The organism is Cellvibrio sp. KY-GH-1 (assembly GCF_008806975.1).
Lineage (GTDB): Bacteria > Pseudomonadota > Gammaproteobacteria > Pseudomonadales > Cellvibrionaceae > Cellvibrio.
Genome location: NZ_CP031728.1, coordinates 1,670,641 through 1,728,311, shown reverse-complemented (window position 1 = coordinate 1,728,311; position 57,671 = coordinate 1,670,641). Strand labels below are relative to the sequence as shown.

Below are 57,671 nucleotides of genomic sequence, written 5' to 3'. Positions count from 1 at the left end.
TGCGTTCAGCTGAAAACAAATTGGATGACGTAGGTTTTAACTTGGCCTATCAAGCAAGTGATGAATTGAGTTTTGCGCTCGATGTTCACAAGGCTGAATCCAGTGCAACTCCTTATGCGGCACCCGGCTCAAACGTGACCTTGGGTATCGGTGTAAATACCTTGTTGGCTCAAGGTTTGGATATGAGCGGTGATCTGCCTTTGATTGCCAGCGTTGTACAAAACGGTGAGATCAAGAAAAGTGATGTGGGCTCCACCATTAGCCAGTTGGTTAACGCTCGCGCCTGGCAAGATGTTGAAGAAGCCAAGGTTTCCGGTAAGTACGAGTTTTCTGAGTCGGGTTCCATCAACTTTGGTCTGAGCTCACTGCAAACCGAATCGATTCAAAAGCAATCCGACATTGGTAATGCCACCATGAGAGGCGGATGGAGCGTTATGGCTCCGGGTGATATTAACCCTGACTGGTTCGAGTTAATTAACTTCAATGATTATTTTGATGGCTATAACTCTAACTTGTCAGCTGGCGCCAAAGATCTGTTCACCAAAGCGGGCAACAACGGCAGCAAAGCAACATCCAATATTACCGGTGTGCGCGTGACCAACTTCAATGCGGTGGCTGAGGCAATGTTTGCTGATTCACCGGATAAAATTCCTTACGCCGCTAACAAAACTGACAGTACAGACCGTAAGATTGTTGAAGATGTTCAGGCCGCTTACGTTGAAACTAACCTCACCGGTAACCTGGGTGGAATGGAAGTGGATGTATCGGCAGGTCTTCGCTACGAAACTACCGATGTAGAGTCCTACTCACGTGTTTCTCCAAGAAAAATCACCTGGACATCCGATAGAGACTTCAACAATGAGGCGATCGGTGCCGCTGGCTCGCTGCCTTACACCGTTAGCAAATACGATTACACCAATGTGCTGCCTAATTTGGACTTAACTTTCCATATTAGTGATGATTTGATTGCACGTGCATCCAGCAGTAAAACGATTTCCCGTGCAAACTACAACGATCTGCAAATGGGTGCGGCCGGTAATGCGCCAAGAGGTGGTCCATTGTTAGCTGGTGGTTCGCTGGGTACCAGCAGTGACGGTAACGTTAAGCTGAAACCTATTGAATCCAACAACATCGACTTCTCGGTTGAGTATTACTTCAACGATACCGATTATGTGTCTATTGGTTTCTTCGACAAGCGCGTACCTAACTTCATTGGTACCGAAGAAAGTAACGTGACTTACGCTGGCACCCTGGATCCAAGTAATGGTCCGCGCGCGCGCGCAGCGGCAGCTGCATTGACTGCTGCTGGTATTGCAGTGAATGAGCGTAACCTGTTCGAGCAAGTTGCGAGAATGAATGGTACTGATAATGGCTGTATCAATACCAAGGCCGCGCAATTGTGTGGTGCAGGAGGTCTCGCTTCTGGCACTGAGGCTGGTTACCAGTTGTATAAAGATGGTGTAGATATTGTGGCTGTCGCGGGTGACCCAGGCGTTACCAATATCACCTCCATGCCTACCAACTCGAAAGACGCTGTGTTGAACGGTTGGGAATTTGCAGGCCAGCACTTCTTCGGTGATAGTGGTTTTGGTATTCAAGCGAACTACACCGTTGTTAACGGCAGCATCAGCTACGACCTTTATGCAGAACCAGGCTCTGCGACGCAATTTGCGTTAACTGGCTTAAGTGATTCGGCAAACTTGATCGGTATCTATGAAAACGACCAATGGCAAGCGCGTATTGCGTACAACTGGCGCGATAAGTTCTTGAGCAGTGCGAACGTTGGTGGTGGTGAGCCTGAGTTTACCGATGACTATGGTCAGGTTGACTTCAACGTGGGTTACAAAGTTACTGAAGACTTAACCGTCTCGTTTGAAGGTACCAACGTGTTGGCTGAGGATAAGAAAACCTATGGCCGCACACAAAACCAAGTAAGATACATCGACATATTGGAAGCTCGTTATGCGCTGTCAGCGCGTTACAATTTCTAATCGTTAGTAGTTGATGGTAGTCATAAAAAGTGCCGCTCTATGAGCGGCACTTTTTTAGGTGGTTCCTTTTTAGTTAATAGAAGAAAAACGGGCAATAGAATGAAAGATTTTCAACCGCTAAACGCTGCACAGCATAATGCTCTTGGGTATGTGGAAAAATTCGGTGCTGACTATGGTCACCAGGTAGGTGCGATGGTGATATTGCCCAATGAGTTTGCCAAGGCTCAGCGAGAATACCCGATTCTATTTCGCAAAGACGCTGAGACGGGTCGTTTTTTACCGGTAGTTTTACTGGGATTTGAGGAGCATGAAAATCTCTTCCTTAACGAGAGTTCGGCTTGGAGTGCTCGTTATATTCCACTCGCCGTGAGGCAGGGTCCGTTTCTGATTGGTCTCCAGCAACAAGAGGGGGAGCAGCGCCTGGCAATTTATGCGGATCTCAATGATTCAAGAATTCAGCAAAATGCAGGGGCCGCCCTGTTTAATGCAGATGGTAGCGCTTCCGACACGCTCAATAAAATAAGAGATGTATTGTCATCGAGTCATACAGGTTCAGAGTCGCTTGAAGCGATGGTTGACGCCTTTTTAAAATACGATCTGCTTGAGCGGGTTATGCTGGAAATTGATTTATCGAGTGGTACTACCGTTAAGTTCGATGCCGGATATACCGTGCATCTTGAAAAATTAATGGCATTGGAAAGTGCTGCTGTGGTGGAGCTACACAAATCGGGTTTCTTATCGCTTGCGTACAATGTTGCTGACTCTGTAAATAACATTCAGGGTTTGATTGATATCAAAAATGCAAAAATGAAGTAAGTTAGCATGCTTCACATTGATGAATATGAGCGAAGAAATGACCGAACATACAGCAGTGAACTCTATTCGTAAAATTGTAATTGCCGGTGGCGGCACTTCCGGCTGGTTGGCAGCGGCGGCCATCGCCAAGGTGCTCGGAAAAAATCTCGACATCACCCTGATTGAATCCCCCGAAATTGGACGAATTGGTGTGGGTGAGGCAACTATTCCCACCCTGCGAGTATTTCATAAGCTCCTGGGCATTAATGACATGGAGCTGATGGCAAATGTACAAGGCACCTTTAAATTAGGAATTGAATTCAGTAACTGGGCGAATAAAGGGGATAAATATTTTCACTCGTTTGGTCTTACTGGAAAAGAGTGCTGGGCATGTCAATTCCAACATTTTTGGATGGCTGGAAAAAAATACGGTATAAACATTCCGTTTGGCGATTACTGCCCTGAGTCTAAAGCGGCAAGGTTGGAGAAATGTAGTGGCGAAAATGATGGGGTAAACTATGCCTACCATTTCGACGCCAATTTATATGCGGACTATTTAAAAGCGTTTTCTGTAAAACTCGGCGTCAAACAAATTGAAGGATTTATTGAGAGAGTCAATGTTTCGCCAGAGAATGGTTATATTGACTCGTTGTTATTGAAGGATGGGCAAACAATAGCCGGCGATTTATTTTTGGACTGCACCGGTTTCAAAGCCATGCTGATCGATGGTGCGTTAAACACACCCTATGTGCCTTACGGTCATTATCTCCCCTGTGATTCTGCCATTGCACTGCAAACGGAAAACGTGCACTCGCCACGGCCCTATACTCAATCAATAGCGCACGATTTTGGCTGGCAGTGGCGTATACCGCTGCAACACAGAACCGGAAATGGTTTGGTCTTTTCCAGTCGGCATGTATCCGATGATGAAGCCATCAACACGCTAATGAGCAATTTGGAAGGTCGCCCGGTCACTGAGCCGCGCGTGATTAAATATAAAACAGGTCGCCGTATAAAGGCCTGGAATAAAAACTGTATTGCCGTCGGGCTTGCATCAGGTTTCTTGGAACCGCTTGAATCTACCTCCATTCATTTAGCCATGTCTACCATTTATCGCTTACTGCGATACTTCCCACAGCATGAAATTTCCATGTCGAATGTGGATGAGTTTAATCGGCAATCCAGTGAAGAAATGGATCGTGCGCGCAATTTTGTGATATTGCATTACCACGCAACCCAACGGGAGGATACGGAATTTTGGCGTTATTGTAAGAACATGGAAATCCCTGAAATACTGGCGCGTCGAATCAAGTTATTCAAAGATACCGGCACCATCATGCTCGAAGACAAAGAGTTGTTTTTAAACGACTCCTGGGTTCAGGTCATGATGGGGCAGGGCATTATGCCCGCGGCATACCATCCGGTCGTCGACATGATGGAAGAAAAGGAGTTGAAAGGTTTTCTGGCCTTCTTGAGAGACGATGTCCATAAAAAAGTCGCAGCAATGCCTTCGCATCAAGAATTGATCAACAAATATTGTAAGGCAATGCCAGTTTAAAGAGCATATTGTATGGACTCTATTGCCTACGAGCTTTGCGAAGACGCCAACATTGAATGCTATAAAGTTGGCAATGAGCAACAAGAAGTTGTATTGGTTGATAACTACCTTAAAGGCGCGTTAGCGTTAAAAGAGCGTGCAGTGCAGATCAATGAATTTGCGGTGGCAGATTCATTTTATCCTGGTGTGCGAATGCAGGTTCCGCAAGAATACACCATGGCGCTTGTAAAAAATCTTGGCTTCTTTATGGAACAATTTTTTCATCTAGAGGTAAGGAAAATCAGGAAAGCAGTTTCCAAGTTTTCGATAATAACAACGCGCCAAAGCGAACTGGAATTATTGCAGCGAATCCCGCATTTTGATTCACCGTCACGCAAGGGGCTGGCGTTTGTGCATTATCTGCAAACGGTCCCTGGTACGGGGACATCCTTGTATCGTCATAGGCCAACGAACTATGAATATATCGATGAACAACGCTATCCCCGGTACATCGAAAAAATACAAGAGCGATACCCCACAGAAGATACCTACCCGGAAGGTTATATCCAGGGTTCTACGGATCAATTTGACGAGATAGCCGCATACGATGCAGTGTTTAACCGATTGTTGATGTACAGGGGGACGAGCCTTCACTGTGGAAAGATTGGAGATGGGTATAATTTTGATCCCAACCCGGCGACGGGTCGGCTTACGGTGACATCGTTTTTTGAATTTAACTAATTTATTAAGTGTCCCTATTTAATGGGTTAGCGCTAAATACCTTTATGAAAAATTGGTGGGGGTATAAAAAGCTTGATAAATTTTATGTGCGGAAATAAGAAATCCCCGTCGATAAAAATGGCGGGGATTTTTTATTTCCGATTTAAGTTATTGCCGTAATGGTAATATCAATTGCTCGCACTCCTGCACAGTAATGTTTTTACCGCACACCGGAATTTGGTTCTGCGGTGATGCGTCGGCCTTATTGGTGATTAATGGATTGCCAAGAATATGGTTGACCGTATTCAGGTTGTAACCGTTGTCCTGTTCTGCCATCCAGAAAAATATTCCTGCAAGGCCTTTCGCTTTTGCGTATTTGGTTTTCAGTGCAACGGTGCGTGGTGTTTCGATGCTGATGAAAGAACCAATACCTTCGTGTACCAGGTAATCGGCATTGGCAATTTTATCGGTATAGAGTGTGTAACCATTGCGTGGCTTTAAATCTCGATCTATAAAGTTTTGATAGAGGTCGTAACCTTCCACAACGCCGGCCTCCCAGGAGCCTACGCCGGCAATTCCCAAAATTAATTGTGCGCCTGTCCAATTGCTGTTGCCCGCCGTGGTGGAACCAATAACGCCGTTGGTGTATTCGCGAATATCACCGGGCGCCGTTGCTTTTGCACGGTGATAATTTGCGGCGCCAATCATTAATTTATTCGCGGGAACTCCAACACCCAACAAATAACTTAAGGTCCAGTCGGCAGATGTACCCGCAGAAGAACCTGTTGCATTCGGGTTTGTGTACAGAGGTGTGTGATGGGATATTTCCCGTTCCCAAGCGCCGGTCAGGTCGTAAGTCATCACATACAGGCGGTCCATATAGGGATGTACAGTGGCCCAATTAATTTTCTCCAAACGACCCAGTCCCGCAGGAATTGCAGATGACAAGCGGTATTTTTTTCCGGTTTTTACCGTGAGCCAATCCAAGCCTGCGCGCAATTCTTGAATTAACGTGGCGTAATTAGCGGCATCAGCGGGGCTGGATGCGCCGGGAACTGAACCGTCGGTTGCGGGGTACTCCCAATCAATATCGACACCGTCAAAATCAAATCGCTCGAGGAAATGGACAATCGAATCGACAAATGCTTTGCGTCGTGTTGGGTTGCCTGCCATCCAATAAAATCCTTCGGATAAGGTCCAACCGCCAACGGATAAATCCAGTTTTAAATGTGGGTTTTGTTGGCGCAATAAATACAACGCACCAAATACGCCACCGACTTTGGTGCGATCCAGCGAGTACTGGCTTTCCGTTCCCACAACGCCTTTAGCGGCAACGCCGACATTGCGCACAAAGGCCGCTTCAAAATCAGCGAGTGCCATGGCGCCATCGGGTAATTTACTTTGCGTGCAATTGCGCAACACGGCGGCGGGTGCCGAAGTTGGGAAACCACCGTCTTGCACATTGCTGGCACCCGGGTAACAAATGCCGGCAAAGCCATAAACGATTCGATTGACATTGGATGCTGCGAGTTTAGTGAAATCAATTTTGCGACCATAAATGGCCCAGTCCCCAATGTAAGTCACAATTTCAGTTCCACTGGTCACCTGATAGGTGTTGTGTTGTAGCGCGAGCGTTCCTGGTACCAATTTCGAAACGCGCGCGCCGTTATCGCCATCCAGACCTGCGTGTTCGCCGCCGTTATCTGTAGCGACTGCTATTGCACCTTGTTGTCCCGCTAATGTCGATTGAGTGTTGGAAATACGTGCGGCGGCAATAGCCCCGGTTGGATTAATCACTCCTGTGTTTAGATTTCCTGCAACCGGCTGTGCAATGCCGTAGTTAATGGTGTTGGGAATGGGGACAGGGCATTTATTGGCATCGGGATAACCAATAGGAGCAGACCATTGGCCAGGGTAAGCAGTATTGCCGGGTTGAATCGAATGCGTATCAACCAATGCACGATAAACAATGCCCTGATAAGCGACGAGTGAGCCCGCGGTATAAATTTTTCCGCTGATAAATTCTTCTGCGCAAAAACCTGTGTTGGGCAAACTGCTTGCAGTGCTGCTGGAATTCCCCGAACCGCTGCATGCGCTGGCGGTTGTTGTAGTCCATGCGGATGTATAAGCCCAACCAACACCTGGCTCATAAGCCGCATTGCCGCTTGAGCACCAGCCGGGTACGGCGCATGAATAAAAGCCGCCTGCATTAATCACCACGCTGCCTGCTTGATAACTGGTTCCCGCGCTATAAACAGGGCAATTACCAGATAAACTGGATTGGCTTGAGCGACTGGAGCTGGTAATTAATGAACTCCTGGATTGCACGCTTGATAACGCACTACTGACGACACTGCTTGAACGCAATGAACTTGAGCGCGCTGCAGTACTGGATGAAAGGAGAGCGGTGCTACTTGTTGTAACTGCATCACAACTACCTAAATCAGTCCAGGCATTGGCCCAAGCCCAACCTACACCGGGTTCGTAGGGGCCACCAACAGAACACCAGCCGCCAACAGTACAGCGATAGGCTTTGTTGTGATTTTTTACTAATGCCCCAGTGGCGTAATTTCCTTGTGCGTATTGTGCAAGGCTAGTGCAATCATAGGCGTGCAGTGTGTGAGCAGAAAAAAATAAAATACACAGCAATAACAACTTTGTTTTGACCATTTTTGTATCCTCATTATTCATTATGTTTGGAAAATCGGATAACGGCTTTTATCACAGCAAGTCAAACTGACAGGCGCTTTGAGGTGGTTGATTAAATTAGAGCGCCAATGACAAAGATTAAAGCGTCAGGAATTGCTAACAAACGCCATCCTGGCCATCTCTCTGACTGCTTGGGAGGAGAGCTTCGCAAACTCAGCTGCGAAGACAACAGACAACGTTGTCCAATTAAGCTAGTTGCGAGGGTTATGCTTGTCAACAAAATGAACTGGGTGAGTGGAAATAAATGCACGAGCTCGTTATGTTCGAGTTCATTTCGGCATTTAAATACGCACAAGGTTTATTTAAATGCCGAACGAGGCTTATTGCGGGTAAGCTGACAGGCGCTTATCTATTGCTTTGCAAAGCCTGAGGAGGGAATACTGTAGCTAATTACTGTTGAACGCAGTTTTCCATTCCGAAATTACCGCCTTTAAACTCAGCCTCATAATAGTACTTGTTAAACTGCCATTTTCCCGCCGCGTTTTTACTAAAGCGTGCAATCCCGGTTCCGTAATCTTTTGGCTTTGGGTCTGTGAGCGCGAAATAAATTCCCATTACATCTTTTTGGGCAGCGGCTTGTCCTAGATAAATTCCATAGCCCGGAACTTCGAGTTTAAAATCATAAGCTCCATATTCACCGGTACTTTGCGCGGCAACTAATTTGATGGTTACAGTTCCGGTGTACTTCCCTTCATGATTATCATCTCCAGTACATGTATAGATGCCTGAATAATCCTGCCCAATAAAAGGTTCTTTTGCGGACACGTAGCTACACGTTACAGTGATTAATAATAGTAATAGGTGCTTCATCATTTTTCCTTTTTGTTTGGTGGGGGTTATAGGGTATATGCGACTTTCTATTCTTGAGCTAATTCAAAAAATTTACCACCCAGTAATTGGATAAATACTTCTGGCGTTAATTCGACTTCCAACCCGCGACGGCCCGCACTAACAAAGACGGTGGGGTGTAATTTTGCAGAAGAATCAATAAAGGTTTTCAGTAATTTCTTTTGTCCAAATGGACTAACGCCACCAAGAACGTAACCGCTCATTCTTTCAACTTGCTGCTTGTCTGCCATGACTGCTTTTTTTGCTCCTGCCGCTTTTGCAATTTGCTTCATACTGAGCATGGACGAGACGGGAATCACTCCAACGGCGTAGTCCTTTGCATCCAGCATTACCACCAGAGTTTTAAACACGCGGCTTGCATCTATACCAAGTTTTTCTGCTGCTTCTAATCCATAGGATTCAGCGGTTGGGTCATGGCTGTATTCGTGGACTTTAAATGGTGCTTTGGCTTTTTCGAGAGCTTTTATAGCGGGTGTCATAAAGTATGTCCGTTATCATTTATATAAAACACTGCCCATGAATTCGATAAGTTGTGAAATTCGTTCATTCGATAATTGGCGATAGTCCGGATAGGGCGCAACTATTACACGGTATTCTTTATTGATCGCAAAATAGGCATCCAACCAAACCAACGGCGGTAAATCCAAATTCGCCGCATAGGTTTTACCGGCGATAATATGGATTGCTGAATTGTCCGTATCAAAACGCGGAGCGCTAAATAGCAGCGCTACGTGCGAATGCGGCTGAAATAATTCTACATCCCGATACTCTTGCCAGCTTTCCGCCCCATTTTTTTGTTGCAACGAATACCAATCAAACAATAGCTTCGCATATACATTAAATACTTTGCGCCAATGGTTACTGGTGTGTTTAACAATATGTGCAATTTCACCCGCCGCCAGCCCGCGTAAATCATTCATCCCAGGATAGTCATCAATCGGTGGGCGATTAGCAATATAGAAGTTGATGTTACTGCGGGTTGAGCCGAGTCCGATGGGGTTCATTGGGTACCTGAAAAGTCGCAAAAAGTGCAGCATAGGGATCGACTAGCGTGTTCAGGAGCGACCTCCAAAGGTTGGGGCTCCCGCGCGGCACTGCGATGTTGGTCTACACTAAAGTTACTCGCCAGTTTACAACGCCAAGGTGGCTTATTCATGGTTTTTCGCGCTGTTTCCACCCTCCCGCAAGAGCTAAGGAATGATAAAAAGCTGCTTTTAGCGGTGCAGTTAATGGCCTTGGCGTACGAAAATCTCCCCGCAATGATTTTGGTGAACTTCGCCGCCGCCTGTGGCGCACTGCTTGTGCTTCACCGCGATGGAAAGAGCGTTTTAGCGTGGCTTGTTGCGGTGCTTGTTCTTAGCGGTTTTAGGTTGGCCAGTTTCTTTCTGTTCAGGCAGAGCAGTGTTGCTGGAAAATTGACGAATGTAGATAGGGTCGATGCGTGGGGAATTGTCTACGCGACGGGGCTTATTGGGGCTGCAATCTATTGGGTGGCGCTCTTACTGATTAGTTTCCAAAATGCGGAACTCGTTTCGCGATTTACCTTAATTGTCATTATCGCCGCCTTGTCGGGCGGTGCCACTGGCATTGTTGCTCCATTGAAATATATCGGCAGAATTTATATTTCCATCATGCTGCTTTGTTCGTCGATGATCATTTATATTTCTGCTCCCGAGTACTGGGTGCTGTCTGTTTTAGGCGCTACCTTTTGGCTGGTGATGATTTTTAGTCATAAAAATAATCATAAAGTCTTGATTCAAAGTTTGTTGCTCAAATGGGATAACGAAAAGTTAATTCATGACCTAAAGCGCTTGAATAGTGATCTCGAAGCCAGGGTGGTTCAACGAACTCAGGCGTTAAAAAAGCTGGCGCATCAAGATCCGTTAACGGGTCTGCCGAATCGCGCTGGCCTCATGGAGTGGATGGAGCTTAACCTTGATGAAAAAAATCATAATGAAGCCGCCGTGCTGTTTCTGGATTTGGACAGGTTTAAGCAGATTAATGACGCATTGGGGCATGATGTTGGCGACGTTGTTTTGCGTATGATTTCCATGCGGTTTTTCGATTTATGCCCGAGTAACAGCGTGCTGGCCCGATGGGGCGGCGACGAATTTTTGGTAGTTACAGCGCAGGAAGAAAATGCGCGCGAGCACGCCGAAGCTCTAGCGTATCAATTAATCAAAGCGGCCACCGCTCCTTTGCAAATTAACGGCCAGACCTTGGGTTTGGGGCTCAGTATCGGCATGGCATTTTTTCCGACTGATGCAGTGGAGTTTAGTAGTGTGATTCAGGCTGCGGATTTGACTGTGGCTGAAGTAAAACGGAACGGGCGTGGAGCCAGTTTGTTTTACACCCAAACATATGCGGATACGCAGCGGCGTCGATTTGATTTGGGGCGGGCGTTGGAAAAGGCAATCGCGCGAGATGAACTCACCTTGGCCTTTCAACCAATCGTAAATGTTAAGACGCAAAAGCTTGAAGCATTGGAAGTGCTTGCTCGTTGGAATCACAATGAATTGGGTGTTATTAATCCGGTTGAGTTTATTCCGTTGGCGGAAGAGACCGATAGGATTATTAGCCTTGGGCAGTGGGTTATGAGTAAAGCTCTGGAAAAAGCAGCGCAGTGGGACGGTGATCTTCGCGAAGCGAATATTTCCGTTAACGTTTCCATTAAGCAGTTGTTATCCGGCTCATTCGTTGGCTTCGTCAAATCGGTACTGAGTGCTACCGCGTTTTCGCCGAATAGATTAATACTGGAGGTGACAGAGAGTCTGTTTGCAGAAAGTTACTTGGACATTACTTTGCAGCGGGTAAAAGAACTGCGGGAGTTAGGGATACATGTCTATATTGATGATTTTGGTACAGGCTATTCCTCACTTTCCCGGCTCCATGAATTTCCGGTGACAGGTATAAAAATCGATAAGTCGTTCACGCATCAAATTGCTCATCAGGGTTTGGTAATTATTGAAAGTGCTTTGCTAATCGCGCGCCGAATGAACCTGCGCGTAATTGTGGAGGGCGTAGAAACGGCAGAACAGGCAGAGACTTTAGCGAACTTGGGTATCTTACATATGCAGGGATATTTTTTCGGTAAGCCCTGCGCAGACCCCGCGCCCCTCACGCAACACGCGGAAGCGAAGTAGCGCGGCTATTCCAAAGCGGGTAGAGCGCGCGCCACATTTCAGTTTACTGGTTGTTGATGGCTTTGGGATTGGCCGGTCAGTGCGTTTGTTTGCTAACGATATGGCGTATAGCATCAATCGCGAGTTGATGGTCGGTTTCTTGCGGTAAACCGGATACAGTGACAGCGCCGATAATTCCACAGTTTTTAATGCGAATTGGAAACGAACCTCCGTGGGCGCAATATTCCTTGGGGTCCAAATAAGGAATTGCTTCAAAATCGCGATTCTTAGCCGCGTTATATTGCCCTTGATAATAAGAGCTATGCCCAAAGCGCATTACCGAATTCCGCTTGCGGCGTATCCAATCTTGCTGATCTTTAGATGTGCCTGGCATGGCATAACTAAATACCACCTGTTCAAACGCATACACATCGATAGAAACAGAGACAGACAACTTTTCCGCGGCAACCTTAATTAAATTGCCCAGCTCCCACGCCGTCGCATTGTTGAAGTGAAGAAATTGCAGTTCTTCTTCCTGAGTTAACAGTTCGGTTAGAATTTCGTTGTTCATAATTATTTGATTCGTCTTTTTATCCATTAATAGGAGGAGTTTGGGGTGATATCCGGATTGATTTCACCATAGACTTCTTCCGGGTCTATCCCGGCTATCAATAAGGTCTCTTTCACTGTTTGAATATGATCGAGCACTGTTTGGTATCTATCGCCATATTCGTATTTGTTTACTTCTATAGCTTTGGGCATATAACAATACGCAATCTTCAACGCTTCAATCAGCTCGTCTTGTGTTACATCACTCATAGCGTTCTCCTTTAAACATTTGCCAAGCGAGACAAGGTATCGGGATATTTCTCTACCAGTTTAATTAATACTGCTGCTTGCGCATTGGGTTTTACACGGCCTTGTTCCCAATTTTCCAGGGTGCGTTTATTAATTCGCAGGTACTGCGCAAATACAGCTTGAGATACGTTCAGTTTTTCGCGCAGTTTTACCAGTTCACCGCTTTTTAATTCGGGCGCGGTAATTTTTTCAGCGGTATGTTTTTTTAAAGTGATCTTGCCTTCGCGTTCATCTCGGAGTGATTGAAAGCCTTCGCTTAATTCGTCGAACAGGTTGCGTTTCATTGGGCACCTCTGGCGCATCTTGAATATTTCAAAATATACGCGCGGTGCGTATAGATAGCAAGCGTAGGTTGGTGGTGAGGAACGAACCCCAACAGTGATTTGTCAGGGCGGCAATAAGTTTAATTATTTTTGAGGGTTTTTATTATTTCATTGAGCCCCCCTGGCATTGTTGGTGAGGAATCACCAGATAAAAGGCCAGAATCAGAGCGACTAAAAAGTGATTGAAGAATAATTTCTCTTGAGTTTTGATCGAGTTGATTATCTTTGTTTAATGACAAGTATAAATATGTGAGTAGTTTTCTTTCTTGAGCGTCTCTCATCAAATGAAAAGAGGAGACTGTAAATAAATCTGTGTAACTGTTTATCATTAACCTCATATAGGCAGGATAAACAGTATGAACAAAAAAGACCTTGAAGCCTTTGCGCGCGAAGCAGCAAAGCACATGAAGACTGAGAAAGACCTGAGCGACTTCAGTCAAATGCTCACCAAAATCACCGTTGAGGCAGCTCTCAACGGTGAACTTGATGCCCATCTTGGCTACGAGAAACACCAAAAATCAGGTGCTGCCAATAGCCGCAACGGCTACACCACCAAAACCCTGAAAACGGAAGACGGTGAGATGGAGCTCAAAACGCCGCGTGATCGCGAAGGCAGCTTTGAGCCGCAGTTGGTGAAGAAACACCAAACCCGCTTTACGTCGATGGATGACAAAATACTAAGCCTCTACGCCAAGGGCATGACCACCCGCGAAATCGTAGCCACTTTCAAGGACATGTATGGTGCAGACGTCTCTGCTACTCTTATTTCCAAAGTGACAGATGCTGTTATTGAGCAGGTCGTCGAATGGCAATCGCGCCCGCTGGATTCGGTTTATCCTATTGTTTATCTCGACTGCATCGTGGTAAAGATTCGCCAGGATAAGCAGGTTATCAACAAATCCATTTACCTTGCATTGGGCGTTACCATGGAGGGCCAGAAAGAATTATTAGGCATGTGGCTCTCGGAAAATGAAGGCTCAAAATTTTGGCTGGGCGTGCTGACGGAGCTACAGAATCGCGGTGTTCGAGACATTTTGATCGCATGCGTTGACGGGCTAAAAGGGTTTCCGGAGGCGATTAACGCGGCCTTTCCCGAAACGCAGATTCAACTGTGCATCGTACACATGGTACGCAACTCAGTGAAATACGTGCCGTGGAGGGACTACAAAGCCGTTACGGCAGACCTGAAGCGAATTTACCAATCCATCACTGAAGAAGAGGCACTGCTGGCGCTCGCGCAGCTCGGTGCGCGCTGGGATGAAAAGTACCCGCAAATTAGTCGCTGCTGGCATACCCATTGGGAAAATATACGCACCTTGTTTGCTTACCCTGAAGACATTCGTCGCGCAATTTACACCACCAACGCGATTGAATCGCTGAATAGCGTAATCCGTCAGGCAATCAAAAAGCGCAAATTATTTCCAACGGATGAATCAGCCAAGAAAGTGATTTTCTTGGCAATCCAGGATGCCTCCAAAAAATGGACTATGCCCATTCGCAATTGGAGAGCAGCGCTCAATCATTTTATGATTGTGTTTGATGAGCGATTGATGGATTATCGTTGAGCTGGCAGTTACACAGAATTTTTTACAGGCTCGAAAAGAGCTAAGGGCCAGTTTTGAAAGAATTCTACATGCAAATCCGAAAAACGTTACTATCACCCCGAGTATAACAACACCATGCAATGTGTTAAAACCTATTCTTAGGTCACTTCCGCTGAGCCATGCAATATAGAAATTGCTTGCTGCTATTAAGCCTAATGTAACTGACAATCCAAGTATTAGAGACCAAAGCCAACCTTGCATTTGATATGTTTTTGCTTGATCTTCCCAGAATTTTCCTGGCTCTTTTAGTGTTAAAAATTCATTATGCTTCCTTTCTTGTTCAATAAATCTTTGCTCGTATTGCTTCCTTGTTTTTTCTGAGTCATTCATTAATTGAGAGAATTCGGATTTTGCTTTGGTTATTCTGTCAGCAATTGATGTAAATGAATTTAGAGACTCATAACCTAACACCATACCCAAGATAAGTTGAGGATTTACTGATTCTGGATTTAAATTTGCAGTTGCGAAGTAATATCCCTTTAATGCGTCTGGTTCCAGTTTTCTAGCAAGAGCTACGTATGAAGATGTAAATTCGTGTTTACTGTATAACCAAGAATGCTCTAGATGTAGCTGGTCGATTTCGGCTATTCGGTTGTGTTCGGCGTAATTCTGTGCTTGTGACAAGGTGCGGGCTGATGAGAAAAATCTTGGGAGTTGAGCGGAAGAGTTATTTTCTAACCATTCTTTTTCTGCTGCACTCCAATATTCAATTTCAGTGCTTAGAAACTCTATCAGTTCCTGCTTATTGGTAAATGCGAACTCTTTGTGAGTGTTATCAGTTATTTTTGTACTAAAAAAATTTGCTAGATCCATTTTAATCCCTACATGACTAGTTAATTATCGTTTTGTTCGGTACGTAAAAACAGCAAGTGTCCCGCAAACAGTCTAGCGAAATGCGAGGGAGGGGTTTCATCTCTCGATAAATCCCCGCAATCCGTTGCACTCCTTGCGGGCTACAATTTACTCCGTAGCGCCGGGTTCGTAAGCGAGTACGGGGCTCAACCATCTTTCTACTTCCTGCACACTCACACCCTTGCGCTGCGCCAAACTTTCCACCTGATCTTTCTCAATCTTATCGGTATTGAAATACACCGAGTCAGGGTGGGAGAAATACCAGCCGGATACAGCGGCCGTCGGTAACATCGCGAAGTGTTCAGTTAACGTAATGCCAGTATTTTTCTCGGCATCGAGCAATTTAAACAGCGATGCTTTTTCGGTGTGATCCGGGCAGGCGGGGTAGCCGGGAGCGGGGCGGATGCCTTGGTATTTTTCTTTGATCAGCGCTTCGTTATCCAGGGTTTCATCGCTGGCGTAGCCCCAGAATTCTTTGCGCACGCGTTGATGCATGTGTTCGGCAAAGGCTTCGGCTAAACGGTCGGCGAGGGCTTTAACCATAATGCTGTTGTAGTCATCGCCAGCGTTTTGATACTGCTTGGCCAATTCTTCTGTGCCTATGCCAGTGGTTACCGCAAAGCCGCCGATGTAATCCTGTTTACCGGATTCTTTGGGGGCAACAAAGTCGGCCAACGAGTGGTGCGGTTTACTTTCGTTGCCTTGTTTCAGGTGTTGTTGGCGAATGTGGTGCAGAGTGGAAATTGTGTTGCCAGTAGAATCAAATACGGCAATATCATCCGCATTGACTGTGTTGGCTGGCCAGAAGCCAATAACGCCGTTGGCTTTTATTAATTTTTCATCGATTAATTTGCGCAACATTTTTTGCGCATCGTCCCAGAGGCTGCGCGCCGCTTCACCGACAATTTCATCCTCCAGAATTTTGGGAAATTTGCCAGCGAGGTCCCAACTGATAAAGAAGGGCGTCCAATCGATAAAATCGACCAAACTATTTAAATCGTAATCTTCAAATACTTTTACACCAGTGAAGGCAGGTTTTGGCGGAGTGTAATTGTCCCATTCCAGTTTTAATCCCTTCGCAATGGCTTCAGGGTAGGTGCGGACAGTGCCGCGCGGTTTGCGATTAGCGTTGCGTTCGCGCACTTCTACATATTCTTGTTGGATATCTTCAACAAATTTCGGGCGCAATTCATCAGAGAGTAATGTACTGGCAACACCCACCGCACGCGAGGCGTCAGCCACATACACGACCTGATTCAGTTTAAATACTGGATCTATTTTTACTGCAGTGTGCGCCTTGGAGGTAGTGGCGCCGCCAATCAGCAAGGGCTTATTAATGCCGCGACGTTCCATTTCACGACCAACAAATACCATTTCGTCCAGCGATGGGGTGATCAAACCTGATAGGCCGATAATGTCGCAGTTTTGTTCAATGGCGGTGTCGATAATTTTATCACAGGGCACCATCACACCCAGATCAACTACTTCAAAGTTATTACATTGCAGTACTACGCCGACAATATTTTTGCCGATATCGTGCACATCGCCTTTCACAGTAGCCATCAAAATTTTTCCGTTAGGTTTTGATGCTTCGGTTTTTTCGGCTTCTATATACGGCTGTAAGTAAGCTACGGATTGCTTCATTACGCGTGCTGATTTCACCACTTGCGGCAAAAACATTTTGCCGGCCCCAAATAAATCACCCACCACATTCATGCCGTCCATCAGCGGACCTTCGATAACATCGAGCGGGCGAGGGTAGTGTTGGCGGGCTTCTTCTGTATCTTCCACAATATGTGTGGAAATGCCTTTTACCAGCGCATGCTCGATACGTTTGGCGATAGGTAGTGAGCGCCATTCGGCATCTTCTTTTGTTTCTCCGGTTCCGCCTTCACCCCGATATTTTTCGGCGATATCCAGTAACGCTTCAGTGCCGCCTGCATGGCGATTAAGAATAACGTCTTCAACTTTGTCTTTTAATTCTTGTGGTAAATCGTCATACACCGCCAGCTGGCTGGCGTTAACGATACCCATATTCATACCGGCTTTGATCGCGTGATACAAAAATACCGAGTGGATTGCTTCACGTACCGGATTGTTGCCGCGAAAAGAAAACGACACGTTAGATACGCCGCCGCTCACACCTGCGTGCGGCAGATTGGTACGAATCCAGCGGGTGGCTTCAATAAAATCCACCGCGTAGTTGTTGTGCTCTTCTATGCCCGTAGCGACCGCAAAAATATTGGGGTCGAAAATAATATCTTCGGGTGGGAAATTTAATTTATCGACGAGCGTGCGGTAGGAACGCTCACAAATTTCCTGCTTGCGGGCCATGGTGTCGGCTTGGCCGGTTTCATCAAATGCCATCACCACTACAGCGGCGCCGTAACGCATACATAATTTTGCTTTAGCGAGGAATTCTTCTTCGCCCTCTTTGAGGGAGATGGAGTTAACGATAGGTTTACCTTGAATGCATTTCAAGCCAGCTTCGATGACTTCCCATTTGGATGAGTCCACCATAATGGGCACGCGGGCAATATCCGGTTCGCCTGCAATTAAATTGAGGAAGCGCACCATGGCTTTTTCGGCATCGAGCATACCTTCGTCCATGTTGATATCGATTACCTGCGCACCGTTTTCAACTTGCTCCAGGGCAACTTCCAGTGCGGTGGAATAATCTTCTTCCACAATCAATCGTTTAAATTTTGCTGATCCGGTAACGTTGCAACGCTCACCCACGTTTACAAACAGCGAATCCTTAGTGATGTTAAAGGGCTCAAGGCCGGATAAACGGCAGGCGGGTTCAATGTTTGGAATTGGGCGCGGAGAATACTTGCTCATTACCTCGGCGAGCGCTTTGATGTGTGCGGGAGTAGTACCACAACAACCACCGATAATATTCAAGAATCCACTGGCTGCAAATTCTTCAACAATTGCCACCATTTCTTGCGCGGTTTGATCGTACTCACCAAATTCATTGGGCAGACCGGCGTTGGGGTGTGCAGAAACAAAACAATTAGCCACGCGCGACATTTCCTGCACGTACTGACGTAATTCTTTTGCGCCCAGTGCGCAGTTTAATCCCATACTGAGTGGGCGTGCGTGAGCGAGTGAGTTATAGAAGGCTTCAGTGGTTTGCCCGGAAAGGGTACGGCCGGAGGCGTCGGTAATGGTACCGGAAATCATAATCGGCAATTCAAAACCGACATCATCAAAATATTTTTGTACCGCAAACACAGCGGCCTTGGCATTGAGCGTATCGAAAATAGTTTCGATCAAAATAATATCGGCACCGCCTTTTACCAAGGCATCGGTGGCTTCCACGTAGTTTTCGACCAGTTGATCAAAGGTTACGTTACGTGCGCCAGGATCGTTCACGTCAGGTGAAATAGAACAGGTGCGGCTGGTGGGGCCAAGCACCCCGGCCACAAAGCGTGGCTTGGCCGGATTTTGAGCGGTAAGTTCATCGCAAAGTTCGCGGGCAAGACGGGCGGCGGCAAAGTTAAGCTCGGGCACCAGGTCTTCCATGTCGTAATCGGCCATGGAGATGCGCGTGGAGTTGAAAGTGTTGGTTTCCAGTATGTCTGCACCTGCCTCAAGGTAAGCGCGCTGAATCTCACGGATTACGTCGGGCTTGGTAATACAAAGCAGGTCGTTATTGCCGGCGATATCCATATGGTAATCGGCAAAGCGCGCGCCACGGTAGTCGGCCTCTTTGAGCTTGTAGCTTTGGATCATGGTGCCCATGCCCCCATCGAGGATCAGGATGCGCTCTTTTATGGCGTTTTGGAGGGTATCAATACGGGCTTGCAGGGCAGCGGGTGCAGTCATGGAAAACCTATCAATGGAAATCGTGGGGAATAAGAATTGCTGAAGCAATATCAAAAAAAATTGATATAGAAGATGGCGTGAATTCTAGCAGAAAAGCAGGGCTAAGTGCTTATTAGAGAGACGGGGAGCGAGATCATGAACATATATTGTTCAGAATCAAATCGATGTGCCCCACTTGGGTTCGGGGCTTTAGCAGATAGACCTGAAAAGGCCGGTTTATCTGCGTTATTTGTCCAAATGGACGGTTTTTTCTACTTTAATCGCATGGCCTTGGGCTGGGCGCAGCTGAAGTAACACCAGTGCTGCAAAAAACGCAAAACCAATTGCTGCAATTGCAATTGATTCTTGATAAAGCATGCCGAAGATTAAATGCGCGACAACCAGACTCAAATAAACGGTGATGCGAAGGTTCTTGGAATTGAGTAAAAAGTCGCTTGTTTCATTGTACATAGTTGGATACTCCGGTTTGGCGCGAAATGCTACATGATTCACATTAGTATGTATGCATACTTCACACCATAAAATCATAGTTTCCTTAAGACATTATTACGTAATTAAATTTCTCTATGGCATTGGTTATCCGACGAGCGGCTAAAAGCGGCGTCTGGAGATAACCTTGGCTTCCTGCATGGCGCCAAAAAACACATTCTGGTTATATAAACGGCGTATAAGGTGTAGGGCTAACAAGAAATTTCTGATGCGAAATAGGTGATCCTTGAGTAGAATACCTGAGTAAATTAATCGGGTATTATTTGCTCGCCCGCGAGAGGTTCATCGAAAGGTTTATATGGTCAACGTAGATATCACTGAATCCGCCCAAACGTATCTCAAAGAACTGCTGGACAAGCAAAAAGACAATGACGGTATTGGCATTCGCATGTTTGTTGCCAACCCGGGGACTCCCAGCGCAGAAACCTGCATCGCTTACTGCCGCCCTGGCGAGGAAAAAGAAGGGGATGTAATTGTTCCGCTGAATGGCTTTAAGGCCTACTTTGAGGAGCGCAGCCTGCCGTTTCTGGAAGATGCCAAGGTAGATTACTCACCGGATCGCATGGGAGGGCAGCTCACTATCCGCGCCCCTAACTCCAAGATGCCCCGTGTAACTGACGATAGCCCATTGGAAGATCGCATCAATTACGTGCTTTATAATGATGTAAATCCAAGTCTTGCTTCCCATGGCGGCAATGTCAGTTTGGTCGAAGTCACTGAGGACATGATTGCTGTGTTGAAGTTTGGCGGCGGTTGCCAGGGTTGTGGTTCCGTGGCAATTACCTTGAAACAAGGTATTGAGGTGCAATTGATGGATAAGTTACCGGAATTAAAAGGTATTCGTGATGTGACTGATCACACGGATCGCACCAACGCTTATATGTAATCGAGCCTATTTTGATCGTCAAAAAAATACCGCCACATGGCGGTATTTTTTTATCTGGCGAGAAAATTAAATTTCTTCGCGCCAAGATTTTTTTGCTGAGTAACTGGCTAGCTGTTGTTCGAGATTATTCAATGGCAAAGCCAATTCTTTAGCATCGTCGAGTGCGGCGTTTTGCCATTTTACGGCTGCGTTAAAATCACCATTTTCTGCAGCGGTAGCGGCCTTGGTTTTGTAATAGGTTTGCTTGTCGGTGTAATTTTTTTCAATTGTTTTAATAAGCTCGTTAGCCAGGGTTCCATTGCGATACTTGGTATCAGGGTGCGTAGAAAGAATCCATGCATAACGTAAACGGGCAGCTAAACTGCTCTGTGCTGCACGTTTTAACCAATAGAAGCCTTTCTTTTCATTTTTCTCAAAACGCGCGCCGCTGAAGGATTCTATTGCAAGCATATACTGTGCGTCAGAAATCCCGGCTTTTGCTGCCTTTAACAGCCAGCCCATGCTCTGTGTATTATCCTGCGTACACATATTGCCGTAGAGAATATTGCGCCCAAGGAAATAACTCGCTGCACCACTGCCTTGGGTGGCGGCGCTGACGTACCACTCGTTAGGGTTGTCGGTGATTTCAAAATCACTCACCAGCGAGGGAATTACTTCTAGAAAGTAGGCAAAACCCAATTTATCACTGCTGTTACCATTTTTAGCCTGCTCGCGTTTTTCATCGATAATTTTGGTCAATTTCTTCTTGTTGTATTCTGCGCCTTCCATTTCAAACCTGAAGCGATTTTTAATGCCGTTAACATCGACAGGTTTATTGTTAATTTTCATGGGTTCATATTGGAATTTACGTAGTGCTAGCAATGCAGCCTCTTCAAAAGCTTCAGAGCTGGCGTAGGTGACTATATGGTCGCGAGTAGTTCCATTTTTGTCGATTGTATAGATGGTGTCCACAAAGCCTGATCTGCCTTGTCTGACCATAGAGGGGGGGTATGGAGGAGTTACCAATTTAATTGGGCGCTGTTTTTTTGCGTATATATTGGAGCCCGTAAATGTAGGCGTTAGCTTTTTTTCTATGCTTTCATCGCTGTAAAGATTGAAGATCTTTTTATATTCATCGTCCGCTAGCTTTTTGTCGGCCTCATTCAGGCGTGCATAAATTTTTGAGTGAATTGCTGTTGTATCGTTGGTCTTTTTCTGGGCGGCGAGCGCCATCCACGCGTAGGCTATAACTGTGTTTTTCTCAACATGCTCGCCGCGATAGTACATGGCGCCAACATTATTCTGGGCGTCGTGATCACCGTATTGAGCTGCTTCATAAAATTCTTTGTAGGCTTTATCAAATTCTTTGGTCTCGTAGTAGCTCATTCCCAATTCAAAATCAGCTTGTGCAAGACTGCAGAATGGAATAGCAAATAACAGTGATAAATTAACCAGTGTATGTATTGGGCGCATCCTGGGCTCCTTAAATGTTACTCAGAAAAATACTGTACATGTTTTATTTCAATAGGTGCGTAGTAAGAGACTATTTGGAGTCGTCGGCTTGAGGTGGTAATGGGGACGGACAGAGTTTCATTGTTGGTCGTGACCTGGATTGTTTTGTCGTTTTTTAAGTGGATGCTGATAGTGTTTTGGCTGCCCCAATTCAGTTCTGTGGTGAAATACTTGGTATAAAACTCGCCATTATTAATAGAGTATCCTACAGAAGTCTGATGGCCCGTTAAGCAATTTTCATTCGATAATTTGACGGCCGCGAGGGCAGCGCCCCTGCGAGTTATTTTTTGATTGAAAAAGTAAAATTCGGCGCGAGCGTATTGCGGCAGTTGGTAAGTAATTAATATTTTGCCTTCCGGGCTCGGTAGTGGTGTATTCCAGTCATATGTTATTACTGGAGTAAGCAGATCTTGAAATTGAGTGCTTTGAAGTTCCTCATTTGGATTGTTGACCTTAGTGCTGCAGGCCAATAGTGCAGAGCAGATTATAAAAGTGATCAGGCCAGAAAAGTGATAGCGAGACATTCGATGTCCTTATTTAGTGTCGGTAATGATGCGATCATACTCCCCCGACTGTTTCAGCATCAACAATCCTTTATCAAATTCCTGTGCAAGCCATATTGCGCGCGGGCTTTTGTGTGAAAACGCCAGGTAGAGATCACCACGGTGATTGAGAAAGCGTTTATCCATTATGGATTTATCCAGCCCCATTTTGTTCAATGCAAATTCAGCCTCGCGATCAAACATAACGGCGGCATCGATGCGCCCTTGTTTCAACATGCGAATAATCTGCGATTGCTGCGTAAGCTGGATTTCGGTAAAGCGGTGGCGGTGCTGCTCGTAGATATCGCCATATTCATAATCGCGAATAATCCCTACGCGGAATTTTGCTGGTATGTCTTCAATGCGTTTGATGTTGGTAAAGCTATTCGGTTTGAAAAACCAGTAAGACTCCGCGCTGAGTAAAGGCACGGCGCCAAACAAGAAGCGATTTTTGGTGGTGGACTGCAGCGTGACGTTGTAGCCGCCATCAATTTTACCTGAGTCAAGGTCGTGCAATACGCGCGCGTAAGGCAGGGTCTGAAAATGTGGAGTCACGCCGGCTTTGGCAAAAGCGGCTTTGATCAGCTCGGTGGATATGCCCTGGCCATGTTCATTCGAGTAGGGCGGCCATGAGTCTTCAGCACCCAAACGGATGGATAGGGTTGTATCCGTTGAGTCTGCGTCAGGTTGGGGTATGTCCTCCGCCGTAAGCGGGAGCGCCATAAGGTTTGTTAACAGCCACGCGCAAATCCATGCTTTGGGCGCAAGGGATTTACTCATAGGTTAACAACTCCTCAGATGGCCAGCTTGCGGTATTTGGCGCCAAGCCTAATCGCATTTAGTTATATGATCAATAAGTCAAATAACTAAATTGGTTGATTATGGCGTCACAATTTTCAAGGCAAGATAATAACAAACAACAAATGCGAATTATTATCATTGCAAATGGTAATGGTTATCGATAGAATTTGAAAAAATTGTTAATTGTGTATTCCTATTACTAGCAAAGGCTTGTCATGACCATACAAAAAACTTCTAAACACATAGTTTCCAAGAAGCGCGCCAATACATTGCAACTGACCGCTACCGCTTTGTCGTCCGCCATGCTGTTGGCATCTGCTGGCGCTTTGGCAGCTGATGAAGCGCAAGACACCAAAAAATTAAATACGGTAAAGGTAGAAACTGACGCAGTAGCTGCCGACTATAAAGCTGAAAAAGCCAGTTCACCTAAATTTACCCAGCCATTGGTTGATACTCCGCAAACTCTCGTTGTTGTTAAGAAGGAGCTGTTTCAGCAGCAAGCGGCGACTACCCTCAGCGACGCGCTGCGTAACACTCCTGGTATTACCATGTTGATGGGAGAGAACGGCAATACTGCGACGGGTGACTCTATTTTCATGCGTGGTTTTGATACACAGGGCAGTATCTATGTGGATGGTATTCGCGATCTGGGTAGTATCAGCCGTGACACCTTCAACACTGAACAGGTTGAAATTGCGAAAGGCCCCGCAGGTGTGGATAACGGTCGTGGTGCTGCATCAGGTTACGTAAACCTCAGTTCCAAACTGGCTAATCAAGAAGATGCCACCATTGGCACTTTGACCGCCGGTACTGCTGATTACAAACGCGCGACTATCGATGTAAACCGCGCTCTGGGTGAAAGTTCAGCTGTTCGCGTCAATGTGATGAAACAAGATGCCGGTGTAGATGGTCGCGATGAAGTTGAAAATAATTTGCAAGGTTTTGCTGGCTCGCTCGCATTTGGATTAGGCAGTGAGACTCGGACCTACATCAATTATTTGTCGATGGAGCAATCCGGTATTCCCGATGGTGGTGTTCCTACGGTAGGTCTGGATGGCTGGTACAGCAGTGTTTATGCCGCCGCTTTCCCGAATGGCCCAAAAGTTAAGCCAGTTGATTCAGAGAATTTTTACGGTAGCACGTCTGATCACAATGATGTGAATGCCAATATGACTACCGTGCGTATTGAGCACGACCTTGCTGAAGGTGTAACGCTGCGCAATACCTCTCGCTATGGCCATACCAAGCAAGAGCAAGTGCTCACTGGTGTAAATGCCGTTGTTATTCCCAAGGCGACAGCCGCTGATACTGCAAGCTGGCAAGTGGCACGTACTCGTCAGGGTAAGGATCAATCCAACCAAATCCTCACCAACCAAACTAACCTCACCGCGAGCTTTGATGCGGGCGGTGTTAAACATGATGTAACCTCGGGCGTAGAATTTATTTACGAAAGCCAATTGAACTACACCATGGCGGTGCCGTTCGTATCACCTACGTCGTCGACCGCGGTGACCCAAGTGGCCGCCAATCTGTATCAACCCAACGCGTCTGATGTGTTCCAGCCGGTCGTTCGCACCGGTGCAAAAACGGATGGTGAAACTACCACTTACGGATTCTATGCGCTTGACACTATTACGTTAAACCCGCAGTGGGAAGTCAGCGTTGGTTTGCGCGCGGATCGCTTTAATACCAAGACCGACACCATTACTCGCCAAGCTGCAGTTACAGCGCCTGCGGTACAAATCATTCCAGTGGGAACCTTGTTGGGCCGTGAGGCGCATGTAACCGACGAGTTGTTGAGCTGGAAAATAGGTGGTGTTTACAAGCCGGTAGAAAAGGGTTCGATTTATATTTCTTATGCAACCTCTGAATTGCCACCGGGCGGTTCCAATTTTGCGTTAAATACTGATCCTACAACGCAAGCGGCGGGAAGCAACATCAACAACCCCAATCTCGATCCACAGAAAGGTACCAATTACGAGTTGGGCACCAAATGGAATTTATTGAACGATAGTTTGTTTTTTACGGCGGCGGCATTCAAAAGCACTAACGAAAATGAAATTGCAACCAACCCCGACGGCACATCGACGGCGGTAGGAGAGAAGCAAGTCGAGGGTGTGGAGTTTGCGTTAATAGGAGCGGTGACCAAAGCTTGGCAAATCAACGCGGGTATCGCATTTATGGATACTGAAATTGTGCGCGGTAACCGCACTGCTGCGAACAATGGTGCAGCCAACAATGAAGGTGGAGTCATTCAGTGGTCCCCCGAAGTCACTTTCACTTTGTGGAATACTTACACCTTTGGAAATGGTTTGGTTATTGGTGGCGGTGCGCGCTACATCGACAATATGATGAGTTCCAGCCTGACCAGTGAACAGGCACAGGCAACTCGTTCCGTGTTGGAGTTTGGTGACTATTGGGTGTTCGATGTGATGGCATCTTACCCGGTGACTAAAAACGTAACGCTGCAATTAAACGTGCTTAATCTCGCAGACGAAGAATATATCGGCAGCCTGAATAACTCTGGTGCCCGATATTACCCGGCGCAACCTTTGTCAGCGCGTTTAGGTGTTAACTTTGCGTTTTAATTGATCAATAAAACCGCGAATCCAGGGGCGCAATTTATTGCGCCCTTATTTATTTAATTGAATTAAGAACTACGCAATTGAATAGGGCGCACTAAATTGCGCCCCGATGAGGGCATTATGCTGATTCATATTCCAGAAGTCTTAACCAAACAGCAAGTGGCGGAATTCCGAGCGCGCTTGAATCAGGCGGATTGGGTTGATGGAAAAGCAACGGTGGGCGTGCAGGGCGCGCAGGTGAAAAAAAATCGCCAGCTGCCAGTTGATGGAATTATTGCGCGTGAATTGGGTGAAATTATTCTAACAGCGCTGTATCGCAATCCGGTGTTTATGTCTGCCGCTTTGCCATTGCGCATAGTTCCGCCGTTATTTAATGCTTATGCCGGTGGCGAGCATTACGGCTTTCATGTCGATGGTGCGATTCGTTTAGTTCCCGGCAGTAATTTAAGTCTGCGCACCGATGTTTCGTCCACGTTATTTTTGTCCGAGCCGGAAGAGTACGACGGCGGTGAATTAATAGTGCAGGACACCTACGGCAGTCACGAAGTGAAATTGCCTGCGGGCGATTTAATTTTATATCCCTCCACCAGTTTGCATCAGGTGGAGCCAGTGACTCGTGGTGAGCGCGTGTGCAGTTTTTTCTGGACGCAAAGTATGGTGCGCGATGATTGGCAACGAAATATGTTGTACGAGTTGGACTGCAATATTCAGTCACTACGCCAGCAACTGGGTGATAGTGCGGAAATTGTCGGGTTGACCGGCCATTACCATAACCTTTTACGGCAGTGGGCGCAGGTTTAACAGAAGCCTTTATGTTCAATAAATGAAAGATTGTGGAACAAATGTAGATCTGGTGAGCGCGCGTCTTTTTGTCAGGGCGACTGGATTATACTTGCGCCAAAAATCAGACGAGAAACGTTTATGTCATCTGCCGGATTGCGGAATACCGCGAAAAAACCATTTTATAAAACTACAAAAGCGTTGGTTGTTGTCTCCGGGGCAGGCCTGCTAATTGCTGCGCTGTTGGGAAAAACATTGTTGTCCAACAGCGCGAGCGAAGTGGTGTACACCACTGAAGCTGTAACCCGTGGTGATATTGAAAACCTGGTCACTGCCACAGGCACGTTGCAGCCACAGGATTATGTGGATGTGGGGGCCCAGGTGTCGGGTCAGTTAAAAAAATTGCATGTTGAGGTTGGCAGTGAAGTGAAGGAGGGTGATCTGCTCGCTGAAATTGATGCAACTGTGTATGCGGCGAAAGTGGATGCGACCCGCGCACAATTGCAAAACCAAAAAGCACAATTATTGGACCGTGAAGCACAGCTGGCGTTGGCGCAAATTAATTTCAAGCGCGAGAAAAATTTGTTCGCAGAAGATGCCACCACCAGTGAATCGCTGGAAACGGCTGATGCTGGTTTGAAATCGGCGCAAGCGCAACTGAAAGCTGTGCAAGCGCAAATTCAGCAAACCGAATCTACCTTGCAAGTGGAAGCCGCCAATCTTAACTACGCCAAAATCTATGCCCCGATGGATGGGACAGTGGTGTCTATTACTTCGCGTCAGGGGCAAACGCTAAACACCAATCAAATGGCGCCCACCATTATGCGGGTGGCTGACCTTTCCACTATGACTGTGCAAACCCAGGTGTCGGAAGCAGACATCGGCAAATTACGCAAGGAAATGTCGGTGTATTTTACCACTTTGGGTAGTCAGGGGCGTCGCTGGTACAGTAAGTTGGATCGCATTCAACCAACGCCAGAAATTCTTAACAATGTGGTGTTGTATAACGCACTTTTTGATGTTCCCAACGAAAACCGTTTGCTGATGACACAGATGAGCACGCAGGTATTTTTTGTAGAGGCGCAAGCAAAAGATGTGTTGCTGGTGCCTATGTCGGCACTCAGTTTTGCTCCGCCACGCGGTCCGCGCCCCGAAGGTGCTCCTGCGGATGATGGGCCTAAAGGTGAATGGAAAGGGCGTCGCGATCGCGCGGAAGGTCAAGGCACCATGGGCAATCGTCCGCGCCCGGCGCTGGTAAAAGTCATGAATGCCGATGGCGATATTGAAGAGCGCAAAGTATTGGTAGGCGTTACCAATCGCGTGCAAGCGCAAATTACTGAAGGACTGAAAGAAGGCGAAAAAGTGGTGAGTGGCAGCTCGCGCCCAAGCCAACCTAAAGCCGTAGGTGGCATGGGTATGGGTGGCCCCGGTATGGGAATGGGTAGACGTTAATGAGCGCGGCTAATTCCATACAACCGCTGATCAAATTATCTGACGTCACCAAAACGTTTCGCAATGGTGAAATTGCAACTCAGGTGTTGCACGGTATTGATCTGGAAATTTATCCCGGTGAGTTTGTTGCCATTATGGGGCAATCGGGCTCGGGAAAATCGACCTTGATGAATATTCTCGGTTGCCTGGATCGCGCCAGCACCGGCGATTATTTATTTAACGGTACCAGCGTTGCAACGCTGGATACTGATGGCCTTGCACAATTGCGGCGTGAAGCTTTTGGTTTCGTATTCCAGAGTTATAACTTGCTGGCCGGGTCTTCCGCCTGCGAAAACGTGGAAATGCCGGCAACCTATTCAGGTATGACCCCGGAAGCGCGACGCGCGCGCTCCTCAGCATTATTAAGTTCGCTGGGTTTGCAAGAACGTTTGTACCATCGCCCCAATCAATTATCCGGTGGTCAACAGCAACGTGTTTCCATTGCACGTGCGCTGATGAATGGTGGCCAGATTATTTTGGCGGACGAGCCAACGGGTGCGTTAGATAGTCACAGCGGCAAAGAAGTAATGCGCCTGCTGAAAGAATTATCCGCGCAGGGCCATACCATTATTTTGATTACGCACGATGCCGAAGTTGCGCATCACGCCCAGCGTTTGATTGAAATACGCGACGGTAAAATTATAGCGGACCCGGGTCCAACTATTCCTGAGCAGTTGCCGGCCGGAGAGCACACCTTACAGGGGGCGCCGGAACTTAAAACGGAAATTTTGGAAGCGACTAAAACGGCATTTCGCTCACTGCGCAGCAACGTGTTCCGCACGGTGTTAACCCTGCTGGGTATTGTGATCGGTGTTGCATCCGTTATTAGTATGCTTGCGATTGGCGATGGAGCGAAAAAATCCGTAGTGGAGAGTATCAGCGCTATGGGTAGCAACTTATTGTTGGTGCGCCCTGGCGGTCCAACGCAGCGCTTTCGCTGGGACTTGGTGACCTTGGTTCCAGAAGATGTAGATGCAATAGCGGCATTGCCTCATGTTGCTGCGGCGCTCCCGGAACTCAATGGGAGCTACACCCTGCGCTATGGAAATATCGATCACTCCACCGAAATTAGCGCAACAGCTGCGCAATTTCCTATGGCGCGGAAATGGGATTTGGCGCAGGGTACTTTCTTTACCGATGAAGACAACAAGAATTACGCCACTGTTGTGGTGTTAGGTAAAACAGTAGCGACTAAATTATTCGCCGATAAAAACCCACTGGGTGAATTTATCATCATCAATAATGTGCTCTTCCAGGTTATCGGAGTAATGAGCGAGCGCGGTGCCGACCCCGGTGGGCAAGATCAGGACGACAAAGTATTTGTGCCGTTTAATACCGGTAGCTTGCGCGTGATTGGTCAGCGATTTTTGCGCAACATAACCATCTCTGTTGATGACGAAAAAAATATGGAAGAAGTACAAACCCGTGTGCATGCGCTCCTTATGGAACGACATGGTACGGAAGATTTTCAGATTCGCAGCATGTCATCGCTGATTGATATGGTTTCAGAAACACAAAATACCATGACCTTCCTGCTCGGTTCTATCGCCGCAATTTCACTGCTGGTAGGTGGCATTGGGGTAATGAACATTATGCTGGTCAGTGTTACCGAGCGAACACGCGAAATTGGTGTGCGCATGGCAACCGGTGCGCGTACACGCAATATCATGCAGCAGTTTTTAATTGAAGCATTGGTGGTATCTGCGCTTGGTGGTGTGATTGGCGTCGCCATTGGCTTGGGTACGGCTATGTTAATCGCTAATTTTGGCACACCTGTGGCTTATTCGTTTGGGCCAGTCATCATGGCATTCAGTTGTGCGTTTTTAACGGGTTTGTTGTTTGGTTATTTGCCTGCGCGCAAAGCGGCTCGCCTTGATCCGGTTGCAGCTTTGGCGACGGAATAACTTTGTAGCAGGTGAAGGTGGTTATGCAAATTAAACGTTTATTTTTGGTGATCGCATCCCTATTAATTTCTGCGTGTTCACCCACTCAGGTGCAAAAGCCGAACATTAATTATGCGGATAATTATTCCGTCACCGCTACTCAGGCAGTGGGTGAGAATCTTGTAGTGGATGCGAGTTGGTGGAAAGCATTTCAATCACCGGCGTTAAATGAGTTGATGCAGGCTGCACAACAACAAAGCCCTGATTTGTTAATTTCAGCCGAACGCGTAAAGCAAGCGGAATTGCAAATGCGTATTGCCAATGCGAGTTTGTTTCCATCGCTCAGTGCCAGTGCCTCCAGTGGTGAATCCCGCTCCAAACCCGATAGCAGCAGCAATACCCGCAGCGAAACTACGCGCGCAGGTGCCAACATTAGCTATGAGGTGGATTTATGGGGCGGTATTGCTGCTGAGCGTGCCGCTGCAAACGCGGACTATGACGCTACGCGTTACGATCAGGATGCCGCATCCCTGAGTATAAAAGCGGCTATTGCCAATGGTTGGTTCCAATGGCTTGCGTTGCAGGAACGTATTGCCACTGCGCATAAAAATATTGCCATCGCTGAACGCGTGCAAAAAATTGTCGATGCTCGCTATAAAAATGGTGCGGCAACTGCAGCAGATGTCGCGCAGCAAAAAACCAATTTATTGAGCCAGCGTTCTTCATTATTGCCCCTGGAGTTGCAAGCGCGTCAAACCCAAGCGGCATTAGCGATTTTAATGGGTAAGACACCGCAGGAATTTTCACTGACTGCAGAAAAATTATTAGAGTTGCAAGTGCCGCAAATGGCGGCAGGTACTCCGGCGGATCTGGTGACTCGTCGCCCGGATTTGGCTGCGAGTGAAGCGAATTTGCGCGCAGCTAACGCGAATATCCATGCGGCGCGCGCGACACTCTTGCCCGGAATCAGTTTGAGCGCTAATACGGGTAAAACCGCGAGCGAATTATTCAGTCTGAATCCAGCCACACAAACGTCGGGTTGGGCTCTGTCACTCGCGCAAACTCTTTTTAACGGCGGGCGCCTGGTAAATCAAAAACGCTTGAGCGAAGCGCGTCAGCGTGAATTGTTGTTGCAATATCACAAAGCGATTTTAATCGCGCTGCAAGAGGTGGATAACGCACTGGTGGCGGCGGATATCAGCTTGCGCCAGGAAGCCAGCCAGCAGGAAATAGTCGCCAATGCCGAGCGCAGTTTGCGTTTGACAGAAGCGCGCTATCGCGCAGGGACGAATGATTTGTTATCGCTGCTGGATGCGCAGCGCAGTTTATTCCAGGCGCAGGATTCGCTCGTGCAGCAGCGTCTTGCGCGTTTAAATGCGGCCGTGGATTTGTACAAATCCCTTGGGGGCGGCTGGACATTGGCGGTCAACAGTGTGGTTGCTAAATAGGTTGCTTACCGGGTTGCTGATTAGTTAATTAATGTATCGCATATCTAATAAATTCAGGCATCGAATAGTGGTGCGTTTTGGTTGGGGGCTAGAGTGAGAAACGTTTTATTCCAGATTCACTGGTTTTTGGGCATTACCGCAGGGTTAGTGCTAGCAATTGTCGGTATTACTGGCGGTTTGATGAGTTTTGAACGGACCATAATGGACGCAATTAGTCCTGATGTTGTAACCGTACAAGTAACGGGTGAACGCTTAACGCCGGATGCTATTGTTAAACATTTTCGCGCGCAACGCGAAGGTGCGAGCGTGGAGCAAATTACGCTCTGGCCAGACGCTGAGCGCAGTGCGCAAGTGCGTCTTGCTCCTCCGCCCGGAGAGCGCCGCGGTGAAACTGTTTATATCAATCCTTATTCCGGTGAGTTGCTCGGAAAAATTCGCGGCGAGCAATTTTTTCGCACTGTACGTTCCCTGCATCGTTGGTTATTAATTCCGTCGGAAGAAGGCGGTATTAATATCGGTCGCCAAATTACCGGGTTTAGTGCGTTTGCGTTGGTATTTTTTGCGTTGTCCGGTTTGTATTTACGCTGGCCGCGTCGCGCGTTGAATTGGCGCAACTGGTTCCGCATCGATTTCAGTTTAAAAGGGCGCAATTTCTATTGGGCGTTGCACTCAGTGATTGGTACCTGGGTAATTCTCATGTATCTGCTGATGGCATTAACTGGCCTGACCTGGTCTTACTCCTGGTTTAAAAATGGTGCGTCAATGGTGTTAACCGGTGAACCGGTACAAGAACGACGCGGTTTTGGTCCGGGCGGCCCCGGTGGTGGTCAGGGCGCTGGCGGTATGAATCGTGAAGGTCGTGCTATGGGCGGCCGTGAAGGTGGCGAGCGTCGTGGCGGTGAAGGCCGAGGTGGTGAAGGAAGAGGTGGCGAAGGAAGAGGTGGCGAAGGTGGCCCCAGTAGTGAAGGTGGCATGCATCAAGAACATGTAGCACCTGTTGCTGTCGATGCGGCCTGGGCGAGCTTTGTTGTCAAAGCCGCAAATAATTATAAATTTGCGAGTGTGACTATTCCGCGCTCAGAAAAAGATCCGGTGATGATTAACTACGTCACGCCTGGTGCCACCAATGATCGACAGCGTAGCATGATCAGCTTTAATGCACTCTCGGGCGAATTAATTAGTGATCAGCCTTACAAGCCACTGGAGCCATTGGGCAAACGCATAATGCAAGGCATTTATGAATTGCATACCGGCGAATGGTTTGGCACTCCCGGATTGATTATTAATATGACTGCATCACTGTTGATGCCCTTATTTACTATCACCGGTTTGTTGTTGTATTTGGATCGTCGCAAAAAGAAACGTAATAGTAAAACGGCAGCAGCGGGTGTTAGCAATACGCACACCGATGCCGATTACTGGGTTGTCTATGCCAGCCAGACGGGTACGGCAGAGCAGCTTGCCTGGAATACGGCGACAATTTTGCAATCTGGTGGTATTAAAGCCAGCGTAAAAAATATCGCAGCGCTGGATAAAGCCACCTTGGAATCGGCAAAGAAAATTCTCTTTGTGGTCTCTACGTTTGGTGAAGGCGAAGCACCGGATTCTGCGCGTGCCTTTGCGCGGAAATTTCTCAAGTCATCACTACCGCTGAACCAATTGCAATACGGTATTTTGGGGCTGGGCGATAAACGTTATGGCGATTACTGCGCATTTGCCGCACAAGTCGAGCAGTGGTTGTTGGCGAGTGGTGCCAGTGCACTCTTTGCGCGTATTGATGTTGATAACGCGCACGAACAATCCATTCATCAATGGCAACAGCAGGTTGCGGGCTTAAGTGGTGTGACGAGTGTTACCGCCTGGGCTGCGCCCGAATATGAAGACTGGCGTTTGCAAAAACGCGAGTTACTTAACGCGGGTAGTGTGGGGGCTGGTGTGTATCGTGTCAGCTTGCAGCCGCCAAAACCTGGTAATACCCATTGGCAGGCCGGCGATATTCTGGAAATCAAACCGCACAATAATTCTGAATTGCCGCATCGCGAATATTCTATCGCCTCGCTGCCGACCGATGGCGTGGTGGACTTGGTGGTGCGTCAGGCATTCAATGAAAAAGGTGAGTTGGGTATGAGCTCTGGTTGGTTGACTGCGCTGGCTGAGGTAGGCAGTGAAGTTCAAGCGCGTATTCGTGCTAATCCATCGTTCCATGCGCCACAAACTAATTGCCCGATGATTTTGATCGGTGCTGGCACTGGTATCGCCGGTTTACGTGCGCACTTGCATGAGCGTTATCTAAAAGACCAACAGCAAAACTGGCTGGTGTTTGGCGAGCGGCAACGCATTCATGACCGTTTATTTGCCCGCGAATTGGATGCCTGGAAGACTTCCGGCTTCCTGACCGAATTTGATGAAGTCTATTCGCGCGATGGCGAAGGCTATGTGCAGGATCTGCTGCGCAATAAACAGCAGCAACTTGGTGAATGGCTGGATCGCGGCGCAGTGATTTATGTGTGCGGCAGTTTGTCCATGGGAGCCGGTGTACAGCAAGTACTTATTGATATTCTGGGTGACGCTGAGTTACAACAATTGATCGATACGCAACGCTATCGTCGCGATATTTATTGATTGGTGGTTAGTCAACTCACACATGGCATTTTTCCTGCTGGAGTTTCAGTCGTTGTTTATCCAATGGGAGTTCAGCAGGAAAAATGCCAGCAATTTTCTTATCAATTCATAATTACTTTGCGCAGATTAAACCGGGAAAAATGGTGCTCTGGTTTTATCTGATTTGGTACGTTGTCACCGTGTATTTTCATTTCGATCCCAACCCAAAAATCTGGATTAATGCGTTTGGAATCAGTGTGGTCATTGGAATAGCGCTAATGTTAAGCGTCAGCAACGGCCAATCGCCGCTGGCTAATCCCTGGCAGACGTTTCGTTTGTTCTGGATGCCTTTTGCAGTATCCAGTTTTTCCTCGCTGATTAAAGGGCAGGGCTATACGGTAATCTTTTCACCGCAGGCTCACGAAGTTGTGGTCGCATTGAGTGCATGTGTGCTCTTCGGGCTGCTGGTGGCAGCGCTGAAATGGCGCAATCGCCACTCGACTTTGACTGTTTCTTGATTTCGGTTTTGTCTCCTTTCTAATCGCTGCGTCATCGAGTCGAGGTTGCCTCGGCTTCCCCAAGTCCCCTATACTCGCCGACCCGCACAATCGTAGGTGCGGTTACCTGATGTTTACTCTGTTCGATTACTCATGTGACCTTTGGTAGGGGTCACCACTGACCAAGGATTTATCATGCCTGTTATTACTCTCCCCGACGGTTCCAAACGTCCATTCGAAAATCCCGTATCTGTTTATGAAGTGGCTGCCTCTATTGGCGCCGGCTTGGCTAAAGCTACCCTTGGTGGTCGCATCTTTTTAAATGGTGATACCACGGGCCAGCGTGTTGATGCGCACGACCTGATTACTGAAGATGCGGATCTGGTGATTTTCACCCCGAAAGACGAAGACGGTTTGGAAATTATCCGCCACTCCTGCGCCCACTTGCTCGGTCATGCGATCAAGCAGTTGTTCCCCGATGTAAAAATGGCCATTGGCCCAACCATCGACAACGGCTTTTATTACGACATCGACCTTGAGCAAAAGCTGACTGACGAGGATATCGCCCGTCTGGAAGCGCGCATGCTGGAGTTGGCGAAAACCGAATATGACGTTGTGAAAAAGAAAGCGACCTGGCAGGAAGCTTATGATGTGTTCACGGCGCGCGGCGAGACTTATAAGTTGGAAATCCTGGATCGCGACGTACCCAAAGACGCAACCCCGGGTCTGTATCACCATGAAGAATACGTCGATATGTGCCGTGGTCCGCACGTGCCCAATATGCGTTTTTGCTTGAATTTTAAATTGATGCGTGTGTCTGGCGCCTACTGGCGCGGTGACTCCAATAACAAAATGTTGCAGCGCATCTATGGCACCGCGTTTGCCGATGCCAAGCAATTAAAAGCCTATTTGAATCTGCTCGAGGAAGCTGCCAAACGCGATCACCGCAAACTGGCGAAAAAATTTGATTTGTTCCACCTGCAAGATGAGGCGCCGGGCATGGTGTTCTGGCATCCCAAGGGTTGGACGCTGTGGCAGCAAATTGAACAGTACATGCGTGCCAAGCAAAATGAGTGGGGTTATCAGGAAGTAAAAACGCCGCTGATTATGGATCGCACCCTGTGGGAGAAATCCGGTCACTGGGAAAACTACCGCGACAACATGTTTACCACTGAGTCGGAAAAGCGCGATTTCGCGGTTAAGCCGATGAACTGCCCGGGGCACATTCAAATCTTCAACCACGGTTTGCGCTCGCATAAAGATTTACCACTGCGTTTGGCGGAATTCGGTTCTTGCCATCGCAATGAGGCCTCAGGTGCGTTACATGGCATTATGCGCGTGCGCGGTTTTGTGCAAGATGATGCGCATATCTTCTGTACTGATGACATGGTTATCAGCGAAGTATCTTCTTTTAACCAAATGCTCAAGTCTGTCTATGACGACTTTGGCTTTACCGATATTGCGGTAAAGCTGTCCCTGCGCCCGGAAAAATATGCGGGAACCCTGGAAACCTGGAATAAGGCGGAAGAGGGCTTGCGCACCGCATTGCGCGCAGCGGGTCTGGAGTGGGAAGAGTTACCGGGTGAAGGTGCGTTCTATGGTCCAAAGATTGAGTACCAGATCAAAGATGCCCTTGGTCGCTCTTGGCAGTGCGGTACTATCCAGCTTGATTACGTGTTGCCCGAGCGTCTGGATGCTGAATATGTGGCGGAAGATAATGCCCGTAAGCGTCCGGTTATGTTGCATCGCGCCATCCTCGGTTCCTTCGAGCGTTTCCTGGGAATCCTGATCGAACACTATGAGGGTTCATTTCCTGTTTGGTTGGCGCCAGCCCAGGTTGCGGTGATGAATATCACTGATAACCAGGGTGAATACGTCAAATTCGTGGAAAAAACCTTACGAGATAAGGGTATCCGCGTGATTCCTGACTTGAGAAATGAGAAGATCGGCTTTAAAATCCGCGAGCACACAATTCAGCGGGTACCCTACCTGCTCGTCGTTGGCGATAAAGAGGTTGAAAATCAATCACTTGCGGTTCGCACAAGGGACGGACAAGACTTGGGTGTAATGACTCTGGAAGCTTTCATCGAGCACTTGACCGCCGATATAGCGCGTCGAGGCAGAAATATTTCTGCGTAAAATCGGGTTTTGGGACCTGGATGCGAAAAAAAGTGAGAAAGATTCGTTCCTATTAATTATTTGGAGATACAACTATCAAACGAGATAACGCTCCCGCGGCCAAAGGCAATTCTAAAAAAGCGCGGATCAACGATCAGATCGAAGCCAAACAGGTTCGTTTAATCAATGCCGAAGGTGAACAGGTAGGTATTGTTGCCTTGAGTGATGCTTTGGCGCAGGCTCAAGCGGCGACACTGGATTTGGTGGAAATCGTTGCTGATAGCGATCCAATAGTCTGTAAGATTATGGATTACGGCAAGCACTTGTTTGAGATCAAGAAAACCAAAGCAGCTGCCAAGAAAAAGCAAAAGCAGCAGCAGATCAAAGAAATGAAATTTCGCCCAGGGACGGAGGAAGCGGATTATCAGGTGAAGTTAAAAGCCCTGCTACGCTTCCTGGAGCATGGGGACAAGGCCAAGGTAACGTTAAAGTTCCGTGGCCGCGAGCTTGCCCATCAAGAGTTGGGGATGGAAATGATGCAGCGCATCGAGAAAGACCTGGCTGAGATGGGCGCCGTAGAGCAGGCTGCCAAAATGGAAGGTAAGCAGCTCACCATGGTGCTCGCTCCCAAAAAGAGAAAATAGTCGGGCTTTTAGCTGCCTTGATTATTTATATTATTTACCTAGATGTGTGGAGTTTTATCACATGGCAACCAAAGCTAAAGTACACAGCGGCGCTTCCAAGCGCTTCAAAAAGACTGGCGCGGGCTTCAAGTTCAAGCACGCTAACAAGAGCCACATCCTGACCAAAATGACGACCAAGCGTAAGCGCCAACTGCGCGGCACCAGCATCGTTGATGCAGCCGATGTACCACGCGTAAAACGTTTGTTCCGTGCTATCTAATAGCGCTTTTTGAGAATTTTGTAGAGGATTGAATTATGGCCCGTGTTAAGCGTGGTGTAGAGGCGCGTCGTCGTCACAAGAAAGTTTTAAAAGCTGCTAAAGGTTACTACGGTGCACGTTCGCGTACATTCCGTGTTGCTAAACAAGCGGTTATCAAAGCCGGTCAGTATGCTTACCGCGATCGTCGCGTTAAAAAGCGTAATTTCCGCGCTCTGTGGATCACTCGTATCAATGCTCAATCTCGCGCTGAAGGTTTGACCTACAGCCAATTGATTGCTGGCTTGAAAAAGGCGAGCATCGTTCTTGATCGTCGTGTACTGGCTGATTTGGCGGTATATGACAAAGCAGCTTTTGCTGCAGTTGTTGCGAAGGCTAAATCAGCTCTGGCTGCTTAATCGTCCAACAACCGAAAACCCGTGAGGGTTTTTGTGAACGCGATGAAGGGGAGGGGCTTTGGTTCCTCCCTTTTTTTATGGCGATTTTTCTATCGATTTATGGTGGCTTTTTATCGATAGCGCCGCATGCACCTGAATGTATTTTTAATTCATATCGAATTTAATTGGATAAGCAGATGGAAAATCTCGCTGCGCTCACACAAGAAGCGCTTAAATTGGTTAACGAAGCTCAAGATCTGGCGGTGCTGGATTCAGTCCGCGTGGATTATCTCGGCAAAAACGGCAGTATTACTGCACTGATGAAAACTTTGGGTAAGTTGCCACCCGAAGAAAAGCCGGCGGCTGGTGCAGAAATTAATAAAGCAAAAGATACAGTGCAAGACGCGATTAATGTGCGCAAGGAAGAGCTGGAGCAAGCCGCGATTGATGCAAAACTTGCCAGCGAAGTAATTGATGTAACCTTGCCTGGTCGCGGCCAGCACACCGGCGGTTTGCATCCAGTAACGCGTACCTTGCAGCGTATTGAAGAAATTTTTGCAGCAGTGGGTTATAGCGTTGAGGTAGGTCCGGAGATTGAGGATGACTACCACAATTTTGAAGCACTAAATATTCCTTCTCATCATCCGGCTCGTGCAATGCACGATACCTTTTATGTTGATGATACTCATGTGTTGCGCACTCACACATCACCCGTGCAAGTTCGCACAATGGAAAACAAACAACCACCGATTCGCGTGATTTGCCCTGGGCGTGTTTATCGCTGCGATTCAGATGTAACTCATTCGCCGATGTTCCATCAAGTTGAAGGTTTGGTGGTTGATAAAAATATCAGCTTCGCTGATTTGAAAGGTACCATGGATCAATTCCTTAAAGCATTTTTTGAGGCAGATGTTCCAGTGCGTTTCCGTCCCTCGTATTTCCCGTTCACTGAACCTTCAGCAGAAATGGATATTCAATGTACTCAGTGTCGCGGCAGGGGTTGCCGTATGTGTAAAAACACGGGTTGGTTGGAAGTTGGTGGTTGCGGCATGGTGCATCCGGAAGTATTTAAATCCAGTGGTGTAGACCCGGAAACCTTTACCGGTTTTGCTTTTGGTATGGGGGTAGAGCGCCTTGCAATGTTGCGTTATGGCGTTAACGATTTGCGCCTGTTTTTCGAAAATGATTTGCGCTTCCTAAAACAATTTTAGCGTTAAGTTTGATCCTAGCCCGTCATGCAGCTAAGCGAAATGCGGGAATAAAAGTTTAAGCAGATTTCAGTCCCGCATTGCATTGCACTCCATGCGGGCTACAGAGACAAGAATATGAAAATCAGTGAATCCTGGTTGCGTGAATGGGTTAACCCTGAGATAAGTACCGATGAGTTGGTCGCACAATTAACAATGGCCGGTTTGGAAGTGGATGCCGTTGAATCCGTGGCGGGCGATTTCAGTGGCGTAATTGTTGGCGAGATTGTTGGCTGTGAGCAGCACCCTGATGCCGACAAATTGCGTGTATGCCAAGTTGCAGGCCTTGAAGGGTTGTCACAGGTAGTTTGTGGTGCGCCGAATGCGCGTGTAGGAATCAAGATTCCATTTGCGACGATTGGTGCAAAACTGCCTGAGTTTGATATCAAAAAAGCCAAGCTGCGCGGGGTTGAATCCTTTGGGATGTTGTGTGGCCAAACTGAGTTGAAGGCTGGTGATGATGATTCCGGGGTGTGGGAATTGCCAGCCGATGCGCCAGTAGGTGCAAACCTGCGTGATTATCTCAATTTGAATGACAAGTTAATCGAAGTTGATTTAACACCTAATCGCAGTGATTGTTTGAGCGTAAAAGGGATCGCGCGTGAAGTAGGTGTATTAAATCGCGCGCCTGTTACTGCGCCTGCTATTGTTACGAACTCTGCGACGATTGCTGACTCTTTTCCTGTGCATCTTGAGGCGGGTTCCGCCTGTAGCCGCTATGTCGGTCGAGTTATCCGCAACATCGATATTACCCGCCCAAGTCCGGCATGGTTGCAAGACAAGTTGGTGCGCTCCGGCTTGCGTAGCATTGATGCGGTAGTGGATGTCACCAATTATGTGTTGCTTGAATTGGGGCAGCCAATGCACGCCTTCGATTTGTCCACTCTAAACGGCTCAATTCATGTGCGACTCGCGCGCCAGGGTGAATCTTTGGTGTTGTTGGATGACCAAGAAGTGAAGCTCAACGCTGATACCATGGTTATCGCCGATGAAAAAGCTCCGCTTGCTATCGCTGGCGTAATGGGTGGCAAGGCTAGTGCAGTGTCTGCCAGTACGCGCGAAATATTCCTTGAGAGTGCTTTCTTTAACCCCTTGGCCATTGCGGGTCGTGCTCGTTCTTATGGCTTGCATACGGACTCGTCCCACCGCTTTGAACGAGGTGTTGACTACAATTTGCAGGTCGAAGCGATTGAGCGTGCCACACAATTATTGTTGGACATTGTGGGTGGTGATGTGGGCCCGTTGGTGCATGTCAGCAACGATCAGTTGCCGCAAGAGCGTGAAGTGACTTTGCGTAAGGCGCGCATTGTTAGTGGTTTGAGTCTGGAAATGGCTGACGACGAGGTGGTCGATATTCTGTCTCGCCTGGGGCTTAAACTGGTTTCCCAATCGGTAGCAGGTTGGACGTTTGCGGTACCCAGCTATCGGTTTGATATTTCGATTGAGGCGGACTTGCTGGAAGAGCTCGCTCGTGTGTACGGATATAATCGCTTACCGACAAGAAGCCTTGCGGCACCACTAGACATTGAACCTCATCCTGAAGCCAAAATGGGTTTGCCTGCGTTGCGTAAACAATTAATTGCGCGTGGCTACCAAGAGGCAATCACTTATAGCTTTATCGATCCGAAGTTGTCTGCTTTGTTTGATCCTAAGGTTGAGCCGGTTATTCTGCGTAATCCAATTAGTGCGGATATGGCTGCTATGCGTACCAGTTTGATTCCAGGGTTGGTTAGTGTTTTACGTCACAACCTGAATCGCCAACAAAGCCGTGCACGCTTGTTTGAGTCCGGGTTGCGCTTTGTACCCGAGGTGGGTGGCTTGAAGCAGGAGCCTATGCTGGCAGGTTTGATCTATGGTGCTCGAGATCCTGAATCTTGGGCCAACGTCGCTGAAACGGTGGATTTCTTTGATTTGAAAGGCGATCTGGAGTCCCTGCTGGCGCTATCTGGAGATGAGGTGGCTTTCAATTTTGCGCCTGATAACAACCCCGCGTTGCATCCGGGGCAAACTGCGGGCATTTATCGCAATGGTGAATGGCAAGGGGTCATTGGTGCCTTACATCCAGGCTTGCAACAGCAGTTGGGTATTCCTCAGTCTGTCTATGTGTTTGAAGTGCGTTTGTCAGCCCTGTTAGGTGCTCGTATTCCGGCGTTTAGTCCATTATCCAAATTTCCCGAGGTTCGCCGTGACCTGGCGTTGCTGGTGGACCGTAATTTGGCCGCTGACAAACTCTTGACGGCGGTGAGAAGTCAGGCTGGTGAACATCTCACAGACTTAAAGGTCTTTGACGTGTATATGGGCAAAGGTATTGATCCACATAGAAAAAGTGTCGCAATGGGGTTGACCTTTCAGCATCCTTCACGCACTCTTAATGAAGATGAGATCAACGCCTCCATAGACTCGATTGTTCAGTATCTGGGGGTGCATTTTTCTGCCACCCTCAGATAGGGAATAATAACTATGTCGGACGGTGCTCTGACCAAAGCAGACTTGGCCGAGAAACTTTATGAGGATCTCGGCCTCAATAAGCGTGAAGCGAAAGAGCTGGTGGAACTCTTCTTTGAAGAGATTCGCCATGCTTTGGAAAATAACGAACAGGTTAAATTGTCTGGCTTTGGTAACTTTGAGTTGCGTGATAAAAGCCAGCGTCCGGGTCGTAATCCCAAGACGGGAGAGGAAATTCCTATTAGCGCCCGTCGCGTGGTTACCTTTCGCCCAGGACAAAAACTTAAGGCACGAGTAGAAGCTTATGTTGGAACCGAGTCATAACGACGAACTTCCCGTAATTCCCGGAAAACGCTATTTCACTATTGGTGAGGTCAGTGAGTTATGCGCTGTCAAACCGCACGTGTTGCGTTATTGGGAGCAGGAGTTTCCCCAGTTAAATCCCGTAAAGCGGCGTGGTAATCGTCGCTATTATCAGCGTCAGGATGTATTGACGATTCGCCAAATCCGCAGCCTTTTATATGATCAAGGGTTTACTATCGGCGGCGCTCGTTTGCAAATGACCAGTGATGCCAGTCAATCAGAAACAGGCCAGTTGAATCAATTAGTTGTGCGAATGATTGATGACCTTGAACACTTACTCGACCTGCTTAAAATTAAATAAAGCTTTGGGCGGTAGATGTGAATTTATTCGAATTGACTGCTGCATAATCTCAGCTAATTAAATCTGTAATTCTTTGATTGCATTAGCAATAAATTAAGGTATTATGCCGAGCCTTCACGGTGCAGATTCGTTCTGGATCGTAAAAAATATATCGGAGCGTAGCGCAGCCAGGTAGCGCACCATACTGGGGGTGTGGGGGTCGTGGGTTCAAATCCCGCCGTTCCGACCATTTTTAAAGCTTAAAATTAAAGCCCGCATCTTGCGGGCTTTTTTTGTTTTTGGTTTTTGCATTTCCTTGCTGTTCAAAATATTCATGTCTCGTACTTTTTACTCTGCCCTCTCAGTTTTTCTATGAATTCCCATGCCCGCTATTAAAGTTAAACGCCACTGGTGTTTGTTGTCTGTGCGGGTCTCGGATTGAATTATCTTTTGAAAAATATTTTGCCGTTGAATTAATTGATGCTCATTCGCACCAGGCAAATTTTTATTTAATAAAAAGCCCCGCGAGTTTTCACTGGCGGGGCTCTTTAGTGCACACTAAAAATTACTTGTTAGCAGCAGCTTTCTTTTCTTTCTCTTTCGCGATTACTGCTTCAGCCACGTTGGATGGGCATGGAGAGTAGTGAGCGAATTCCATAGAGAATTGGCCGCGACCAGAGGTCATGGTGCGCAGTGTAGAGATGTAACCAAACATTTCTGACAGCGGTACTTCAGCCTTGATACGTACGCCAGTTACGCCAGCTTCCTGGCCACTGATCATGCCGCGACGACGGTTCAAGTCACCGATCACATCACCTACGTGATCTTCCGGAGTGAACACGTCCACTTTCATGATTGGCTCGAGCAGTTGTGGGCCAGCTTTTGGCATGGATTGACGGAAAGCGCCTTTAGCGGCGATTTCGAACGCGATTGCAGAAGAGTCCACGGCGTGGAATCCACCGTCGAACAGGTCAATTTCAACGTCCAATACCGGGAAGCCAGCCAATGGGCCAGTGCCCATCATAGACTCAAAGCCTTTTTCAATCGCTGGATAGAATTCCTTCGGAACGCTACCACCAACAACAGAGGTCTTGAACACGAAGCCAGTGTTTGGTTGGCCTGGGTTGATGCGGTAGTCGATCTTACCGTACTGACCAGAGCCGCCTGATTGCTTCTTGTGGGTGTAGCTGTCTTCGATCGCGCGGGTAATGGTTTCGCGGTAGGCTACTTGTGGTTGACCAACATTCAGCTCAACACCGTAGGTGCGCTTCATGATGTCCACTTTAATATCCAGGTGCAATTCACCCATACCTTTCAGAATGGTTTCGCCAGAATCTTGATCGGTTTCAACGCGGAAGGTTGGGTCTTCAGAAACGAGTTTACCGATGGCAGTAGCCATCTTCTCGATCATGCTCTTGTCTTTCGGAGTTACAGCAATAGAAATTACTGGCTCAGGGAAGATCATTGGTTCAAGAGTACATTCGTGTTTTGGATCGCACAGCGTGTGACCGGTCTGCACGTTCTTCAAACCTACCAACGCAATGATGTCACCGGCTTGTGCGGTGGTCAGGTCGGTACGGTCGTTTGCTTGCATTTCCACCATACGACCAACACGTTCGGTTTTGCCGGTGAACGAGTTAAGGATGGTGTCGCCTTTGTTCAACACGCCTGAGTAAACGCGTACGAAGGTCAGGGCGCCGAAACGGTCGTCCATGATTTTGAACGCCAGTGCGCGGAACGGCTCAGCTGGATCAACCAGAGCAAATTGACCGTTTGGATTACCTTCTTCGTCAGTCAAAGGCTGCGGGTTAACTTCGGTTGGAGCTGGCAGGTAGTCAACAACGCCGTCCAACAGGAGTTGCATACCTTTGTTTTTAAAAGCTGAACCACAGAAGGTTGGGAAGAATGCCAGATCGCGGGTACCTTTACGGATGCAGCGCTTCAGGTCTTCAATAGAAGGTTCTTCGCCTTCCATGTAAGCCATCATCAGGTCGTCATCTTGCTCTACAGCAGTCTCAACCAGTTGACCGCGGTACAGCTCAACATCGTCAACCATGTCAGCTGGGATATCGACTACTTTGTAGTTTTCTGGTTGGCCTGAGTCATCCCATACAAACGCTTTGCGGTTCAGGATGTCTACTACGCCTACGAAGGTATCTTCGCGGCCGATAGGCAGGGTCATGATCAATGGCTTGGCACCAAGTACGTTTTGTACTTGTTCGGTAACGCGCAGGAAGTCGGCACCGATACGGTCCAGCTTGTTTACGAAGATCAAACGAGAAACTTTAGAGTCGTTCGCATAGCGCCAGTTGGTTTCTGATTGCGGCTCTACACCACCAGAACCACAGAATACGCCGATGCCGCCGTCCAGAACTTTCAACGAACGATATACTTCCACGGTGAAGTCAACGTGTCCGGGGGTATCGATAACGTTAAAGCGGTGACCTTTCCAGAAACAGCTTACCGCTGCTGACTGAATGGTGATGCCACGCTCGGCTTCTTGCACCATGAAGTCAGTAGTCGATTCACCTTCGTGAACTTCACCGATTTTGTGGATTTTACCGGTGAGCTTGAGGATACGCTCAGTGGTAGTGGTTTTACCGGCGTCCACGTGGGCGAAGATACCGATATTTCTGTATAGGGATAAGTCAGCAGCCATAGGACTCTCTTTATGTTTGCAGGGTTAAAATTAGCCGGGTTGGAAAATAGCGGCGTAATATACAGGAAGTTATCTGAGAATGCCTCAAAAAATGGAGTCTACGCTGATAGTTTTGCAGTTTTGGGTCAGTAAGCGGTGATATGGTGTCTGTTGGGGGGGGGACTTTATAGCAAGCAAAAGCATTCCAGGTTCTGTAACTCCGTTAGTAAGTCCCCAATAATCGTAACTTGGATTGGTGGTCGGGTAAGAGCAGTTAGTAGGTTGGGTAGTTATGTTTTCCGGCGCGCAATCAACCGCTATGGCAAATCAGACGCGGGTTTTCCGTGGGGCACTCGGCTCCACTCCTTTAACAAGATTGGTAGGGTTCACAATGAATAAATGGCTGTCCCGAGTATCTGCAGGTGTTTTGATAGTGTTTGCTTCGTTGGTTGTTTTTGCAGAGGAAAAAAATATTTCGCGCAAAAATGATCAGAAAGTGGAGTTGTCTTCAAGTGATCCGGCGTTTTTATTTCCTCCCTCAATGCAAGCCTTTAATTTGTACGGCGACGGAGCGATTCCCAACTCAAAACCGGCAGCAGATGAAGAAACCGGTGCGGGCACCGGCTGGATACAGAAAGTTTCCCGCCCCTATATTCAGGTGTACTTGCCCGCAAAAGTGAAAGCAACCGGTGCCAGTGTGGTCATCTTTCCTGGGGGCGCCTATTGGGGGCTATCGTTTGACTACGAAGGGGTTCAGCAGGCGAGCTATTTTGTGGATCACGGCATAGCTGCCTTTGTCGTGAAATATCGAATCCCCAATGACTTATGGATGCTGGATAAATCCATAGGGCCGCTGCAGGACGCGCAGCAGGCGATGAAATTCGCGCGCACCCATGCCAGTCAATGGAATCTGGATTCGAATCGAATTGGCGCCATTGGTTTTTCTGCCGGCGGCCATTTGGCCTCAACCCTCGCGACGCATTTCAATAAACCGCAAATTACTAATTCCGATAACATCAATTTACGTCCTGATTTTCTGGTGCTGGTTTACCCGGTGATCAGCATGGATTCAAAAGTCACTCATTTGGATTCACGCAAAGCATTGCTGGGCGATAACCCAGCCAAAGAACGCATTAATGAATTTTCCAATGAGCTTCATGTAAATTCCAACACTCCACCCACGCTGTTGCTCCATGCGATGGACGATAAATTGGTCGATGTAAAAAATTCCATTCTGTTTCTTGAGGCGTTGAAAGAGGCGGGTGTTCCGGCGCAGGCACATTTCTTCGAGAAAGGTGATCACGGATTTTTTCTGATCCCGCGAGATCGTTGGCAGGCGCCGATTCTGGAGTGGATTACAGTGAATGGTTGGTTAAGTCAGTGACGAAAGTGAGTCACAGGTAATCTCAACCGCGGGGTGAAACGGAAGTTGCTCCCGCGGAAACGTTCCGTCGCCATGAAAGGCAATGCTCAACGAAAAAATAACTAGCTATAGGTATTTATACCTGAGGTTAAGGGGGATAACCCTCATTTTCAAATCCGTGTTTTAACTATAGAGTTCCAACCATTCGCCAAGCTGTTCGATAGCGTCCTTTTCTTCTCCTTTGCATTGCAGTCCTACCGGTGTACTTGAATCGCGTTTTGCGCGGGGGTGTGTATGACTCCTGCTAATGTTTATTGAATGGAGCCGTACTTAACCTTGCCGAGAACGAATTTGCCCCAGACTGATCTTGATACATCTGAAGATACTGCCGCGCTTGCAATCTGGCGTCAGCGCCTGCTGGATCGCCTGCTGGGCGTGTTGCTCGTTGCTGCCTGGGTAGTCGGGCTGCCCAGCATATCGCTTGCGATTTACGAGCAGCTGTGGATTCTGGTCTGTGCCGATATCATCGCGGTTAGCTGGTTGCATTTGTTGCATGCAAAACGTAACTGGTCCTATCGGTGGCGAGTAGTGCAATTGCTGGGGCTGATTTACATGATCAGCGTTTGCTTGCTCATTTCCATCGGCTATGCCAGCCAGATTTATCTAATGGCCATGCCAGTGCTGGCGGTGCTGCTCTTCTCCTTGCGTACCGCAATTCTGTGCCTACTGCTTAATGGCGCGACCTTGATGGCCATCGGTTATTTTTTTCAGGCGGACAGCGTTGGGTTTAATCTCGCGATACCGCCGCTATTGCGCTGGGCCGCTATTACCATCAACTTTATGCTCATAGACACGGCGCTAACCGCCGCCTGCGCCTTTTTGCTTAACGGCCTCAAGGCTTCCTTGGCTGAACAGCAAGTCAACGCGCAATTGCTGGCGGATCAGGCGATGCACGACCCACTTACTGGTTTGGCTAATCGTCGCTTGCTGGAAGACCGGACCAGACAGGCCATAGCGCAGGCACAGCGGCGCGGCGGGATGGTTGCTGTTGTCATGTTTGATATCGATCGTTTCAAAGCCGTCAACGATGGTCATGGCCACGCGCTGGGTGATGCGCTCATAATGACCTGCGCAGAACGGCTTACCGCCATCGCTCGGCGCGAGGATACCGTTGCACGATTTGGTGGCGATGAATTTGTGGTAGTGCTCACGCAATTGCAGGATGAAAATGATTTACTGGCTGCGGTTAAGCGACTGCATCAAATGATGGCGGGAAAATATTTGTTACAAGGTTTGGACCTGCACGTTAATACCAGCATGGGCGTAGCTGTTTACCTGCGCGACGGAGAGGATACCGAAACACTGATCAAGCATGCGGACATGGCGATGTATCATGCCAAGGAAACCGGGCGTGGCCGTTTCCAGTTTTTCCAAGCCACCATGAACGAGCGCTTGACTCGCCGGCTCCAGTTGGAAAACGCGTTGCGCAATGCGCTGGCAAATGGCGAATTGCAATTGTATTTTCAACCGCGAGTCAGTGCTGATGGTCACCCTTGTGGTGGTGAAGTCTTGTTGCGTTGGTTTCACCCTGAACTGGGGTCTATCAGTCCCGCGCAATTTATTCCTATTGCGGAAGACACCGGGTTAATTTTGCCAATTGGCAGTTGGGTACTGCGCACTGCAGCAGAGCATCTTGCCCGGTGGCAAAAAATTTTTCCGGCAATGCATTTGAGTGTGAATATTTCGCCGCGCCAATTTTTTGATGAGTCCTTACTGCCTGAAATTCATGCCGCTAGTTCACTGGTAGCGAAAGGTAGTTTTGAAGTAGAAATTACTGAATCGCTCGCCATGAATAAGCCGGCTGAAACCGCCGAATTCCTGCGTCAACTGCGTGACTCAGGTGTTGGGGTTTCGATGGATGATTTTGGCACCGGCTTTTCCAGTCTTGCGCGGCTCAAAACCTACCCGCTTGACGTACTTAAAATTGATCAATCATTTATACGCGGAATTGAACACGACCCCGCTGATGTAGCCATCGTCAAAACCATTATCGAACTCGCCAACAATCTAAATTTGGGTACAGTGGCAGAAGGTGTGGAGACAGAAGGGCAGGCCACTATAATGCGCGCGCTAGGCGTTAAAGAAATGCAAGGCTACCTGTTCGCCAAACCCATGCCCGCGGAGGATTATCTGGCATGGTGGCATCAGCAAGAGAAAAAACAAATCTGATTCAGCTGCTCCCGCGCACTGAATTATTAAGGCTAGGTATCAGCTTAAATCCTTCGCACTAACCTCCCGTTAAAATCCCCTTCCAGTCGTTGGTTGGCGGTGCATCGCCAATGACTTTACTATTCCCAATAATCCAGAATCGAACGTTCCATTGCCGAACGTATTGCGTTAACACGTAAGCCTGTGTAATTGTTTACGGATAGAAGCTATGAGTATGGTGGTTTGCCTTGAGCCTGTGGATTACAGTTAATTGGCTAAGCAGTGTTTCCGAGCCGTACTAACCTTCAAGGGCAGCAATGTGCCCAAAGCGGACGTTGGACTTTACTACGGCTCAAGGCTTCCGGGATCAATATTAGGAATACGTCATCAAGATAAGCGTTGAATCCTGAGTTTTCTTTACAAGTTATGATGGCGAAACGATATCGCTAAAATTGAAACTATATTCAATGAGTGGAATAAAAATAAATGGATATCAAAGTAGTTGAGCAAGAGGTTGATGATGCATTCTTCGATAATAAACTTTTAGATGTAGATTATGCACAAAGCATGTGGACAATTCTCTCTGTCATGGAGGACAGATATCTCAAAGCGACTCAAATCGTACCACTGGAATATGAGTTTCAACATGTATATTTGGATGCATCATTAAATGCATTGACTCATCCATTAAGGGCAATCTATTTTAAAAATAGAAATTCAGCAGGAAAAATAATCAGAGAAGTCATAGACGATCAGTATGGCTATTCCCATGATTGGCTTGACAAGGCGTTAGTATACAATAATTTTTGTTCAATTTTCCCACTCTATTGGAAAAAGAAGATAACCCTCACAATAAAAGATGATTCTATCGAAACTACTGACTGGAAAAGTAATGAACCTCAATATGAAGTTTACAATAGATTGATTAGAAAAGATGGTGAGCAAGCCGAACAGATATTGGACACCGCAGTAATTTTGGAATTAATACATCCACACATTTCGTCCAAGAAGAATAGATTTGAATTAAATTTGACACCTATTTTAGTTAGAAAGCTGGTGGATGAGTATGCGCACTTTGCTCAGCCTCGCTTCAAAATTCCGAGTGATTGGGAGTGCAATTATTTTACGTTTGGTGATTTCAGATCGGTCTATATAACTCTCCAAGCAATCCTCACTGGCAGACATATTGCGCGTACTTTTCTCGCGATGAAAGGGCTACCGGGATTGGGTTATTCTGATGCTGTATGGGTATTGCCCATGACAGATTTGAAGAAAAGGCTTATCCGATATACATCATTGAGCTCAAAAAAAATTGAATGTATTTTAGATTACCTGACTTTTGGAAAAGTAGGGGTTAAATACCCAGATATTGCTATACAACCGATACTAGATTTAAAAAACGGGTCAGTTGCTCTGTCGCCATTCATATTTAACAATTCAAATGCTGAGCGGAATCTTTGTGTCTTGCTCAATCAGATTGAAGATGAAAAGAAGACATACTCAAAGTTAACTCAAGATAAAGAAGATGTCTTGAGGAGGGAGCTTTGCGAAGCAGTTGAAGATATGGGGTTAGAGTGTTCGTCTGGGAAATTAAGCGATACAGATGTAGACTTCGCAATTATTGATAGACAAAATCGGGCGTGTATTGTATTTGAGTTGAAGTGGTTTATTGAGCCTGCGGAAGTGCGTGAACAGCTCGAAAGGTCTCAAGAGTTACAAAAAGGAGTTGAGCAAGCCGAAAAAATCAAGAAAAAATTTGATGAGGGCGATAGTCAGCTAATTAACGATGTGTTGAAAATTGATAGTAGCTTTGTATTTGCTTCAGCGGTCGGCTCAAGGAATTGGATAGGAAGCTTTTATGTTCAATCTAAAGCTATACCGATCATAAAAGTTAAACATTTCATTGAGGTGCTTAGACAACTAAAGTCGCTACAGTTAGCGATTGAATACTTGGACGCTAGGGATTATTTGCCCAAAGAATTTGTGGATTACGAAATTGTTGACAACTTACTCCAGCTTGGTAAATGGAAATGCATGTGGTATGGGATTAAGCCCATTCTTAAAGAAGAGTAACTAAGTAGTCTTTAGATATCCCGAGAGAAGAGGCTGATGGATTAAATTTTTGGTCTATTCACCTATGTAAATGGCCGCTTTTTGCCGTTGTGCGATGTAATTGCTCTGATTTATTTTCAATGTATTCAGACTGACTCTGTTTGTGCCAAAGCGGTAGCTAAGTTACTAAAGCGCAAGCGAAAGATATTGATGCTTTGATGAGGTATTCACAGAAGGAAAAGGGCGAAATATGAGCAACGTTAATATTAAAAGAGCTGTCGAAAATATTCGGTCTGTGACCACTGTTTATACTCCTATTGTTGAAGTTATTGTAAATGCGATTCAGGCCATTGAAGCCAAAGCTTTAGACAATGGCTCCATAGAGATCATCATAGAGCGATCAGCTCAGGATGATATTGAAAGAGGCATCCGTTCGGTTGAGAGTTTTTTGATTAAAGACAATGGTGTTGGTTTTACTCAGGAAAATAGAGACTCTTTTGATACGCTTTATTCAGACTACAAACTTTCCCAAGGAGGAAAAGGCTTCGGGAGGTTCACGTGCTTAAAATATTTTGAAAACCTAAAAGTTAAAAGTGTTTTTGAATGCGAGGAAGGATTTAAACAGCGAACATTTAAAATGGGAAAAGGAAACGACATTATTGTCGACGAGCAAATAGCCCCCACCAAAGAACTAGTTACTTTTACGACTATTAAATTGGAAAACGTAAAGGATGGAAAATTTCTAGATAAAAAACTAACAACCATTGCCAAGTCTCTAGTTGAGAGGCTTCTGCCATATTTTATTGACGATTCATATCATTGCCCGAAAATTTCTATAGCGGAAAAGGATGGAACAGGTTTGATCGTATTGAACGATTTTATTAACAATCAACTTTCTGCGTCCATTAAAGAAATTCCGCTTAAAAACACCAACTTCGTAATTAATGGATTAGGTAAGGACCACACCTTCCTCATCCGGCTTTTTAAATTCTATTCGCCAAAGAATCAACGAAGCAAAATTAGTCTTGTTGCGCATAGGCGAGAAGTCACAGATACGGCTATTCACACATATATTCCTGAATTTATCGAAGAATTTTTGGATAAGGACTTGAATGGAGAAGACGACAAGGATAGAAATTATGTTCTTAAGGCATATGTCTATGGAGATTATCTTGATGATAATGTTTCGCTAGAACGTGGCGGATTTGAATTTCACAAGGATAATGATCTTATGCACGGCGTCTCTCAGTCAGATATAGAAAAGGTTGCAGCAGAGATATCAAGGGAGGCGATTGGAGATGAGATAGATACTAGGCAAGTAAGAAAAAGAGAGAGAGTTCAGGAATACGTTGATAACGAGGCCCCGTGGCATAGGCAGGTTCTCAAAAATATTGATCTTTCTTCAATGTCATATAATCCATCAAAAGAAGAAATTGAGCTAAAGCTTCAAGAGGAAAAGCATCGAGTTGAAATCGAGATTAACCGGAAAGTAAAACATCTTCTCGCAGAGGGGACAATTGAAGATTTAAAGCTGAATGTTAATCAACTTGTAAGCGAAATTTCGGACACCAGCAAAAATGACCTTATTCATTACATTGCGCTAAGACGAAAGGTCTTGGACCTATTCGGAAAAAATTTGGAGCTTGATCCAGAAGGAAAATATTTTTCCGAGGGTGCAGTTCATGACATTATTTTTCCTCGAAGAAAAGATACTGATAATATTGCATTCAATGAACATAATTTGTGGATAATTGATGAAAGACTTAACTTTACTAATTATGTATCGTCTGATCGGCCGTTAAATGAAGGAAATACCGATAGGCCCGATCTTTTAGCCTATGACAGAAGAATCTTATTTAGAGGCGATAATGAAGCAAGCAATCCAGTAACAATTTTTGAATTCAAAAAGCCACAAAGAGACGATTTTGTAAATCCATCTTCTACCGAAGATCCTGTTCAACAAATTGTCCGATATGTAAATCAAGTTAGAGAAGGGAAATTCAAAACACCTGAGGGAAGAAAAATTCATATAGCGCAAAACACACCCTTCTATGGCTATGTTGTATGTGACCTTACCCAAAAAGTTGAAAATTGGCTCGAGTTTGAAAAGGACTATAAGCCAATGCCAGATCGGCTCGGCTGGTTCCGATGGCACGATAATATAAACCTCTATATGGAGGTCATTAGCTGGGACAAAGTTCTGCGCGATGCTGAAATGCGCAACAGAATTTTCTTCCATCACCTGGGGATTAGCTAAATGAATATCTCTTTTTGTAGCTAACAATTTATAAAATTTATGATTTTATGTGACGATTGATGTGATAGATGATTCTGATAAAGCGAATTGTATGGGCTGCAAGTTTATATGCTGTTGATTTGCGCTCAAAAACTTACCCACTTTTGTGCCGAATGTTGACTCAGGTAGAACATTGAAAACCCCATTTAGGATAGTGCCTTATACGTATTATTCCGGGTCAGTCTTAAACGCAAATGTGGGCCAAATTCAGGCACAAATCAACAGCAAGGGGCTGCTGGAACCTACTTAGGACGTTTCAATCTGGTTATAGATTTTTGGGAGATAGGTAAGGTATTGAGGTGGTTCGGGTTTTTAATGTCATTCAAACAGGCAAACCCCAGTCTTAGGCCGGTGTTTCTCTGGTTTTGAGTATTTGCTTAGATTTTAGTGGGTGGTTACACCGACATTGGGGCTTAACTGTACTCGGTTGTACAAGTTGTCGGTTTTTTAATGGCCCAAAAACAGAAAACCCCAGCTTTGCGCCGGGGTTTGTCTATTTTTTAATGTATTTGTCTAAATTTTAAATGTCCGATTACAATCAAAATTAAAATTACTCTACATAATTTTCAATGCTTGGGCAGCTACACACTAAATTGCGGTCCCCATAAACGTTATCGATACGATTTACTGAAGGCCATACCTTGTGGTTTTTCAACCAGCTAGCTGGGCGGCCTGCAACTTCGCGTGAGTAGGCGCGAGTCCAGTTTTCTTCCAGTACGTCATCTTGGGTGTGCGGTGCGTTGTGCAGTGCGCTAGCTTCTGCGGAGATTTCACCGTTGATCACTTGATCGATTTCTTTACGGATAATCAGCATAGCTTCGATGAATTTATCCAATTCGATTTTTGATTCGGATTCGGTGGGTTCAATCATCAAAGTGCCGGCAACCGGGAATGACATTGTCGGTGCGTGGAAACCAAAATCCATCAAACGCTTGGCGATATCTTCTTCACTGATGCCGCTGGCTTCTTTCAGTGGGCGCAAATCCAGCAGACATTCGTGCGCAACAAAACCATTGGTGCCTTTGTACAGAATCGGGTAGGCCGCTTCTAATTTCTTCGCGACATAGTTTGCGTTCAACATCGCAAATTCAGTAGCTTGACGCATGCCGACAGCGCCCATCATTTTGATGTACATCCAGCTGATTGGCAGGATGCTCGCAGAACCCCAAGGTGCAGCGGAAATGGTGCCGTTATTTACATCGGTACCGGGTACGGGCTGTACCGGGTGAGCTGCCAAGAAAGGTTCCAAGTGTTTGCCAACGCCGATTGGCCCCATGCCTGGGCCGCCACCGCCGTGTGGAATACAGAAAGTTTTGTGCAGGTTCAAGTGCGATACATCACCACCGAATTTACCGGGAGCTGCAACGCCCACCAGTGCGTTCATGTTGGCGCCGTCGATATATACCTGTGCGCCTACTGCGTGGACCATATCGCACAGTTGGGTAATGCCTTCTTCAAACACGCCGTGAGTGGAAGGATAGGTACACATGATGCACGCGATTTGATTGCCGTAGGTTGCAATTTTTTCAGCGAGATCGGTCAAGTCGACGTTGCCTTTATTGTCGCAGGCAACGACTACCACTTTGTAACTGACCATTTGCGCAGAGGCAGGGTTGGTGCCGTGTGCAGACGCGGGAATTAAACAAATATCGCGCTGGGTTTCGCCTTTGCTTTCAAAATATTTTTTTATCGCAACAAGACCTGCGTATTCACCTTGTGAACCGGCGTTAGGTTGCAAGCTGATGGCATCGTAACCGGTACAGGCTTTGAGCATTTCTTGCAGCTCTTCAAATAATTCTTTGTAGCCTTGCGCTTGATCAATCGGTGCAAACGGATGCAGCTTGCCAAATTCCGGCCAGGTGACTGGAATCATTTCAGCAGTAGCGTTCAACTTCATGGTGCAGGAGCCGAGTGGAATCATCGCATTGTTAAGCGCGATATCTTTTGACTCCAAACGCTTCAGGTAGCGCAACATTTCGGTTTCGCTGTGATAAGTATTGAATACCGGGTGAGTCAGTACTGCATCAGTGCGCAACAAATCCGCCGGGATGGCATTGTTGGCGGTGATGTTTTTGCCATCGCGAATTTGCGCATCCAGTGACGAAAGTTCTACGCCGGTTACGCCGAACACGGCGAGTAAATTTTCCAAATCTGCGGCGGCAGTGGTTTCGTTGATGCTGATGCCGAGCGAGTCATTACCAACGAGGCGCAGGTTAATTTCGGCGGCGAGTGCAGCTTGATTGATGGCTTTTTGGTTATCGCCCACATTGACAGTAATAGTGTCAAAGAAGTTGGCGTTGCTGATGCCAAAACCTTTGGCTTTCAGTGCCGCAGCGGCGATGGTTGTTAAACGGTGCACACGGTTGGCGATACGTTTTAAACCGTCCGGGCCGTGATAAATGGCGTAGAACACACTCATCACCGCAAGCAATACTTGCGAGGTACAAATGTTGGAGTTGGCTTTTTCGCGGCGGATATGTTGCTCGCGCGTTTGCATCGCCATACGCAGCGCTTGTTTACCGCGCGCATCAATAGAAACACCAATAATACGGCCTGGTGCGGAGCGCTTGTAAGCATCGCGGAAGGCGAAGAAGCCGGCGTGCGGGCCGCCGAAACCAAGCGGTACACCAAAGCGTTGGCTGGTGCCGACGACTACATCGGCACCCATAGCGCCGGGCGATTTCAACACCAGCAGGGCCATAAGGTCAGTGGCTACAGTCACCAGCGCATTCTTGCTGTGTGCGGTTTCGATGATGGCGGTGAGATCGCGAATCTGGCCGCTTGAACCCGGGTAGGAGAGCAGGGCACCGAAGTAATCGCCATTGGCCAATTGGTCAATGGGGGCAACGTCTACCTCAAAGCCGAAATGCTCGGCGCGGGTTTTTACTACGGCGATGGTTTGCGGGTGAGTATCGGCATCCACAAAGAACACATCGGATTTGCTCTTCTTGTTTTGGCGTTTACACATGGCCATGGCTTCGGCCGCCGCTGTGCCTTCATCCAATACCGAGGCGTTCGCCATTTCCATACCGGTGAGGTCGATGATCATTTGCTGGTAGTTCAGCAGTGCTTCCAAACGGCCTTGAGCAATCTCTGGTTGGTAAGGCGTATACGCTGTGTACCAGCCCGGATTTTCCAATACGTTGCGCAGTACTACATGGGGAACATGGGTGTCGTGGTAACCCATACCTATGTAGTTTTTGAAAATCTTGTTCTTGCTGGCGATTGCTTTGAGCTGGGCCAGCGCTTCGGTTTCAGTGATGGCGGTCCCCAGGTTCAGCTCGCCTTTCAGGCGGATACCTTCGGGTACGGTTTTATCAATCAGCTCCTTGACTGAGCTAACGCCCAGTGTTGCCAGCATAGTGGCAGTTTGCTGGGCATCTGGCCCGATATGGCGTTGCACAAACTCGTCGTGATAAGCCAATGAAGAAAGGGGAGCTGAGCGAAAATCAACTGACATAGAGACTCTCTATAGATTGGAAAATAATCGAAACCGGCAGGATAGCGGGGGCGGGAGGTCGCCTGTGTAAAAAGGCGGCAATGGTACCAATTTGGCGCTTTTCGGGCAATCAACATGGGGGTATTTGACCGGTTTGGACGGTCGCTCGCCATGAAAGGGAACAAGAAGGTAACGGTGGACTCTCAGGCCTGTTATGATTCGGCAGCGCACTGCGATTAGCTATTCAGCGCGCTATGACAATAAGTATTTCAAAGACCTGTAAGCATTTATGTATCACGAATTTTTTGGGCTAAAAGAGCCTGCCTTTTCCATTGCCGTAAACCCACGCTACCTCTTTATGAGTGACCAGCATCGGGAGGCGTTGGCGCACCTGCTGTATGGAATTCAAAACGGCGGATTTGTAATGCTTACAGGTGAGGTGGGTACCGGTAAGACCACCATCATTCGCTGCTTGTTGGAGCAGTTACCTGGCAATACGGATATCGCCATTATCCTGAACCCCATGGCCAGCGCACCCGAGCTGCTCTCGACTATTTGCGATGAGCTGGGAGTGGAGTACATTGCGGATGAGTTGACGGTAAAGGTGTTGACGGATGCGCTCAACCAATTTCTGCTGGATAACCATCGCAAAGGGCGTAAAACCGTTTTATTGATTGATGAAGCGCAGTTGCTAAAAGTGCCTGTGCTGGAGCAAATTCGCCTGCTGACTAATTTAGAAACAACAACCGAAAAATTACTGCAAATCATGCTGGTGGGGCAGCCGGAATTAAAGAAGCTATTGGCTCGCCCAGCGCTGCGCCAATTATCGCAACGCATTACGGCGCGGTTTCATCTGGAAGCGTTAAATCTGGTGGAGAGCAAAGCTTATATTTATCACCGCTTAAAAGTGGCGGGGATGCCAGAGCATCAATTGCCTTTCAGTGATGCAATCATCAAAAAAATTCACGAGTTTAGCGGCGGTATCCCGCGTTTGATAAATGTGATTTGTGAGCGTTTGTTGTTGGGGGCGTATGCGCAAAATCGCCATCAAGTGGATAAACAAATTTTTGCTGCTGCGGTAAAGGAAGTGGCGGGTACGGCAACACAGCAGGAGGTAAAAGAAGCCGCCGCTTCGCGTACATCCTGGCATGCGGTGTTTGTTGGTGTTGTTGCTTTGGTGATGGCGGGTGTATGGTTTTTGGTTCCTGATCAGGTGCCAGCAAATGCTACTTCCAGCAATACACAGCACTCATCGGTGGA

42 protein-coding genes, 1 tRNA gene and 1 pseudogene (2 of these 44 only partly in view) are annotated in these 57,671 nt (G+C 47.2%); 28 read left to right on the top strand and 16 right to left on the bottom strand.

Annotation, left to right across the window (positions count from 1 at the left end):
• The 4 genes in view from D0C16_RS07355 to D0C16_RS07340 are tightly spaced (at most 39 nt apart) and all read left to right on the top strand, a layout consistent with a single transcriptional unit that may run on beyond the window.
• Positions 1 to 1,991: the 3' portion of a TonB-dependent receptor gene (locus tag D0C16_RS07355; RefSeq protein WP_151031712.1), read on the top strand. 1,132 nt of this gene lie to the left of the window's left edge; the window shows 1,991 of its 3,123 coding nt (coding positions 1,133–3,123); the start codon falls outside the window, past its left edge; its stop codon occupies positions 1,989 to 1,991.
• A gap of 39 nt (positions 1,992 to 2,030) precedes the next feature.
• Complete coding sequence (locus tag D0C16_RS07350; protein WP_151031671.1) at positions 2,031 to 2,807, top strand: SapC family protein; 777 nt, start codon at positions 2,031 to 2,033, stop codon at positions 2,805 to 2,807.
• A 37-nt stretch (positions 2,808 to 2,844) separates the two neighbouring features.
• A complete protein-coding gene (locus tag D0C16_RS07345; RefSeq protein ID WP_151031711.1) occupies positions 2,845 to 4,344 on the top strand; it encodes a tryptophan halogenase family protein in 1,500 nt (499 codons plus the stop codon).
• Positions 4,345 to 4,356: 12 nt separating this feature from the next.
• Complete coding sequence (locus tag D0C16_RS07340) at positions 4,357 to 5,064, top strand: DUF6445 family protein (RefSeq protein WP_151031710.1); 708 nt, start codon at positions 4,357 to 4,359, stop codon at positions 5,062 to 5,064.
• A gap of 147 nt (positions 5,065 to 5,211) precedes the next feature.
• Here the strand turns inward: D0C16_RS07340 and D0C16_RS07335 are convergent, their stop codons facing one another.
• The 4 genes from D0C16_RS07335 to D0C16_RS07320 form a co-directional block, all read right to left on the bottom strand.
• Complete coding sequence (locus tag D0C16_RS07335) at positions 5,212 to 7,713, bottom strand: glycoside hydrolase family 18 protein (RefSeq protein WP_151031709.1); 2,502 nt, start codon at positions 7,711 to 7,713, stop codon at positions 5,212 to 5,214.
• Positions 7,714 to 8,142: 429 nt separating this feature from the next.
• Positions 8,143 to 8,517, bottom strand: coding sequence for a hypothetical protein (locus D0C16_RS07330; protein WP_225318939.1), 375 nt, complete (start codon positions 8,515 to 8,517; stop codon positions 8,143 to 8,145).
• 92 nt (positions 8,518 to 8,609) lie between these two features.
• Positions 8,610 to 9,080 carry a Cys-tRNA(Pro) deacylase gene (ybaK, locus tag D0C16_RS07325; protein WP_151031707.1) on the bottom strand — a complete coding sequence of 157 codons (471 nt, stop codon included), beginning with the start codon at positions 9,078 to 9,080 and terminating at the stop codon, positions 8,610 to 8,612.
• Positions 9,081 to 9,095: 15 nt separating this feature from the next.
• Positions 9,096 to 9,605: a hypothetical protein gene (locus tag D0C16_RS07320; RefSeq protein WP_151031706.1), complete on the bottom strand. Its 510-nt coding sequence runs from the start codon at positions 9,603 to 9,605 to the stop codon at positions 9,096 to 9,098.
• A 150-nt stretch (positions 9,606 to 9,755) separates the two neighbouring features.
• On the opposite strand from D0C16_RS07320, the gene D0C16_RS07315 reads away from it, so the two are divergent.
• Complete coding sequence (locus tag D0C16_RS07315; protein WP_151031705.1) at positions 9,756 to 11,744, top strand: bifunctional diguanylate cyclase/phosphodiesterase; 1,989 nt, start codon at positions 9,756 to 9,758, stop codon at positions 11,742 to 11,744.
• A gap of 76 nt (positions 11,745 to 11,820) precedes the next feature.
• Here D0C16_RS07315 and D0C16_RS07310 read toward each other — a convergent pair whose 3' ends face one another.
• The 4 genes from D0C16_RS07310 to D0C16_RS24755 form a co-directional block, all read right to left on the bottom strand.
• Positions 11,821 to 12,294, bottom strand: coding sequence for a heme-degrading domain-containing protein (locus tag D0C16_RS07310; RefSeq protein ID WP_151031704.1), 474 nt, complete (start codon positions 12,292 to 12,294; stop codon positions 11,821 to 11,823).
• Positions 12,295 to 12,320: 26 nt separating this feature from the next.
• Positions 12,321 to 12,542: a penicillin-binding protein gene (locus D0C16_RS07305; RefSeq protein WP_151031703.1), complete on the bottom strand. Its 222-nt coding sequence runs from the start codon at positions 12,540 to 12,542 to the stop codon at positions 12,321 to 12,323.
• A gap of 11 nt (positions 12,543 to 12,553) precedes the next feature.
• Positions 12,554 to 12,865 carry a DNA-binding transcriptional regulator gene (locus tag D0C16_RS07300; protein WP_151031702.1) on the bottom strand — a complete coding sequence of 104 codons (312 nt, stop codon included), beginning with the start codon at positions 12,863 to 12,865 and terminating at the stop codon, positions 12,554 to 12,556.
• A 119-nt stretch (positions 12,866 to 12,984) separates the two neighbouring features.
• Positions 12,985 to 13,185 carry a DUF6161 domain-containing protein gene (locus D0C16_RS24755; RefSeq protein ID WP_370458218.1) on the bottom strand — a complete coding sequence of 67 codons (201 nt, stop codon included), beginning with the start codon at positions 13,183 to 13,185 and terminating at the stop codon, positions 12,985 to 12,987.
• 75 nt (positions 13,186 to 13,260) lie between these two features.
• Between D0C16_RS24755 and D0C16_RS07295 the strand changes: the two genes are divergently transcribed.
• Complete coding sequence (locus D0C16_RS07295; protein ID WP_151031701.1) at positions 13,261 to 14,469, top strand: IS256 family transposase; 1,209 nt, start codon at positions 13,261 to 13,263, stop codon at positions 14,467 to 14,469.
• Between the two features lie 27 nt (positions 14,470 to 14,496).
• Here D0C16_RS07295 and D0C16_RS24405 read toward each other — a convergent pair.
• The 3 genes and pseudogenes from D0C16_RS24405 to D0C16_RS07285 all read right to left on the bottom strand — a co-directional run.
• A pseudogene (locus tag D0C16_RS24405) lies at positions 14,497 to 14,838 on the bottom strand (DUF6161 domain-containing protein); the annotation flags it as partial.
• 630 nt (positions 14,839 to 15,468) lie between these two features.
• On the bottom strand, positions 15,469 to 19,191 hold the full coding sequence (metH, locus tag D0C16_RS07290; RefSeq protein WP_151031700.1) for a methionine synthase: 3,723 nt from the start codon (positions 19,189 to 19,191) through the stop codon (positions 15,469 to 15,471).
• Positions 19,192 to 19,416: 225 nt separating this feature from the next.
• The gene (locus tag D0C16_RS07285) at positions 19,417 to 19,641 is read right to left on the bottom strand and encodes a hypothetical protein (RefSeq protein WP_151031699.1); all 225 of its coding nucleotides are present in this window, start codon (positions 19,639 to 19,641) and stop codon (positions 19,417 to 19,419) included.
• Positions 19,642 to 19,978: 337 nt separating this feature from the next.
• Between D0C16_RS07285 and nfuA the strand changes: the two genes are divergently transcribed.
• Positions 19,979 to 20,566: a Fe-S biogenesis protein NfuA gene (nfuA, locus tag D0C16_RS07280; RefSeq protein ID WP_151031698.1), complete on the top strand. Its 588-nt coding sequence runs from the start codon at positions 19,979 to 19,981 to the stop codon at positions 20,564 to 20,566.
• Positions 20,567 to 20,632: 66 nt separating this feature from the next.
• Here the strand turns inward: nfuA and D0C16_RS07275 are convergent, their stop codons facing one another.
• The 3 genes from D0C16_RS07275 to D0C16_RS07265 are packed head-to-tail and all read right to left on the bottom strand — an operon-like array spanning position 20,633 to position 23,379.
• Positions 20,633 to 22,018, bottom strand: a complete 1,386-nt coding sequence (locus D0C16_RS07275) for a TonB family protein (RefSeq protein WP_151031697.1) — start codon at positions 22,016 to 22,018, stop codon at positions 20,633 to 20,635.
• Positions 22,019 to 22,035: 17 nt separating this feature from the next.
• Positions 22,036 to 22,581 carry a hypothetical protein gene (locus D0C16_RS07270; RefSeq protein WP_151031696.1) on the bottom strand — a complete coding sequence of 182 codons (546 nt, stop codon included), beginning with the start codon at positions 22,579 to 22,581 and terminating at the stop codon, positions 22,036 to 22,038.
• Positions 22,582 to 22,590: 9 nt separating this feature from the next.
• Complete coding sequence (locus D0C16_RS07265) at positions 22,591 to 23,379, bottom strand: ABC transporter substrate-binding protein (RefSeq protein WP_225318937.1); 789 nt, start codon at positions 23,377 to 23,379, stop codon at positions 22,591 to 22,593.
• A gap of 236 nt (positions 23,380 to 23,615) precedes the next feature.
• Between D0C16_RS07265 and D0C16_RS07260 the strand changes: the two genes are divergently transcribed.
• The 16 genes from D0C16_RS07260 to D0C16_RS07185 all read left to right on the top strand — a co-directional run bounded on the left by D0C16_RS07260 (position 23,616) and on the right by D0C16_RS07185 (position 42,665).
• A complete protein-coding gene (locus tag D0C16_RS07260) occupies positions 23,616 to 25,988 on the top strand; it encodes a catecholate siderophore receptor Fiu (RefSeq protein ID WP_151031695.1) in 2,373 nt (790 codons plus the stop codon).
• 117 nt (positions 25,989 to 26,105) lie between these two features.
• Positions 26,106 to 26,786 (top strand): Fe2+-dependent dioxygenase, encoded by a 681-nt coding sequence (locus D0C16_RS07255; RefSeq protein ID WP_151031694.1) that lies wholly within the window; start codon positions 26,106 to 26,108, stop codon positions 26,784 to 26,786.
• Positions 26,787 to 26,906: 120 nt separating this feature from the next.
• Positions 26,907 to 28,217 (top strand): efflux RND transporter periplasmic adaptor subunit, encoded by a 1,311-nt coding sequence (locus tag D0C16_RS07250; protein ID WP_151031693.1) that lies wholly within the window; start codon positions 26,907 to 26,909, stop codon positions 28,215 to 28,217.
• Positions 28,217 to 30,160 (top strand): MacB family efflux pump subunit, encoded by a 1,944-nt coding sequence (locus tag D0C16_RS07245; RefSeq protein WP_151031692.1) that lies wholly within the window; start codon positions 28,217 to 28,219, stop codon positions 30,158 to 30,160. The genes D0C16_RS07250 and D0C16_RS07245 overlap by 1 nt, the downstream gene beginning before the upstream one ends.
• 23 nt (positions 30,161 to 30,183) lie before the next feature.
• Positions 30,184 to 31,587: an efflux transporter outer membrane subunit gene (locus D0C16_RS07240; protein WP_151031691.1), complete on the top strand. Its 1,404-nt coding sequence runs from the start codon at positions 30,184 to 30,186 to the stop codon at positions 31,585 to 31,587.
• A 93-nt stretch (positions 31,588 to 31,680) separates the two neighbouring features.
• A complete protein-coding gene (locus D0C16_RS07235) occupies positions 31,681 to 34,209 on the top strand; it encodes a sulfite reductase flavoprotein subunit alpha (protein ID WP_151031690.1) in 2,529 nt (842 codons plus the stop codon).
• Between the two features lie 83 nt (positions 34,210 to 34,292).
• Positions 34,293 to 34,706: a hypothetical protein gene (locus D0C16_RS07230; protein WP_225318936.1), complete on the top strand. Its 414-nt coding sequence runs from the start codon at positions 34,293 to 34,295 to the stop codon at positions 34,704 to 34,706.
• Positions 34,707 to 34,880: 174 nt separating this feature from the next.
• Positions 34,881 to 36,824, top strand: a complete 1,944-nt coding sequence (gene thrS, locus D0C16_RS07225) for a threonine--tRNA ligase (protein ID WP_151031689.1) — start codon at positions 34,881 to 34,883, stop codon at positions 36,822 to 36,824.
• A 74-nt stretch (positions 36,825 to 36,898) separates the two neighbouring features.
• The gene (gene infC / locus D0C16_RS07220; RefSeq protein WP_151031688.1) at positions 36,899 to 37,447 is read left to right on the top strand and encodes a translation initiation factor IF-3; all 549 of its coding nucleotides are present in this window, start codon (positions 36,899 to 36,901) and stop codon (positions 37,445 to 37,447) included.
• 61 nt (positions 37,448 to 37,508) lie between these two features.
• Positions 37,509 to 37,706, top strand: coding sequence for a 50S ribosomal protein L35 (gene rpmI / locus D0C16_RS07215; RefSeq protein ID WP_007642209.1), 198 nt, complete (start codon positions 37,509 to 37,511; stop codon positions 37,704 to 37,706).
• A gap of 35 nt (positions 37,707 to 37,741) precedes the next feature.
• Positions 37,742 to 38,101, top strand: a complete 360-nt coding sequence (gene rplT / locus D0C16_RS07210) for a 50S ribosomal protein L20 (protein WP_039913342.1) — start codon at positions 37,742 to 37,744, stop codon at positions 38,099 to 38,101.
• Between the two features lie 176 nt (positions 38,102 to 38,277).
• Positions 38,278 to 39,291: a phenylalanine--tRNA ligase subunit alpha gene (gene pheS / locus D0C16_RS07205; RefSeq protein WP_151031687.1), complete on the top strand. Its 1,014-nt coding sequence runs from the start codon at positions 38,278 to 38,280 to the stop codon at positions 39,289 to 39,291.
• Positions 39,292 to 39,405: 114 nt separating this feature from the next.
• Positions 39,406 to 41,775 carry a phenylalanine--tRNA ligase subunit beta gene (pheT, locus tag D0C16_RS07200; protein WP_151031686.1) on the top strand — a complete coding sequence of 790 codons (2,370 nt, stop codon included), beginning with the start codon at positions 39,406 to 39,408 and terminating at the stop codon, positions 41,773 to 41,775.
• A gap of 12 nt (positions 41,776 to 41,787) precedes the next feature.
• Positions 41,788 to 42,096, top strand: coding sequence for an integration host factor subunit alpha (ihfA, locus tag D0C16_RS07195; protein WP_007642205.1), 309 nt, complete (start codon positions 41,788 to 41,790; stop codon positions 42,094 to 42,096).
• On the top strand, positions 42,077 to 42,436 hold the full coding sequence (locus tag D0C16_RS07190; protein WP_151031685.1) for a MerR family transcriptional regulator: 360 nt from the start codon (positions 42,077 to 42,079) through the stop codon (positions 42,434 to 42,436). The genes ihfA and D0C16_RS07190 overlap by 20 nt, the downstream gene beginning before the upstream one ends.
• A 152-nt stretch (positions 42,437 to 42,588) precedes the next feature.
• Positions 42,589 to 42,665, top strand: a tRNA-Pro gene (locus tag D0C16_RS07185).
• Positions 42,666 to 42,980: 315 nt separating this feature from the next.
• Here D0C16_RS07185 and fusA read toward each other — a convergent pair.
• Positions 42,981 to 45,074: an elongation factor G gene (fusA, locus tag D0C16_RS07180; protein WP_151031684.1), complete on the bottom strand. Its 2,094-nt coding sequence runs from the start codon at positions 45,072 to 45,074 to the stop codon at positions 42,981 to 42,983.
• Between the two features lie 370 nt (positions 45,075 to 45,444).
• Between fusA and D0C16_RS07175 the strand changes: the two genes are divergently transcribed.
• From D0C16_RS07175 to D0C16_RS07160, 4 genes are all read left to right on the top strand, one after another.
• Positions 45,445 to 46,437: an alpha/beta hydrolase gene (locus tag D0C16_RS07175; protein ID WP_151031683.1), complete on the top strand. Its 993-nt coding sequence runs from the start codon at positions 45,445 to 45,447 to the stop codon at positions 46,435 to 46,437.
• Between the two features lie 330 nt (positions 46,438 to 46,767).
• Complete coding sequence (locus D0C16_RS07170) at positions 46,768 to 48,645, top strand: bifunctional diguanylate cyclase/phosphodiesterase (protein ID WP_191968660.1); 1,878 nt, start codon at positions 46,768 to 46,770, stop codon at positions 48,643 to 48,645.
• Positions 48,646 to 49,110: 465 nt separating this feature from the next.
• Positions 49,111 to 50,697, top strand: a complete 1,587-nt coding sequence (locus D0C16_RS07165; RefSeq protein WP_151031681.1) for a hypothetical protein — start codon at positions 49,111 to 49,113, stop codon at positions 50,695 to 50,697.
• Between the two features lie 229 nt (positions 50,698 to 50,926).
• On the top strand, positions 50,927 to 52,933 hold the full coding sequence (locus D0C16_RS07160) for an ATP-binding protein (protein ID WP_151031680.1): 2,007 nt from the start codon (positions 50,927 to 50,929) through the stop codon (positions 52,931 to 52,933).
• 589 nt (positions 52,934 to 53,522) lie between these two features.
• Here the strand turns inward: D0C16_RS07160 and gcvP are convergent.
• Entirely contained in the window at positions 53,523 to 56,432 is a 2,910-nt protein-coding gene (gcvP, locus tag D0C16_RS07155) for an aminomethyl-transferring glycine dehydrogenase (protein ID WP_151031679.1), read from the bottom strand.
• 268 nt (positions 56,433 to 56,700) lie between these two features.
• Between gcvP and D0C16_RS07150 the strand changes: the two genes are divergently transcribed.
• A protein-coding gene (locus tag D0C16_RS07150; RefSeq protein ID WP_151031678.1) for an ExeA family protein crosses the window boundary here: on the top strand, positions 56,701 to 57,671 show its 5' portion. Its footprint extends 736 nt past the window's final position; 971 of the gene's 1,707 nt are visible here — the first part of the coding sequence; it begins with the start codon at positions 56,701 to 56,703; its stop codon lies beyond the right edge, outside the window.

Excerpts from the sequence above, each read along its gene's own strand:
- D0C16_RS07350 (WP_151031671.1), top strand. The coding sequence starts at position 2,031 with ATGAGCGGCACTTTTTTAGGTGGTTCCTTTTTAGTTAATAGAAGAAAA.
- D0C16_RS07345 (WP_151031711.1), top strand. The coding sequence starts at position 2,845 with ATGACCGAACATACAGCAGTGAACTCTATTCGTAAAATTGTAATTGCC.
- D0C16_RS07340 (WP_151031710.1), top strand. The coding sequence starts at position 4,357 with ATGGACTCTATTGCCTACGAGCTTTGCGAAGACGCCAACATTGAATGC.
- D0C16_RS07335 (WP_151031709.1), bottom strand. The coding sequence starts at position 7,713 with ATGGTCAAAACAAAGTTGTTATTGCTGTGTATTTTATTTTTTTCTGCT.
- ybaK (WP_151031707.1), bottom strand. The coding sequence starts at position 9,080 with ATGACACCCGCTATAAAAGCTCTCGAAAAAGCCAAAGCACCATTTAAA.
- D0C16_RS07320 (WP_151031706.1), bottom strand. The coding sequence starts at position 9,605 with ATGAACCCCATCGGACTCGGCTCAACCCGCAGTAACATCAACTTCTAT.
- D0C16_RS07315 (WP_151031705.1), top strand. The coding sequence starts at position 9,756 with ATGGTTTTTCGCGCTGTTTCCACCCTCCCGCAAGAGCTAAGGAATGAT.
- D0C16_RS07310 (WP_151031704.1), bottom strand. The coding sequence starts at position 12,294 with ATGAACAACGAAATTCTAACCGAACTGTTAACTCAGGAAGAAGAACTG.
- D0C16_RS07305 (WP_151031703.1), bottom strand. The coding sequence starts at position 12,542 with ATGAGTGATGTAACACAAGACGAGCTGATTGAAGCGTTGAAGATTGCG.
- D0C16_RS07300 (WP_151031702.1), bottom strand. The coding sequence starts at position 12,865 with ATGAAACGCAACCTGTTCGACGAATTAAGCGAAGGCTTTCAATCACTC.
- D0C16_RS24755 (WP_370458218.1), bottom strand. The coding sequence starts at position 13,185 with ATGAGAGACGCTCAAGAAAGAAAACTACTCACATATTTATACTTGTCA.
- D0C16_RS07295 (WP_151031701.1), top strand. The coding sequence starts at position 13,261 with ATGAACAAAAAAGACCTTGAAGCCTTTGCGCGCGAAGCAGCAAAGCAC.
- metH (WP_151031700.1), bottom strand. The coding sequence starts at position 19,191 with ATGACTGCACCCGCTGCCCTGCAAGCCCGTATTGATACCCTCCAAAAC.
- D0C16_RS07285 (WP_151031699.1), bottom strand. The coding sequence starts at position 19,641 with ATGTACAATGAAACAAGCGACTTTTTACTCAATTCCAAGAACCTTCGC.
- nfuA (WP_151031698.1), top strand. The coding sequence starts at position 19,979 with ATGGTCAACGTAGATATCACTGAATCCGCCCAAACGTATCTCAAAGAA.
- D0C16_RS07275 (WP_151031697.1), bottom strand. The coding sequence starts at position 22,018 with ATGCGCCCAATACATACACTGGTTAATTTATCACTGTTATTTGCTATT.
- D0C16_RS07270 (WP_151031696.1), bottom strand. The coding sequence starts at position 22,581 with ATGTCTCGCTATCACTTTTCTGGCCTGATCACTTTTATAATCTGCTCT.
- D0C16_RS07265 (WP_225318937.1), bottom strand. The coding sequence starts at position 23,379 with ATGAGTAAATCCCTTGCGCCCAAAGCATGGATTTGCGCGTGGCTGTTA.
- D0C16_RS07260 (WP_151031695.1), top strand. The coding sequence starts at position 23,616 with ATGACCATACAAAAAACTTCTAAACACATAGTTTCCAAGAAGCGCGCC.
- D0C16_RS07255 (WP_151031694.1), top strand. The coding sequence starts at position 26,106 with ATGCTGATTCATATTCCAGAAGTCTTAACCAAACAGCAAGTGGCGGAA.
- D0C16_RS07250 (WP_151031693.1), top strand. The coding sequence starts at position 26,907 with ATGTCATCTGCCGGATTGCGGAATACCGCGAAAAAACCATTTTATAAA.
- D0C16_RS07245 (WP_151031692.1), top strand. The coding sequence starts at position 28,217 with ATGAGCGCGGCTAATTCCATACAACCGCTGATCAAATTATCTGACGTC.
- D0C16_RS07240 (WP_151031691.1), top strand. The coding sequence starts at position 30,184 with ATGCAAATTAAACGTTTATTTTTGGTGATCGCATCCCTATTAATTTCT.
- D0C16_RS07230 (WP_225318936.1), top strand. The coding sequence starts at position 34,293 with ATGCCAGCAATTTTCTTATCAATTCATAATTACTTTGCGCAGATTAAA.
- thrS (WP_151031689.1), top strand. The coding sequence starts at position 34,881 with ATGCCTGTTATTACTCTCCCCGACGGTTCCAAACGTCCATTCGAAAAT.
- rpmI (WP_007642209.1), top strand. The coding sequence starts at position 37,509 with ATGGCAACCAAAGCTAAAGTACACAGCGGCGCTTCCAAGCGCTTCAAA.
- rplT (WP_039913342.1), top strand. The coding sequence starts at position 37,742 with ATGGCCCGTGTTAAGCGTGGTGTAGAGGCGCGTCGTCGTCACAAGAAA.
- pheS (WP_151031687.1), top strand. The coding sequence starts at position 38,278 with ATGGAAAATCTCGCTGCGCTCACACAAGAAGCGCTTAAATTGGTTAAC.
- pheT (WP_151031686.1), top strand. The coding sequence starts at position 39,406 with ATGAAAATCAGTGAATCCTGGTTGCGTGAATGGGTTAACCCTGAGATA.
- ihfA (WP_007642205.1), top strand. The coding sequence starts at position 41,788 with ATGTCGGACGGTGCTCTGACCAAAGCAGACTTGGCCGAGAAACTTTAT.
- D0C16_RS07190 (WP_151031685.1), top strand. The coding sequence starts at position 42,077 with ATGTTGGAACCGAGTCATAACGACGAACTTCCCGTAATTCCCGGAAAA.
- fusA (WP_151031684.1), bottom strand. The coding sequence starts at position 45,074 with ATGGCTGCTGACTTATCCCTATACAGAAATATCGGTATCTTCGCCCAC.
- D0C16_RS07175 (WP_151031683.1), top strand. The coding sequence starts at position 45,445 with ATGAATAAATGGCTGTCCCGAGTATCTGCAGGTGTTTTGATAGTGTTT.
- D0C16_RS07165 (WP_151031681.1), top strand. The coding sequence starts at position 49,111 with ATGGATATCAAAGTAGTTGAGCAAGAGGTTGATGATGCATTCTTCGAT.
- D0C16_RS07160 (WP_151031680.1), top strand. The coding sequence starts at position 50,927 with ATGAGCAACGTTAATATTAAAAGAGCTGTCGAAAATATTCGGTCTGTG.
- gcvP (WP_151031679.1), bottom strand. The coding sequence starts at position 56,432 with ATGTCAGTTGATTTTCGCTCAGCTCCCCTTTCTTCATTGGCTTATCAC.